Genomic DNA, 53,194 nt, shown 5'->3' with positions numbered 1-53,194 from the left:
CCCAGCGCCTGCACGACCTGTACATGGAGGGCCGGCTGCCCATGAAGAAGACCTGGGACGGCAAGTTCTTTTACACCAAGTTCAACCCGGAGAATTCCCTGTGAGTAAGAAACTGACCTACGAACAACTCATGGGGCAGATCGCCGAGGCCGCGGTGGGCTATCAGCAAGCCGAGACCCAGCGCAATGCCCTGCGCCGCGAGCTGAACGGCCTGTACAGGACCTACTTTGCCGCCTACGGCCATCCTTACCCGGGCGAGCCGCGCAAGCGCATTGACCCCGAGGACGAGCGCTTCCGCGGCGTTCTGAGCTTCACCGACGCGGCCTTCCAGCGCTGGCTCTCCGCACGCGAGCTCACCACCCGACTGAAACGCAAGCTGCGCGGGCTGGTCGAGCGCCTGGAGCGTGCCCAATGAGCAAGGTAATCAACAAGGCCTATTTCGAGAGTTTCTCCAATGCGGCTCTGATGCTGCTGTCCTTCGAGGCCGTTATGGACGCAATCGAAGTGATCAGCGACGGCGCCAAGATCCGCGAGTACGACGAAACCTATGTCGGCCTGATCGGCGCGAGCCTGGCGCTGAGCGTGCTGTTCGAGCGGCAGACCGGCAATGACGCTTCAGTCGTGTGCGGCGAGCACCTTGAGCAAGAGCGCCGGCATCTGCTGGAGGGTGGTGAGCCGCCAACCTTCAGCATCCCGATCGTCAACACGCGGCGTGAACCGCTCCCACCGGAGTCATTTGATCAACTGACCAACCTGCAGCTTGCCAGTGCGTCGTTCAATTACGCCGACAAGGTATTTGAGACGATCAGCAACCACTCGCCTCACGCGCTCGAAATGGCCGAAGCCAGGGTGTCGTCGCTTGATGCTGTTACCGCGCTTCGCTCGCTCGTCCTGCGTTTGGCTGGTGGCACGTTTACTGACCTTGGCCAACATGTCGCGAAGATCACCGGTCTCTCATCGGAGACTCTCCAATGACCATTACCCCAAACTCCGCCCAGGAGCTCCATCAGCGCGCTGGCGCGTCGATCGTGCCGAGTGGATGGCCTTGCTGCGATCTGTTCAAGCTATTCCCAGAGGGTGCCCGCTGGCAGTTCTACGAATGGGCAAAACAGCAGCGGGCTTTTCTTGAGCAGCGCGGCTGGATTTTCGAGGAGTCGCACGACCAGTACGTGCGCCGCGTTTGTGAGGAGTTGCAGCTGTGAGCAAGCCTGTGAACGTGGAAAAAGCAACGCCCACGACCTTCTACGCCAAGAAAGCGCCGTATAGCTCGCTGAGCAATGACGTGGTGGCCATGATCATCAACCCTGATGCTCTGGCCATCTGGACCTACCTGCAGACGCGCTCCAGCGACTGGAAGGTTATTGGCTCACACCTGCAGGACAGGTTCGCAATCGGTCGTGAGCGCTACTCGAAGGCCATGGCTTGCCTCAAGGACTTGGGGCTGGTGAGCCATGAGGTCGTGCGCGAGGAGGGCACTGGCAAGGTGCTCGGCCGTCGCGTGATCGTCCACTACGAACCGAACCTACAGGTTTCCGAATATTCGGTTAACCGAAGTGTGGGTTTACCGAACTGTGGGCAAACCGACAACTACTTAATAAAGGATTCTATTACTCAATCAATAGAGAAAAAACCAACGGTCGCTGACGCTCCCTGTCTGGTCGAGTTCGATAGTTTCTGGAAGCTCTACCCGCGCAAGGTCGGCAAGGTCAAAGCCGAGAAGGCCTGGGCGAAGCTCAAGGTGGACGCTGACCTGTTCAACCGAATGGGCACCGCCCTGGCTGCCTGGAGCAAGTCTCACGACTGGACCAAGGATGGCGGCCAGTTCATTCCTCATGCAGCCACCTGGCTGAACGGCAAGCGCTGGGAGGACGAATTGCCTGCCCCTGGCTTCGCCGCCCACGGCAGCGCATTCAACAACCTCCCGCAGCACACCGATGACATGTACGAGGAGAGCCACGATGGCCGAGCGAATTTCTGATCTGTTCCACCGCCGCCCAGCCATGCGGATCTACTCAGGCGAGTGTGCCGTACATGGCCAGGTCGACATGAGCGAGATTGAGCAACTGGACGGCTCCATGCTGGCGCGTGGCTGCAAGCGCTGTCACTGGGAGGCCCTGCACACGGCCCCGCGCGATTCTGAGGTGCACACCCAGGCCAACGCCCAGCGTAAGGCGGAAAACGTCATGGCGGCGCTGATAGGGGCTGGAATCACCCCGCGCTTTGCTGGCGCCACGTTCGACAGTTACCAAGCCGAGACTGATCCCCAGCGCAAGGCGCTGGCCAAGTGCCGGACCTATGCCGAGCAATTCCCCGAAAACTTCCGGGCCGGTCGCTCGCTGTTGCTGACCGGCAACGTCGGCTGCGGCAAGACGCACCTGGCTAGCGCGATTGTGCGCACCGTGGTGGCTGACGGCGCTGCCGCCCTGATCGTCCCGGCCGGGGAAATTGTGAGCATCGCCCGCGCCTCGATGGTTCCAGGCTCTGGTTACACCGACCGCGACGTGGTGGTCCACCTGGGAGGCCTGAACCTACTGGTGATCGATGAGGTTGGTTGCCAGAAGGGCAGCGAGTACGAGCTGGGCCTGCTGCACAGCATCATCGACCGCCGGTACCAGGCGGTACTGCCCACCGTGCTGATCAGCAACCTGAGCGCCGAAAGCCTGAAGTCCTACATCGGCGACCGCGCCCTTGATCGCTTGCGGCAGAACGGCGGGCAACAGGTTGGCTTTACCTGGTCCTCGATGAGGGCAGCGGCATGACCGAGTTCTTCAGCATTCCCGCCGAGCAGGGCGTACTGGGCTCGATCATGCTGGCCAGCCTGCAGCAGGATACCGGTCTGGTCGAGGACATCATGGGCCAGCTCTCTTCGGTTGACTTCCACCATCCCGACCATGCTGCGCTCTTTGAGGCAATGAACGACTGCAAGGAACGCAGCATGCCCATCGACCCGGTTACCGTTGATGCAGTGCAGCGCCGTCTGCCAAGCGGCAACAACACATTGGCCTATGCCGCTGACCTGACCAAGAACACCCCGTCGCTGGCCAGCTGGAAGACTTACGTCAAGCACGTCAAGGACTGGAGTGTGCTGCGGCGCATTCTGGCCGTGCACGACGTTGCGGTTGAGATGGTAAGCGCCGGTGAGCCGACCGCCGATGTGATCGCCGCCGCCCAGCAGGCCATGGCCGACCTGCGGAACCTCGATGGCGAGCACAAGGAGTTCAAGCGCCTGGATCAGTGGATGGGTGATGCCGCTGACCTGATTGACCAGAAGCACCAAGGCGTGGCACCGAAGTGGCCCTCCACAGGCCTCGAAAGCCTGGACAAGCTAGTACGTGGCATTCGTCCGAAGAAGGTGACTGTGATTGCCGGCCTGCCAGGGAGCGGCAAGACCACCCTGGCCCTGCAGGTCGCCCAGTACAACGCTGTGAAGGAGCGGAAGCCTTGGCTGGTGTTCTCCATCGAAATGCCTGGTGAAGAACTGGGGCTGCGTGCCATCGCATCGCTGGGTGGCATCGACTTGGCCAAGCTGGACGAGCCGGATCGCATGCGAGAAGAGGATTGGGCGAAGTTGTCTGGCTCTGTAGCCATCGCTCTGGATGCGCCGCTGTTTGTCTGCGATGACCCAGTGCAAACCCCGGCGACCATTCGGGCCACAGCCAGGCGCTGCCAGCGTGAGCACGGCCTGGCCGGGATCGTGGTCGATTACCTGACCTTGGTGCGTAGCGAGCGTGGCGGCCGATCTCGCACCGAGGAGGTGGGCAAGATCAGCAAGGCCCTGCTGCAGCTAGCCAAGGAAATGGGTATCCCGGTCATCGAGTTGGCCCAGCTGAACCGAGACTCGACCAAGCGCCCCGGGAAGAAGCCCCAGTCCAGCGACCTGCGCGACTCGGGCGAGATCGAGGCCGACGCCAGCTGCATTCTGATGGTCCACCGCGACATGGATACCGAGCACGGCAAGAACGGCTTGACCGAGATCCTGATGACCAAGTGCCGCCATGCGAAGGTCGGCAGCTGCGTTCTGCAGCAGGAGGGCCAGTACAGCCGATTCGCAAACTTCGAAGGCTCTATGCCGACTGACGATGATGTCGAAATGGGGCGAGAGAGCTATGCCCAGCGCCATAAGGGGAGCAAACGCCATGAAACTTTCTGATCTGTGGCCAGGCCGCAAGCCGCCAGCCCGTACGCCTGCAAAGCCGGTCGTCTCGGTGATCGTGACCAAGCGTGCTGGTGCCGGGCAGCCTGTTGCCACTGGCAATGCCCAGGCACCCAACGCCGGCCTGCGCGGCCCTATCGAGCTGCCCGCCACCCTTGCCGAGTGTGAAGCCCTGCATGAGCAGTTGGTTACCGACGCCATCCGGCTGGAGCTGGCGCTGGCTCAGGCTCAGGAGGGCGCTGCTCAGGGAATCCCCTACAACCGCAGCTGGTACAACCGGGCCAAGGCAGCGCTCAAGCATATCAACCACGACCGCACCCGGGCGCTGTACCGCTGCGGGCAACTGCGCAAGGAGGCCAAGCAGCAAGCCCAGCAGGGCCTGGACCGGATGATCCTCGACGTGATCAAGGAATCCATGCCGGCCGACCAGTTCCTGGGGTATGTGCGAATTGCTGAGGCCCGAGTGGCTGCGGAGGTGGCTCGATGAACCCGCTCAAGTTGATTGCTCGGGTGCTGGCACCTATGCATGAGCAGGCAGGGTATCAGCCAGTTGTCACTGACGGGGTTGCCGTGCTCCCGCCAGGTTCTCAGGTAGTCAAGGTGAAGCAATACCCTGAAGCAGAACGCATTGCCGCCTCGCTGCGCGAGTATCCGGGCGATTGGGCTTGGGAGTACAAAGGTCACACTCTCAAGCACGGCCCGACTGGTTTCGTGCTCTGGGTCGCCAACGAAGACTGGGGGCTTGGTGAGCGCGCGAGCGGTGTAACTGCACGGTTCTGCAAGGAGGAGCAGGCAATTGTATGGCCTGCTGTGGAAGCCTGGCTGGCCTCCCACAAGATCGGCTTCACCGGTCGCCTGCCCAAGGTGAGCATCACTTGCCGGAAGGGAACCTGGTGGTGCGTCAGCGAGGAGCATCCATGGGCCGGCGCCGGCGGATCACCAGCTGAGGCTTACCGGTCTTGGTCCCGCGCCGTATCAATCGAGGCGCGCGCCGACCAGCGCCCAAATGAAATCCTGCACGTATGGAGTGCCGCACTATGAGCAACGTCACTGCGGCACTGCCGCGCAAAAGCCTGACCGCCGTGGAGTGCAAGTTCCTCAAGGTGGGCAACCGTATGCTGCTGGAGCAGAACAATGGCCGGATCGCCTCGGCAGCACTGATGGATATCGTGGCTGACTGGCACGCCGCGCGCGCCAATGTGGGCTTCGAGCAATTCGCCAAGGGCTGGATCACCGAAGGCAACGCCAAGAACAAACACGCTGACAAGCTGCTGCGCGAGCTGTTCGGCCTGGACACCGACCCAACGCCCCGGAGGGCTGCATGAAGAAAAGAACCTACGTGGACAAGATGCTGGGCGATACCGAGTACTTGCTCGAGCAGTGGGGCTGGTGGCGGATGTGCGAGATGGGCGTGCCACGGTACGTCTCACCCCTGTATGCGCTCATGCGGGACAACGTCCCATCCGAGGGTGGTGCGCGCCAGCATGTGATCACGGACGATCTGGCGCTGGTCGTGGATGGTGCTGTTGCAAGGCTTGTGAAGCGCAACCAGCAGATGGGGGACTTCGTGTGGGCGTACTACGGCTACAAGCAACCGGCTATGCGGGTAGGTCGGGAGGCTGGAATGTCCGAGCGCAAGGCCCGAGAGATCATCAAGGCTGGCGTTGCATGGATCGACTGCGCCCTCGAAGAAATTCGAGAAGCTGCGTAAAAAGTTCTATGCGGGCGGATAAACACCTGTTTTCATAGCAGCGTGTCCAGCTTGCAACGTTACGCGACACAGACAAACCCCGGCCATCGTGTCGGGGTTTTGTGTTTTTGAGGGGCTTCGATTCAGGTAGCCCTCCAGAAAAAGCATTTTTCTTGTATGAGGGAACGATTTGATAGCGCTATGATTCTGATAGGTTGCTACTCAATAACATGGAAGACCGTGAGTATGAAAAACGTTCTCGCCGTTGTGGCGCTTTCCCTTTTCGCTGCGTCCGCCGGAGCGGCTGAGCTATCCGGAGCGCTTGGCGCGACAGGCCAAGGTGGTCTTACAGCGCGCGTCGGCATTGGCTTTAACTGGGGCAAAAGCTGGTTTGAATCCAGTACTGGCCGTCTCACCGGTTATTGGGATGCTGGCTACACCTACTGGGAAGCAGGCGATGCTTCAGGTGGGGCTCACTCGCTGTCCTTTGCGCCAGTTTTCGTTTACGAGTTCGGCAGCGGTAACGTGAAGCCATTCGTTGAGGCTGGCATCGGCCTGGCGGTCTTCTCTGGTACGTCCGCAGGTGACCAGGACTTTGGTTCGGCCTTCAACTTTGAAGACCGCATCGGTGCGGGCTTGAAGATCGGCGAGACGCAGAAGGTTGGCATCCGAGCGATTCACTACTCCAACGCTGGCATTAAGCAGCCCAACGACGGTATCGAGTCGTACTCGCTGTTCTACAGCCACCAGATTTAAAAAAGCACGATCCCTCTTTGCCCGCCCTGTGCGGGCTTTTTTATGCGGATGACACGCTCAGGCAGCTGGGCTAAGTCGGTAGTGGCGTCGATCAAAGCCGTGCGCTCCCTGATCGGCTACGCGATGAGAGTCTGGGGTATGTGACCCAGCGATCCAGGCCAACAAGCCGGGTAAGCACCGGCCCTCCGCACCCATTCCAAGCCTCGGTATCTGCCGGGGCTTTTTCGTATCTGGAGGTTGTATGGAAAAGCTACAGCTCGACGTTGAGGTTGAGGGCGCCGCTGACTTCCTGCGCCCTCTGAGCGAAACGCTCAAGTCACTTGAACAGTTTCCCGAGCTGCCGCTCCAGGTCTTTCGTGACCTTGTCACCCACAGCCTTCATGAGCTTTCCGTAAGTCTCGATAGCGCCGCACTTGCCGCAGGTGACCTTCGAGTTGTTGTTCGGCCTAGCCGGAACCTCGAACTTGTCACTGCCGCACTTGGCGCACTTGAGGGTTACCTTCATCGTTTTTCGCTCCGTGAAACGTCTTGTGTGGAAACTCGACGATAGCACGGGGCCATCTTTTCACATATCCAAGGGCTCGCCAGTTCGACGGGTCATTTTGTTTCTGGAGCACCACCTATGGCCGAGCCAAGTACCGGCGCCCTCGCAGTGACCGGCGTACTTGCCAGCTTCGGCCTGGGTGCCCCGGCATAGCTAATCATCCCCCTCAAAGCGTACATCCGAGATACCCAAATCTGCGACCGCAATGCGGAGATCATCATGTGATAAGCGGCACGGCGCGCGCGCCTCAGGCAAGGGGGCAGCGGGGGCATGCAGACGGAGGAGAGCGGTCAGCACATTGTCTTCGTTCGGCGTGCTAGACCAATCGCATATCCAGAATCTGGTATGGCCTTTGAGGTTGTAGTCGATGCGGTATTTCATAGGTTGCCGGACCTCCGCCATTGGACGTCAGTTATGCCGAAGCGCTCAGCAACAGGTCGAGAGACCTTCCTGATATCCGAAGCAGTGAATTTAGGAATGACTCCTACGCCAGCTTCGCAGGCCGCCCAGTGCCAAGCCTCAGCGTTATTCATTCGCTCGGCGCGGACGATGAATTCGCGAGCCTCCCCGTGGAGCTTGTAAGCGATTAAAAAAATGTCACTGATCGGCATTTATTAGTTCCCTCTAGTGAGGCCAGATCGGGCAACATTCCTTTTAGCCTCTAGGGGGCTCCTGGGCAAGCATCCGACCGGTTTTACGTCGGTGCACGAATTTTCATTTACGGAGCAAGCAATGGCCCGACCGACCTCGGCCCAGGCGCAGCCACCTCGCTGGGCATAAGGCTCCTCTACTGTTCTCGCTGGGTGGTTGGTCGCCCCAGCCTTCCGCACCCACTCCTAGGCTCGCCACAACGGCGGGCCTTTTCTTTTTCCGCTCCCCGCAAAGGGAGGAATCGAGATGGCCCATATGCCAGAGAAAGATCCCGGCCTGTGGGCCGCCCTGATTGCCTGGGTGATTGCCCATCAGCCTCAGCTGTATGCCGCTGGCCTGTCTGTCGCGATCGCCGTCCTCCGGGTGGTGTATGGCGGTGGCACCCACCGGCAGATGTTCTTGGAGGGTGCCTTGTGCGGTCTCATAACCTTGGCGCTGGTGCCGCTGCTCGAATGGATGGGCTTGCCGCAGGGCATGGCTACCTTCGCCGGCGGCATGGTCGGGTTCATGGGGGTTGAGAAGCTTCGCGGCTACTCCGACCTGTTCCTGTCTCGCAAGGCTCAAGGGTGACCCGATGATCACGCTGACTGACATCAATCGTCGCCAGCACTATCTGGCCCCGACCGCCATTGCCCGCGTGCAGGAGGCCGGCACAAGCTCGCAGTGGCACGGCATCTGCGCCATCGTCCACACGTTCGACGGCCAGGTGCTGGAGGTGCGTGAGCGAGCTGCCGATATCGCCGCCCAGGTTGGCATGCGGCGAGAGGGATAAGTGGTGGCCAAGCTCCCTACCTTGAAGTCGAGGCTTAACCCTGTCGAGGGTCGCAAGTTGTCGACCACTAACACATCTGAAAGGCGGATGACCGGCAGCAGGTTACAGGCCCGCCGCTTCCGGCTCTGGCAGGCTTCGCCCCACTGCGCAGGATGCGGGCGAGTAGTCGCCTACCCCCATGGCTTCGAGCTTGACCACCGCGTCCCGCTTCACCAAGGCGGTGCCGATATCGACGATAACTGCCAGCTGCTGTGCTGTGGCCCTGATGGCTGCCACCTGAAGAAGACGGCAGCGGAGGGCGGCGATATCGGTGTGCACCGGGATGGTGCGATTCGGGGAATTGGCGTGCCTCAAGAGGGCTAGTGACGTGCCACAAGGTGGGGGGAGGGGTAAAAGTTCACAGCCTTCACGTTCGGAAACCTCGCCCCCTCCCATTCGCAGTTTTTTTCCCCTTTCACGGAAAAGTTAACCATGGCTTTAACCGACAAGAAGCGACGGTTTGCTGACGCTTTGCTGTCGGGAGCGTCAAACCGAGACGCGGCCATCGCCGCCGGCTATTCAGAGAAAACCGCGTCGCAAGCGGGCTCCAAGCTCGCAAAGGACCCGGATGTCATCGCCGCAATTGGTCGGCATCTGCGCGACCGGCAGGCAGCGTCCACAGAAGTTAAACCAGGCCGGAAAGTTAAAGCTCCTCCGCCAGAGGATGGCGCCGTCGGGGAGCTCGAGCTGGGCGATTTCGACGACCCGATGGACTTCCTGAAGGCCGTCATGAATGAGCAGGCTGCTGAGCCCAAGTTGCGCGTCGATGCCGCCAAGGCACTACTGCCCTACAAGCACGGCAAGGTCGCCGACCAGGGCAAGAAGGAACAGAAGGCCGCAGCGGCCGATCAGGTCAGCAAGGGGCGTTTCGGCGCCCGTCCGCCACCGAAGCTGGTGGTTAACAACAAGGGGTGATGCATGGAGTGGACCACAGCCTGCCCAGACTGGGAGGCTCGGATCGTTGCTGGCCAATCGCTGATTCCCTTCAAGCCGCTGTTTCCCGATGAAGCCGAGGCCGCGCTTGAAGTGTTCAAGGCGCTCAAGGTCGTCGATTTGCCTGGCCAGCCGACTTTCGGCGAGTGCTGCGATGAATGGGTGTTCGACTTCGTTGCCGCCATCTTTGGGGCCTACGATGCCGAGCACGGTAAGCAGCTGATCCGGGAGTTCTTCCTGTTGATCAGCAAGAAGAACACGAAATCAACGATCGCCGCCGGCATCATGTTGACGGCGCTGATCTTGAACTGGCGGCACGATGAGGAGCTGCTGATCATCGCGCCGACGATCGAAGTAGCGGCGAACAGCTACAAGCCAGCCGCCGGCATGGTGCGGGCCGATCCGGAGCTCAGCGAACTGCTGCACGTCCAGGATCACATCCGCACCATCACCCACCGGGTGAACAATGCGGCGCTGAAGGTGGTCGCGGCCGACACCGACACGGTATCGGGCAAGAAGTCCGGCAAGATCCTGATCGACGAGGTGTGGGTATTCGGCAAGCGCGCGAACGCCGACGCCATGCTGATGGAGGCCACCGGCGGCCAGATCTCCCGGGACGAAGGGTTTGTCATCCTGCTGTCGACGCAGAGCGACGAGCCGCCGGCCGGGGTCTTCGAAGAGAAGCTGAGCTACTACCGCGATGTTCGCGACGGAGTAGTCAATGACCGCAAGTCGCTGGGCGTCCTGTACGAGTTCCCAGAGGCCATGGTGAAGAGCAAGGCCTACCTTCAGCCGGACAACTTCTACGTCACCAACCCCAACATGGGGCGATCGGTAAGCCGGGAGTGGCTTGAAGACGAGCTGGCGAAGAACCTGCGCAAGGATGAGGGCAGCCAGCGGAAGTTCCTGGCCAAGCACCTGAACATCCAGATCGGCATGAACCTGCGGGCGAACCGCTGGGCGGGCGCCGACCACTGGGAAGGCCGGGGCGACAAGCAGCTCACCCTCGACGAGCTGCTGCGCAGAAGCGAAGTGGTAGTGGCCGGTATCGACGGTGGAGGGCTGGACGACCTGCTGGGACTGAGCCTGATCGGGAGAGAGCGCGGCACCCGGAAGTGGCTGCACTGGGCTCATGCCTGGGCGCACAAGATCGTGCTGGAGCGCCGGAAGGATATCGTCAGCGTGTTGAACGACTTCTCGGCGGACGGCGACCTGACCATTGTTCAGCTTCCTGGGGAGGATGTTCGGGATGTCGCCGACATCATCTGCCAGGTGCGCGATGCCGGGCTGCTGCCAGAGAAACAGGCCATCGGCGTGGACGCGGCTGGCATTGGCGACATCATCGACGAACTCACCACCGAGGAGCGCGGCATCGCCATGGAGCGGATCGCCTCCGTATCCCAGGGGTGGCGCCTGAATGGCGCGATCAAGACCACAGAGCGAAAGGTTGCCGGTGGCGAGTTCATTCACGGCGACTCCCGGCTGATGGCCTGGTGTGTGGGCAACGCCAAGACCGTGCAGGTCGGCAACGCAATCGCGATCAACAAGCAGGTCAGCGGCACTGCCAAGATCGACCCGCTGATGGCGACCTTTGATGCGGCAACGCTGATGGCGTTGAACCCGGAAGGCTCTGGCGATCTCCAGGGCTTCTTTGATAACCCGATCATGGTAGGAATCTGATGGCCGAGAAGAAACCGGGCCGGGTGAAGGCTGCGTTGCAAAACTGGCTCGGGGTGCCCATCGGCCTGAAGGATGGTGCATTTTGGCAAGAATGGTTCGGCAGCTCCGCATCTGGAAAGCACGTATCTGTCGACAAGGCCATGCAGTTGTCCACGGTATGGGCGTGCGTGAGGCTGCTGTCCGAATCCGTTTCCACGCTGCCACTCAAGCTGTATCGGCGCCTTCCCGACGGATCACGCGAGATCGCTAAAGACCATCCGCTGTTCCGCGTGCTTTGCCGCATCCCGAACGCCGAGATGACCCCGCAGCGCTTCATGCTGCTGGTGGTGGCGAGCATCTGTCTTCGAGGCAATGCGTTCGTCGAGAAGAAGATGATCGGCAGCAGGATCATTGCCCTGGTACCGCTTCTGCCCCAGTGCATGAGGGTCAAGCGGCAGGACAACGGGCGCCTGAAGTACACGTACAGCGAGAATGGCGTGGATCGCGACATTCCCGAAAAGAACCTGATGCACATCCGCGGCTTTGGCCTGGACGGGGTGTGCGGGATGCTTCCGGTAACCACCGGGCGCGAGATCTTCGGCTCGGCGATGGCGATCGAGGAGGCCGCGGCGAAGGTGTTCGCACAGGGCATGCAGGCGTCCGGCATCCTGAGCAGCGACGCCAAGATCACGCCGCAGCAGCGCGAGCAGCTTCGGGCCAGCATGCAGGCATTCATGGGTTCGAAAAACGCCGGCAAGATCATGGTGGCGGAGGCGGGCTTCAAGTACCAGGGCATCACGATGAACCCTGAAGCCGCGCAAATGCTGGAATCGAGGTCTTTCGGGATCGAGGAGATGTGCCGCTGGTTCCGAGTGCCGCCCTTCATGGTCGGCCACATGGACAAGCAGTCCAGCTGGGCTGCTTCGGTTGAGGCGCAGAACCTGCACTTCCTCACCAACAGCCTGCGGCCGCTACTGGTCAACATTGAGCAGGAGATCACTCGCTGCCTGATCGGCGAGGCCGATGCCGACGACTACTTCGCCGAGTTCGCTGTGGAAGGCCTGCTGCGGGCAGACAGCGCCGGCCGAGGGGCCTGGTACAACACGGCGCTGCAAAACGGCTGGATGTCGCGCAACGAGGTACGCCGGCTGGAGAACCTGCCACCGATCCCGGGCGGAGACACGTACACGGTCCAATCCGCATTGGTGCCATTGGACCAGCTCGGGAAGCCGAGCGCAGGCGTCTCGCCGGCTGCCTCGGCATTCATGCTTCGGCTGGTCTCGGCACGCAACAACGACGACCAAGAGGCCATCAACAAGGCCGTCGAACTGGCTTCCCAGGCCCTGGAATCCGGAAACCCGGACGGCCCCATGATGGCCCACGCGCTGATATCGATGCCGCTGCTCAAAGCGGCCTGACCTGGAGTAACCCATGACTCTCAAGACACTACCGGCAGCGCCGGCGGTGCGGCCGCACGCGCGCGTCGAATCCGATCTCCTGCCGAAGGCCATGGAGCGCTGGAATCCAGCGATCAAGGCTGCAGCCGGTGATGACTCCACCACCATCACCATGTACGACCCGATCGGCATGGACTGGTGGACGGGGGAGGGCGTTACTGCCAAGCGTGTCAGTGCCGCACTTCGCAGCATCGGCGACAAAGACATCACTGTGAAGATCAACAGCCCAGGCGGCGATGTCTTCGAGGGCCTGGCGATTTACAACCTGCTGCGCGAGCACAAGGGCAAGGTAACCGTTCAGGTGCTTGGCCTGGCCGCCTCGGCTGCATCGTTCATCGCCATGGCCGGTGATGAAATCCAGATCGCTCGAGCCGGTTTCATGATGATCCACAACGCCTGGACCATCGCCGCGGGTGACCGAAACGACTTCACCGAAGTTGCCGACTTCCTCGACCAGATCGACGGCACCCTGGCCGACATCTACTCGGTCAGAACCGGCGATGAGGTCGCCGCGATGCGCGCCCTTATGGACGTCGAGACCTGGATGGGGGGAAGTGCGGCTGTCGAGGCCGGCTTCGCTGATGGGCTTCTCCCATCGGACGCTGCGCAGGAAGACCCGCAGGCCAAGGCGCCGCACCAGATCGCAGCTCGCCGACTGGACGCGATTCTGGCCAAACAGGGCATGCCCCGCTCCGAGCGGCGCTCCCTTATTCAAGAACTCAAGGGTGGTACGCCTGGCGCTGCCCCCTCCGGTACGCGAAGCGCTGCCGAACCCCCGGCCGACCTGGCCACCCACTTTGCCGATTTACAGGCCGCAATGTCGCGGTTCTCGGCAGCAGCCCTCAAGTAACCGGAGAAGATCCCATGGCAGACAACACCGCCGACCTGCTTAAGCAGGTCTCCAACGAGCTCAAGCAGGCCACCAGCGATTTCAGCAAGCAGGCCGAAAACGCCCTGGCCGAGGCAAAGAAGGCCGGCAGCCTTTCCGAAGAAACCAAGAACGCTGTCGACGAACTGGCGACCAAGTTCAACAGCTTGACCGAAGCCGAGAAGCAGCTGAAAGCCCAGTTGGGCGAGCTCGAGCAGGAGTTCGCACGCCTGCCTTCGGCGAGCGCCCCGCAAACCCGCGACAGTCTCGGTGGCGTGGTGATCAAAAGCGAGGCGCTGAAGCAGTTCGCGGCCAGTGTCGAAGGCAATAAGCGCGTGAGCATCCCGGTGAGCGCAGCATTGCTGTCCACCGACATTCCTGCCGGCGTCGTCGAGCCCCAGCGGCTTCCTGGCATCGACACTGCGCCGAAGCAGCGCCTGTTCATCCGCGACCTGATCGCCCCGGGCCGCACGACCGCGCCGGCCATCTTCTGGGTGCAGCAGACCGGCTTCACCAACGCCGCCAAGGTCGTGGCTGAGGGCACTGCCAAACCGTACTCGAACATCAGCTTCGCGCCGAAGCTGACTGCTGTATCCACCATCGCGCACATGTTCAAGGCCTCCAAGCAGATCTTGGATGACTTCGCGCAGCTGGGCTCCACTATCGATGTCGAAATGCGCTACGGCCTGAAATACGTCGAAGAGCAGGAGATCCTGTTCGGTGACGGTACCGGCGTACATCTGCATGGCATCGTCCCGCAAGCCTCGGTTTTCGACCCTGCATTCGAGGTCGAGCATCAGTCGGGCATCGATGACCTGCGCTTGGCCATGCTCCAGGCTCAGCTGGCGCGCCTGCCGGCTTCCGGCCACGTCCTGCACTTCATGGACTGGGCGAAGATCGAGCTGACCAAGGACACCCTGGGTCGCTACATCCTCGCCAACCCGTTGGGCCTGGCTGGCCCTGTCCTGTGGGGTTTGCCGGTCGTGGCCACCGAGGCTGCCGGCTTCCAAGGCAAGTTCCTGACCGGTGCTTTCCAGACTGGTGCTCAGCTGTTCGATCGCGAAGACGCCAACGTGGTGATCTCCACCGAAAACGCAGACGACTTCGAGAAGAACCTGATCTCGATCCGCTGCGAGGAGCGTGCCGCCCTGGCGGTCAAGCGCCCAGAGGCGTTCATCTACGGCAACTTCACCGCGCCGACCACTCCATAACCCTGTATGAGGGCCGCCCGGGTGGCGGCCCCTGGAGGCATTCATGAAGCTGAAAACCCTGAAACCTCTGTACCTGGGCGGCCAAACGCTGGTGGAAGGCACGTCTTTCGAGACCATCGAGCAGCACGGCCGCGAGCTGGTCCAGAAGGGCTATGCCGAGCCGGACGACTCCGAAGGCGAGGTGGTGGTGACCATCTCGCAGGAAGATGCAGTTGGCGCGGGCGTGCTGACCACCGGCAGCCTGGGCGCCGTCACCTTGCCGATTGCCCAGCCAGTCGCCGGCTTCAAGGCTAAGCACAAGGGCGCTGGCAAGTACATCGTGGTGGACGCTGAAGGCAACCAGGTTGGCGAGTTCTCCGGTAACCAGGAAGAAGCCAATGCGGAAGCTGAGCGACTGATCGCCGGTGGCGAGCCGGCGCAGGCCGAGGAGTAACCCATGTCCGTGATCGCAATCGAGGTGGCCATGCATCACCTCAGGGCGGAGTCTGAAGACCAGGCGTTGGTCCAGACGCAACTTGATGCAGCGGAAGAGACGGCGATGCAGTTCCTCAATCGGCGCTTCTATTTGGATCAGGTCACGCTCGACGAGGCCCGAGCCGGCGTTCAGGCGATCATGCAGCAGGCCAAGGCTGCGAATGTCGAGGCTGTCGTGGCCGCTGAGGCGGTGCAGGACCTCACCCTGCGTTGCCGCCTGCTCGAGCACGCCCGCCAGGCGCTGGCCAATGCTTATGACCAAGCCGACGCCATTGCCTACGGCATGGTGCTCAACCCTGCAATACAGGCTGCCTGCCTGCTCAAGTTGGGCCATCTATTCGCCAACCGTGAGGAAGTGGTCACAGGCACCATCACCACCGAGCTGCCGCTGGCGTCCCAGCACCTGCTGATGCCATATCGCATCCGGATGGGTGTGTGATGCGAGCCGGGCCGTTACGACATCGCTGCATGCGCCGTGGGTACATCGAGGAGAAAGATGCCCTGGGTCAGCCATCGAAGGTGTGGGGTGACCTCGGCCCTCTCTGGGCAGAGATAAACATTCCCTCGGGCCGCATGTATGAGGCTGCGTCACAGATGCAGGTCACGGTGAGCGCTGAGATCAACATCCGTTACCGCAAGGACGTTGTCGCCGGTCAGCACCTGGTGCATGACGGCGTTGCCTACGAAATCATCGCTCAGCTGCCTACCAATCAGCGCGACATGCTCAAACTCATGTGCAAGACGGTGAAGCCGAAATGAGCAATGGATCATTGACTGTCGTCGGCCTGGGTGATTTACAGGCCGACTTCGAGCGCTTGGCTAAAGCCACGGGCAACAAGATCGTGCGTGATGCCGTAATGGCTGGCGCCCGAGTTGCCAGGGACAAGGCTCGTGCCACGACGCCGGTTCGTACTGGCAAGCTCAAGAAGAATATCGCAGCCGTGCGCCTGAAGCAGTCCGAGACGCCTGGGGGCGCCACAGCTGGCTTGCGCGTGAAGAAGCCCAACGGCAAGCAGTCCAAGGCCCTCAAGCGCCGCGGTAAGAAGGGCCGGACCTCCGCGACGGAATGGGAGGCACCGTTCTACTGGAAGTTCCTGGAATTTGGCACCTCCAAGATGCAGGCCCATCCGTTCATTCGGCCGGCCTGGGACGGGAGCCTGCCGGAAATCGAAGCGGCCGTGAGTGACAAGCTGGCCGAAGGCATCGACAACGCCACCGCGCGGTAATCCCATGATCGAGAAATCCCTGATCGACAGGCTGTCGCCTCTTGTCGATGGCCGCGTGTTTTTCGGCGTTGCCCCTGAGGGGGCGGCTCAGCCGCGCCTGGTGATCCAAACGGTCAGTGGCTCCACCGGATTCACCCTGGCCGGTTGGGACGGCTCCAGTGACTTAACCATTCAGCTCGCCGCATGGGGTGAAAGCTATTTGCAGGCGCTGACACTGGCCGGTGAAGCATTCAGTGCCATGACCATAGACGGCGAAGATTTCACCACTGGCGGCGCCGATCGCCTGCCGGACGAATTCGAAGATGACACCAAACTCTTCAGCGTGAGCTGGGAGTACACCCTGCAACCATAGGAGGCCCCATGGCCGCGCAGAACCCAACCAAAGCCAAGTTCGTGAAAACGCAGGGTACCCAGCTCAGCGTTTCCAAGACCACCACGCTAGACCCGGCCGCCGACGGCCTGGAGTACGCCGACCTGTCGGTAACGATCAAGCAGCCTCAGTTCCAGGGCGGCCAGTCGGACGAAATTGAGGTAACCACCCTGGCCAGCGAGGCCAAGGAGTTCACTGTTGGTCTGGCCGACAACGGTACCTTCAGCATGTCCGGCAACTGGAAAGCGGATGACGAAGCTCAGACCGTGCTGCGCACCGCGCGCGACGACGGCGAGCCGCGGGCATTCAAGTCGGTGTTCAAGGATGGTACGTCCTCGACGTTCCTCGGCCTGGTCACCCAGTTCACCTGGGATGCCGCGCCCAACGGCACCGTTAACGGTACCTTCAACGTGCGCATCACCGGCAGAGTCACCTTCACCGTCCCGCCGGTGACCCCGTAATGGCCCGCGCAAAGACTGCAGGCGCACAGGGCCTGCGAGCGATGGCGCTCGACCCGATCCGGAACTTCAAGCATGAATCGCTTGAGGTACCGGAATGGGATGGCGCGAAGGTCGTGGTGATGGCGTTGAGCGCTGGCGACTGGGCTGAGTACCGGCGCCGTGCTGCGGCAGCAGTGGCTGCGGCGCGTGCCGCTGCCGGACTCAGTGAGGCGCCAGATGAGAGTGCCGACGAAAACCCGGCTGCCCGCCTGGTCGATATCGATTCCTCGCCGCTGTACGCCTTCGTGCTGGCGCGCACCCTGCTGGACGAATCCCACTCCCGCATTTTTGGAGATGAGGATGTGCCGGTCGTGGCCAAGGCCTTCAGCCCTGTTCACGACCGGCTGGTGGGCAAGGCGTTCGAGCTGAGTGGTGTCGAGGCAGGCGCTGGCGCCCAGGACCCGGTTGACGCGGCGGGAAACGGCTAACGGAGGAGCCAGAGTTGGCCTTTATGCTGACTCTGGCCCTCCGGCTGGGCATGACTCTGCAGGATCTCAAGCAGTGCATGAGCGCCGAGGAGCTGTTCCTCTGGCAGGCCTACAACGAGGAGTCGCCGCTGAGTGACGCGCGCGGTGACATCCAGGCTGCGATCGTTGCTGCTTCGACACTGCAGGCCCAGGGCGCCAAGGTGACTCCGATGGACCTGCTTCCTCAATGGAAGACGGAAAAGCCAGCTTTTGAGCAGGCCCCGGAGGAAGGGGAAGAGCTGTTCAAGGCCTTCTTGATGACGAAAGCAGTAGAAAGCTAGAGCGGTGAGTTTTTTTCGTCATGGTGCATCATGGTAGATTCCCCGGTTTCCAAGGAGGAAGCATGAAGCGACTACTGTTTATTTTACCGCTGGCAATCTACGGCTGTGGAAATTCTGAGAGGCCTGACTCTGAGGTTGTTGTTGACGAGTCTGTTCTTTCTATCTACACGCGAGAAAGCTACCCACGAACTTATCAGCTATGGGGCGACTCTGGCATTGAACGAATCAAGAGCGTTGAGCGATCTGCTTTGTTTAAGGCCGGTAAACAAACTCGATGCGACCAGGTGGAGTACGTTGGACTTTCGGAGAAGCTGAGCCGAGCGCCAGATAAAATCGTCGTGTATGCAGATTGTCGGAATCGATGGAGATATTACATCGATGAGGACAACGAGATTGTACAAAGTGAAAGAACCAAATAGCCCGCTTCGGCGGGCTTTTTAATGTCTGGAGAAAGGCATGGCAGGGCAAACTCTTCGCTCTCTGATCGTTAGTGTGTCCGCTGAGACCAGCGCTTATCAGCGCGAGATGGCCAAGGCCGGGCGAATGGGACAGAGCTATCTGCGGACCATAACGTCAGGAAATCGGGAATCAGTCAGTTCTTGGAGGTCTCAAGAAGCTGCGGTTCGCGCACAAAGTACGGCCATGCAGTCCCTGACATCGTCTGTCGGTGGCTATGCAAGTGCGATGGCAGGGGCGCTTGCAGTCGGAAATTTGATCCACCAGGCAGACAGTTGGAACCAGGTTAACGCAAGGCTTAAGCAGGCATCCACAAGTACCGAAGACTTTACTGTAAGCCAGAAAGCATTGTTTGAGGTCAGCCAAAGAACTGGTACCGCCTTTGCCGACAACGCAAACCTGTTCAGCAGATCTTCCGCATCCATGCGCGAGTTCGGCTATTCCTCAAGCGACGTGCTCGGCGTAACAGAAGCCTTAGCGCTTGGCCTGCAGCTATCTGGAGCAGGCGCCGCAGAATCCTCCTCTGTGATTACCCAGTTTTCTCAAGCACTTGGCCAGGGAGTGCTGAGAGGCGAGGAATTCAACTCGGTCAACGAAAACGGCGATCGAGTGATACGAGCGCTGGCAACTGGGATGGGGGTTGCTCGGAAAGATTTGAAGGCGATGGCAGATCAAGGTCTGCTTACGATTGATAAAGTCGTCCCTGCTCTGATCAGCCAGCTAGGTGCGCTTCAGGGAGAGTTCAAGGATCTTCCTGGCTCGGTTGGCGGGGCCATAACAACAGTCAACAACTCCTTCCAGGCGTGGGCTGGCGGGTTGGATGGCACAACCGGTAGTACGAAAGTTTTAGCGGCAGCTATTACGTTAGTTGCTGAGAAAATGGACGTTCTAGCCGCCTCGGCGCTCACTCTTGGAGCAGCATACGGCGGTAGGAAGATTCTCGACTTCACCAAGGATCTCTGGGATCAAATAACTGCAATTCGCAGCGCTCAATCCGCAGAAATTGGGCGTACCGCGGCTCAGCTTGACGCTGCTTCGATGGCAGTACGTCGCGCTGCTGCAGAGACGATTGCGGCGGAGGCGCAGGTTGCCGCTACCAGGTTCACCGATGCTCATGCGGCTGCACTTAGTCGGCTTAGGATCGCACGTCTAGCGGACGCTCAAGCGGCCGCCGCGCAAACGGCCGCCCAAGCGGCAAACAATTCTGCAACCTCGCTTGCTGCTCGCGCAGGCAGAGGCCTCTTCGCTGCCCTGGGGGGGCTCCCCGGGCTTGGCCTGACCATCGGCGCCGTCGCGGCGAGTTACCTGCTGTTTAGTGACAACAGCGAGAAGGCCAGGAAGGCCACCGTCGACCTCAAGCGTCCGGTTGAAGAGCTCCGCAAGGAGTTTGCAGAGCTCGGCAAAGAGCAGGCTCGCTACAAGCTGGACGGCGTCCTGCAGCAGCAAGCTGACGCCCAGGTGGCGGCACAGAAGGCGCTGCGGGAGATTCGCGCGTCGTCCCAGGCCAATGACAAATGGGGCGACACCTACGGGGCAAACCCATTCCAGCGCGACCACGCTGTCGCTCAGTTCAATCGACGTATTGCCGGTGGCCAGGACATTGATTCAGCCACCCAGCAGCTTGTCGCTGCCATCCGCCCGAACGAGGAGATGACGAAGGCCATCAACGCCTCCGCGGCTGCGTATGGGGAGGCAATCAAGGCCTCGGGCGATTACGGTGATGTGGCCAACATGCTGCGCGGTCGGCTGGATGACGTTGCCGCTGCTGCGGCTGGCGCAAACGCTGGGTTGAAGAACATGCCCGGCCCGGATCAGAAGACGGTCGACGGCTGGAACAGTTACACCAAGAACCTGGTGGAGCGCCTGCAATCTGTTCGCGACGGCGGCGATCTTCTGGGCGAAATCAACCGGCGGATCGAGCGCGAAGGGGTTGACCCGGGTACAGCTGAGGGCTGGCGAATCCTCGCTACTGCCATTCAAGGTTCGGAGGCGGCGGCCAAAGCATCCGAGGAGGCACAGCAGCGGGCCAAAAAGGCCTCCGAGGATATCCAGCGACAAGCCGAGCGTCTGAACGACGCCTACAAGCAGACCCTGGCCAACCTCACTCAACAGGTTGCGCTTTACGGCGAGACGACTGAGTTAGGCCGCCTTCGTTACGACCTGGCCAACGGCGAGTTGTCGCAGTTGAGCCAGCAGAACAAGCTGCGCCTGGAGGGCAAGGCGATAGAGCTGGATGCGTTGAATGCTCGCAAAGAATACGACGCGCTCATGAGCAGCTTGCAGTCGCAGGAGCAGGCACTGCTAGCGACTACCCGCGAGCGGATGAAGGTGCTGGAGACGGCCAACCGCGCCGGCACGCTCAATTCCGACCAGTACCGTGCGGGCGCCGACGCCATTTCGAAAGCGACGATTACCCAGGCGCCTGAGTATGGCGGGCTCGACGCGTCGGTTGCCGGTGCTTCTGGTGAACTGATCAAGATCGCCGAGGCCGAAGCGGCGCTGAAGAAATGGCACGATAAACAGCTATCACTCCAGGCCGAACTGCGTGACCAGATCCTTGCGGACCAGCAAAGCACCAACGAGCAGCGGCTGGCGGCCGAGCAGCAATACTTGGACCGAGTTGCCGACATCACTAGGACCAACAACGAGCGCCTGTCTGCCATTCAGGACTCGTACAAGGTCGCTGTCGTCAGCACCTTCAGCGAACTCTCGGGGCAGGCAGCGGATATGGTCGGCAAGATCGCTGGCGAGCAGTCTGGGGCTTACAAGGCTCTGTTCATCGCTCAGAAGGCCTTCGCTGTCGCCTCCATCATCATGAACGCGCAGATCGCTGCAGCGAAAGCGCCTGCCGAGTTGACTGTGCTCGGCGGTATTCCAGTGGGGGCCGCGCTGCTGGCTGCGGGCTACGCGAACGCCGGCATGGTGGCCGGTATGTCTCTGGCAGGGTTTTCGGAGGGTGGGTACACCGGCCCGGGCGGCAAGTTTGAGCCCAAGGGGGTGGTGCACGGCGGCGAAGTGGTGATTCGAAAGGAGGTCGTCGACCAGCCAGGGATGAAGGATTACCTGATCGGTTTGAACCGAACCGGCAAGCCTGGTTTTGCCAGCGGCGGATACGTCGGTAGCTCAGTATCGCCGGCGCTGGCGTCCTTTTCGCCATCTGGCGTGATTGGGGGTGGCGCCGCTGCCCCCCAAATCAACATCCACATCAAAGGCGATGGATCTGGTGGGTCGGTATCTGCGCCCGAGGGTTACGAGGCTATGGGCCAGGCGCTGCTCAATACTGTCCGCGAGGAAATGCCCAAGGTAGCGCGAGGCGTGATCATCCAGGAGAAAGGGCAAAACGGTCTGCTCGATCCAAGCAATCGGAGGAATGGGTAATGCCGGAAGTCTTCACCTGGTCGCCGCGCGTGGGTTCTAGCGGCGACGTGCAGCCCAATGTGCTGACGTCTCAGTACAACAACGGATACAGCCAGCGGCTTTCGGTTGGCATCAACAACCTGGCCGGGTCGTACCAGGTCTCATTTACCGGCACCGAAGCCTACCTGGCGCCGATCCTGGCATTTTTTTCCCGCCACAAGGGGGCTGTCAGCTTCCTGTGGAAGCCGCCTATGCAGGAGCAAGGGCGGTACATCACCACCGGAGGGTGGCAAACGGCAAGCCACGGCAAGGGCCGTTATACCCTGAGCACGACTTTCCAACAGGTATTCAGTCCATGAGGTGCGCATGATCACTGCTGATGACCAGAAGCTTGAGCCCGGCGACCTGATCCAGCTCTTGGAACTGGATGGCGAAGCCCGGGGCATGGGCATTCTGCGCTACCACGCGCACCAATTGAACGGCCCCATCTTTTGGAAGGGACAGATCTACCAGCCTCGGCCGTTTGAGGTCGGTGGCTTCGGGCGCGGCACCGAGGGCAACACCAGCACTCCGATGCTCAAGCTTGGGAACCTGGACGGCGTCATCACCGCTCTGTGTGTCCAGTTTCAGCACCTGGTGGGCATCAAGGTAACTGTCCGCGAGACTTACGCCAGGTATCTGGATGCGGCCAACTTCCCCGGAGGAAACCCGAACGCAGGGGATCAGGAGCGTCTGAACATTTCCTATATCAACGTGCCCACCAGTATCGGCCGGCAGGAGATTGTGTTTGGCCTTGCTCCGCCTACCTCGGTGAAAGGACAGATGCTGCCAGGCGGGCTGATCATGAATCGTTGTGAGTGGTGCCTGTGGGGCGAGTACCGCGGGCCCGACTGCAACTACACCGGCTCGGCGATGTTCGATGCTGACGGCAACCCGGTGGACGATCCAGCGCTTGATCGATGCGGTGGCCGGTTGAGCGATTGCAAGAAGCGCTTCGGCGAAAATAATCCACTGCCTTTTGGCGGCGTCCCTGGCGCTGGCCTGGTATGACCATGAACAAGACTTTGCTGAAAAAGGTCCAGGCACACGCTGAGGCCGAATTCCCGCGCGAGTGTTGCGGTGTTGTTATCCGCGAGAACGGAAGGCGCGTCTATGTGCCATGCCGAAATGATGCCCAGACTCCCAGCGAGCACTTCATCATCAACCCAGAGGACCAGTGCGCCGCCGAGGACCGGGGCGAAGTCGTCGAGATCGTGCACAGCCACCCGAACGCACTGGCAACCCCAAGCATGGCCGATCGCGTCAGTTGCGAGCTGCACGGCGTGCCATGGTTCATCCTGGGTTGGCCTGGCGGCGATACCGCAACTATCAAGCCTGAGGGCTATGAGGCACCACTACTGGAGCGTGAGTTTCACCACGGCATCCTCGATTGCTATGCCCTGGTACGCGACTGGTACGCCCGGGAATGGGGCATCGATCTGCCGAACTTCCCGCGGCGCGACGGCTGGTGGAACGATGGCGAAAGCCTCTACGAGCGGTATTGCGAGGAGGCTGGGTTCTACAGGGTAGGCGATTTGTGCAAGGGCGACCTGGTCGTCATGCAGATCGCCGCTCAAGGGGGCAGCATGCCGGCAGCCCCTAACCATGCCGGCGTCTATCTGGGTGATGGCTTACTTTCGAGCGTGCCCGGCCTACATGCCGCGCCCGGGACATTCCTGCACCACCGCTACGGCAAGAAATCTTCCCGCGACGTTTATGGCGGAATGTGGGCTGAGCGCACCGTGATGATTCTTCGCCACCAACGAGCACCGGAGGAAACCTGATGTCCATGCAAGTAGGCGCCCCGGCTTTGCCGGCCGTCGTATCAGTCCGGCTCTATGGTGTGCTGGGTGCCCGCTTCGGTCGGATTCACCACCTGGCGGTTGCTTCCTGCAGCGAAGCGATCCACGCGCTGTGTGTGATGGTACCGGGCTTCCGGCGGTTTCTGCGCTTAGGGCACGAGCGCGGCCTGGAGTTCGCTGTGTTCCGCGGTAAGCATAACGTCGCGGAAAACGAGCTTGAGATGCGCTCGAACCGCACCGATGACATCCGTATCGCTCCCATCGTAGTCGGCAGCAAGTCTGGCGGACTGTTCGCAACAATTGCTGGCGCTGCGCTGATCGTCATCGGCGCGATCACACAGCAGTATTGGCTGGCCGCAATCGGCGCCGGCTTGATGCTGGGTGGGGTGGCCATGAACATGGCTCCGTCGACAGCGGGCTTGCTGGGCGATGAGGGCGACGGCAACAAGTCGTCCTATGCATTTGGGGGCGCAGTGACTACCACGGCTCAAGGACGATGCAAGCCTCTGCTTTACGGCGAGCGCGACGTAGGTGGAGCCCTGGCCTCGGCCGGTATCTATGCCGAAGACCAGACTTGATTGAGTTGTTTGAACGAACCGCCTCCGGGCGGTTTTTTATTGCTCGGAGGAAAGCATGGGTTCAGCACTGAAGATTGGCGGAGCAAAGGGTGGCGAGAGCAAACCCCGGCAGCCATACAAGGCGCCCGATAGCGCGTTGTCGATCGCCACCGCCAAGATGCTCTACATCATCAGTGAAGGTGAGATTGCCGGGCCGGCCGACGATGCGCGTTCATTCAAGCTGGATGGCACGCCCTTGATCGCTCCGGACGGCTCCGAAGCGTTTCCCGGGACCACCTGGGAGTTTCGCTCGGGCTCGGTTGATCAAGAGCACATCGCGGGCTTTCCTGCCGCCGAATACGAACAATCGGCTGGCTTGCCGGTTGAGTTGCGATCGGACGTGGCATGGACGCGGGCGATCGCCAACCTTGATCTGTCCGCTGTCCGGGTGCGTCTTTCGTGGCCGCAGATCTGGGAGGTGAAGACCAACGGTGACCAGGTCGGCTACCGCATCGATTACGCCATCGAGCTTTCCGTCGACGGAGGCGCTTTCAACACCGTACTGTCTGCCACCCTCGACGACAAGGGCACGACCGAATACGAGCGCAGCCACCGCGTCGATCTGCCCCAGGGCTTCAATACCGCCGTGCTGCGGGTGCGCCGGCTGACTCCAAACCGCAACGACAGCAATTTCGCCGATGTCATGCGGGTGAAGGCGCTCACGGAGGTTATCGACGCCAAGCTGCGCTACCCAAATCTCGCCCTGGCTGCGTTGCAATTCGATGCTTCCCAATTTTCCAACATCCCAAAATTCAGCCTTCTTTGCCGTGGCCGCATTATCAAGGTGCCGAACAACTACGACCCGGTCACACGCACCTATACCGGCAGCTGGGACGGCACGTTCAAGCTGGCGTATTCGAACAATCCGGCCTGGGTCTGGTACGACCTGCTGCTGCACCGCCGGTACGGCCTTGGCCGCCGAATCACGGCTGACATGGTGGACCGTTGGTCTCTGTATGAGATCGGCCGTTACTGCGACGTAATGGTGCCGGACGGGAAGGGCGGCATGCAGCCACGCATGACCACCAACGTCTACATCCAGGACCAAGTTGAGGGCTATGCCTTGCTGTCCGACCTGGCCAGCGTTTTCCGCGGTAGCAGCTGCTGGAACGGCTCGAAGGTCACCGTGATCGCCGATATTCCGGGAAATGACGACGGCTACGTGTTCACTCGTTCGAACATTGTCGGCGAGTTCGAATATGGCGCAATCGCGCTTCCCGACCGTCATACGCGAGCCAAGATCAGCTGGGACAACCCCGCCAACGAGTTCAAAACCGAGCCCACGGCCGTCACCAACGACGACATGATTGGCGTCCTGGGTCACCGCATGCTTGACGTGGCGCGGTTCGCTTGCACCGTTGAAGGCGAAGCGATTCGGCACGGCATATGGGCCTTGAAGTCCGAACAGTACGAGACGTGGACCGTCAGGTTCACCACCGGCATGGAAGGTCGGAACATCGAGCCAGGCCAAATCATCGGCGTCGCGGATGAGCTGCTGTCTGGACGGGCCAACGGCGGGCGTATCTCCGCCGCCACTGCGCGGGTCATCACGCTTGACTTCGACGCTCAGGTGCAACCAGAGGACCGACTCATAGTTAACCTGCCTAGCGGGAAGGCAGAAGGACGGATCGTGAAATCGGTCGCCGGGCGCCAAGTCACCGTCATGGCGGACTACTCGGAACTGCCAGAGCCTGAAAGCGCTTGGTCGATTGAGAGCGCTGACCTTGGCGTCATGCGCTTCCGGGTGAACACCATTGAGCCGAAAGGTATGCACCAGTGGGAAATCACCGGCGTGCAACACGAGCCAGACAAGTTCGATGCAATTGACCACGGAGCGCGAGTTGACCCTCAACCGATTACCGTCTTGCCACCTGGTGTCATTGAGCCGCCAGAGAGCGTCGCAATCACCTCGCGCAGCGTTGTCTCGCAGGGCATTGCGGTTACCACGATGCGGATTTCCTGGCCGGCGGTGAAGGGCGCTGTTGCGTACGACGTAGAGTGGAGGAAGGATAACGGCAGCTGGCTGCGCCTGCCGCGCACAGGCACGCTGGGCGCCGAGGTCGAAGGGATCTATTCCGGGGTTTACCAGGCAAGAGTGAGTGCTGTCAGCGTGATGGACGTGTCGTCTGTCTTCGCCATGAGCGCCCTGGTCGATTTGAAGGGCAAAGAAGGTCTGCCGCCCGCAGTTGCATTCCTCACTACCACGCCACTGGTTTACGGCACAGGTCTCGCCTGGGGCTTTCCTGCTGGCGCCGAGGACACCGAGCGCACCGAGATCTGGCAGAGCTCTACAACGAGTCGCGAGCAGGCAATCAAATTGGGAGATTTTGCCTATCCGCAAGCGGATCACGAGATACACGGCCTGATGGCCGGCGCCTCGTTCTTCTACTGGGCAAGGCTGATCGACCGCAGTGGAAACACTGGGCCTTGGTACCCGGATGGTGTGGGTATCAACGGCCAGTCTAGCTCGGACCAGTCCGCCTATGAGGAGTACTTCAGGGACAAAATTGGCAACGGCGCGCTGTACCCGGAACTGCGCAAGGAGATTGAGCTGATATCGGGCGACGGCCCCGGCTCGGTGAGCGATCGCCTGGAGGCTGCGAAGGACGAGCTGATTGATCGCATCGACCAGATCACTGACGCGCTCGCCTATGACCCGGAAAAGGAATACGTGGCGGGTGACGTGGTGCGCCAAGGGCAGCGCCTGTTCCAGGCGATTGCTGCCGTTCCTGTCGGTGCAGCTCCGCCAAACGCCAGCTACTGGGCAGACATCGGAACCATCCTCGAAACGGCCAATGCGCTGGCGCTGCAAGTGCAGCAGAACACCACCGATATCAGTGACCTCGACGGCAAGGTGACGGCTTCGGCCAGCCAGCTGCAGGCCCTGCAGGCAGCCTGGCGCGATGACGACGGAGAAGGCGAGCTCGCAGACGCCATGAAAGGCTGGGATTCCACCGCCCGATTTGCTGATGAAGTGCGCGTTCGCGCTACCCAGAACGAAGCCACCGTTACTCGACTGACCACGCTGGACGCTCAGGTCGCCGGTAATACGGCTGGGATCAGCAACCTTGAGCAAGTGGTTGCTACGAACGAGCAGGCGACGGCCAGCAGGCTGAGCCAGCTGAAGACAGAGGTCGACGGCAACGCCTCGCATATCCAGGAGGTGAGCGAGTCCCTATCCGATACGGATCAGGCGCTTGCTTCGCTACGCACCTCGGTCGAGTCGGTGTATACGGCTGGCCGTGGGGACAGCGGGGAGGGTGATCTCACGGGGGCTCTGGATGCCTGGAAGACCAAGGCCAAGATCGCCACCGAGGTGCGCACGCTCGCCGATGCCGACCAGGCGCTGGCGCGCAAGTCGGACACCTTGGAGGCATCCATCAGCCAGACCGCCGCCTCGGTCCAGCAGGTAAGCGAAGCTGTGGTTGGGGTAGATGGCCGGGTTCGTGCCCAGACCACCATCAAGGCGCAGACCATCGTGGGCGGCAAGAAGGTGATGGCTGGACTGTCGGTGGGGACCGACGGGGATACCTCGGAAATCTTGGCATTTGCCCAGCGCTTCGGCGTGGTTGACGAGGTCAGTGGCCAGCTCATCCTGCCCTTCGTGGTCCAGGGTGGTCAGGTCTTCATCAACTCAGCAGTGATCAACACGGCGTTCATCCAGCAGATCGTGGCAGGGATGACGATCAGGTCTGCCGCGCTGAACACCCAGGGGCTGCCGCTGCTGGAGATCAACTTCGCAGCCGGCACCTTCACGCTCCGTGGCCAGGATGCCAACGGCTCGACGCTGCTGAACAACGGCGGCTTGTACGTGTACGACGCTAACGGCATCGAGCGAACTGCGGTAGGGAGGATGACCCAATGACCGACGTGTACGGCCTTCGGACGCGAGATGCGTCTGGGGCCATCACCCTGGACACGACCATTACGCCGATCCGCTCTCTAAAGATGATACAGGTTGTCGGCAACAACGCCTTCGACCAGTACATCGCCATACCGGAGATCCAGGCGGCGTCCTTTGTTGTGGTTGATGCGCTGTTTGACGGCGGTGACTACACCTGGAGCCCGCCCGCTTGGGCAACTGCTGGGCAGCTGCAGCTGCGACAGCCCCGCACCAGCACCTGGCAGGTGATGATCCTGTCGCAAGGTGGCGAGCCTTTTTCTGCCGCGGGCAGCTACGGCATAAGGGCAGCGAACAACAATATTCGCACCCAGATAGATGCTACCAACAGAGTGCTCAGTGTCCGGTACAACGGACGCATGAATATCGGATTTCAGGGTCCGGGCAGCGCGAATCAGATCCAGTACGGCAATGTGACATTTCCTCAGCCTGTCACGACTTATGAGCGCCCGATGATCTTCCTGAATGCCGACAACTACATGATGGTGGGGAGCTTCTTCGTCACCGGGTCTCCCGGCAACTGGACCGGGTTCCGCATCAAGGCCTACAACAACCAGGCGGCTCACGGAACCACCGCGCTGTATCCGATGATGATCAACTGGTTTTGCGCAAGCTACATGACGCCGAACACGCCTGTGGATGCGTACGGAGCATCAGTGCGGGATGCAGCGGGTAACCGAACTTTCGTCACATCCGCGAACCTGGCCTTGCTCAACAGCCAACCAGCAAACAACTCGTTCGCGACAGCAGGAACACCCATCACCGGGGCCGGTTACTACGCCTCGCCGGCGCAGATGGCATGGACCGGAAATTATGCCGACTACGTCCTCGCGAATGCCCTTTTCTCTGCAACCAACGTTGGTCAAACCACCCAGCCATTCAGGGCGAATTACGGCGGGTTTCTTCCTGGAAGACGGGACGTGCTGCAGATGTACTGCGAAAACTTCGACGGCATAAACGCGCTCAGCGTCAACGGCCGGACCCTCTTCGCATCTCGACCAATGAAACCTCTTTAAAAGGAACCAAGCATGCCATGGTATAGAACGGGCACGGTTGCGATCACGGCCGGTCAGACTACGGTTACGGGAACCAACACCAACTTCTCTGCCAATGCCCGAGTTGGTGACGCTTTTCAAGGGCCTGACGGGCGCTGGTATGAAGTTACCAACATTGCCAGCGGCACGGTGCTGAGCATTTTGCCTGCCTACCAGGGCTCGACCGTAGCCGGTGGCACATATGGCCTCGCCCCGATGCAAGGCTATGTGAAGGAGTCTGCCGACCGCCTGCGTCAGATCGTCGACCAATGGGGTTCCACCTTGGCCGGCCTGGGCTCCGTCTCGACCGAGAACGTAGTCCCCGTGGCAAAAGGGGGGACCGGCGGCACTACCGCCGCAGCGGCCCGTGCCGGACTGAACCTGGGTTCAGCGGCAGTCGCTGCGATTGTTGGCGAACTTAGCCAAACAGGTGGCGTACCCACCGGCGCGCTGATGCAGCAGGTCACCAACTCCGTGGGCACCTACTGGAAGTTTGCATGCGGGCTCATGATTTCCAGTCAGAAAGTGAGCATTGCCAATGGCGCAGTATCGTGGGCGACTGGCACTGGCGTTCGATATGTGAACATCACCGCCGGCTTGCCGGTAGCGTTCGTCTCTCCACCAGACCTGTATGGCCAGTTCTATGAGTCAGATATTTCGGCTCGCTCCGCCTGGATCACACATCTGTCGGCAAGTAGCGGCTCGGCATTGAATGCATGGTTCGGTGCGGGGCCGGCTACAACCGGATCGGGTGCGTTCTCTTTCAATGTCCTTGCAGTGGGAAGGTGGTTCTGATGATTATCAAGCTTGTTCCTATCGGCTCTCCAGAATCGCTCTCGATTGCTCGTAATGGAGAATCGCTGTCAATCAACGGCAAAATCTTCGATTTCGCTGCCGTGTCTGAGGGCGCAACACTTCCAGGTCAGGCTGTTGCTTCGCCCTGGCTTCTCGGGCCTGTAGAGCGTATCGGTGGCAGCCTGACGCTCACTTTGATCCTGCCGCATGCCGATGACGCGCCTCAAAGCGTCAGGTTTCCAAGCGACATTGTGAGCCCGCCGGATGGTCAGATTTTGCTGCCTGGGCAGAACTCCGAAGTCCTGGGACAGGAAGCCCCGGGCGTTGTGGATTGGTCGCAGCTTGTTACTGCCGAGATGAAGGCGGAAACCGCTGCAGCGCAGCTGCTGCTGGCCGCCGTTACTGAAACGGGTCGCCTGCGAAAGATCGCTGACGACGCCATCGCCCCGCTGCAGGACGCCGTAGAGCTGGGCCGCGCCGATCAAGCCAAGCAGGACCAGCTCAAGGCCTGGAAGAACTACCGCCTCGACCTGGTCGAAGTGCCCGAGCAGGACGGCTACCCAGCGATCATCGATTGGCCAGCGCCGCCGGCCTGACCCGCACCGAAACCACCGACCGCCGCCCGGCGGTATTTTTTTGCCTGGAGAAAACTGAATGCCCATCAACGAGCAGCAACTGCTTCAGATACTCCCCAATGCCCGCCCAGTTGCGGGCATTTTTTTTGCCTGGAGAAACCATGTCCAGACTCACCGAAACCCAGGCCGGAGGCGCGAACGTGCTCCGGTTTCTGGACCTGATCGCTTTCTCTGAAGGCACCTCGACCGTCAGGGCGAGCGACGACGGATACAACGTGCTGTACGGCGGCGGACTGTTCCAAGGCTACGCGGACCACCCGCGGCGTAAGCTGACATTCCCCATCAACGGAAAGCCTGTGACCAGCACGGCAGCCGGCCGGTACCAGTTGCTCGAGCGTTACTGGGATGCATACCGGGTCAGCCTGCGCTTGGCTGGCGGGTTCACGCCGGAGAACCAGGACCGCATCGCGCTGCAGCAGATCCGCGAACGCAAGGCCCTGGACGATATCAAGGCCGGCCGCATCCAGCAGGCTATCGCTAAGTGCTCGAACATCTGGGCGTCGCTGCCAGGCAACACCTACGGGCAGAACCCGCATCGCCTGGACAAGCTGCTAGGGCGCTGGGTCGAGCTTGGCGGGGTGCTGGCGTGAACTGGCTCGGCGCGGTACCGGCCTGGTGCTGGTGGCTGATCGCCCTGGTGCTTGTCGCCGGGGGCCAGCAGTACCGGGTGGTGGTTGCCCAAGGCGAAACCGGCGCCGCCCGGATCGAGTTGGCCGACTACCGCCTGCAGGTGGCTGAGCGTGACCGGCGCGCTGCCGCCAAGACCAGAACAGAGGAACAACGCCGCCAAGCCGCGGCGGACGAGGAGGGTGAAAGTGCACGCAAGAAACTGGAGCTGGCCCAAGGCCGCGCCGCTACTGCTGAGTCTGCTGCTGACGGGCTGCGCGGCGAGATCGCCAGACTGCGGGACGGCCACCGAGCCACCTGCGATACCATCGCTGCCCAGCAGCGCCAGGCAGGAACCTCTGCCGTCGTGGTGCTCGGGGGATTGCTTGAAGAGTCTGACCGAATGGCGGGAGGCCTCGCGACAGCGCTTGAGCGAAGCCGAATAGCCGGCTTGGCGTGCGAAGCGTCCTATAATGCGCTGATCAACTGATCGGAGCAGGGCTGTGGACAAGCGCACCTTCATTGGTATGGTCGAGGCGGGCGAGCCGCTGATCCAGCAGGCCATCGACGCCATGCGGGAATACCACCAGGCCCAGGACCGCAACGCGACGCCTGAAGAGATCGAGCGCCTACACCTACTGGCCGAGTCGCTGTTTCAGGCGGTATCCGATTACCAGCTTCGGGTAATCGCCAAGGCGCGCGGAAAGGAGTTGCCATCTCTTCACTAGGCCGCCGGCCTGCGCAAGTCCGACAGCTTGGAAGTGAAAGTGTGTGCGCTATTGGCTGAGCGCCGGCAGCGGTTAGCGCCTGCCGCTGACTCAATCTGGATTGGAATCAATGATCCGCTGAACGTTAAGCGCCTTCTGGCGCTTTGCTAATGGCTCGCCGACGTGCTTATCAAACACGTGTTTTTGCTTGGAGCTCAAGCTGTCATAGCCTTCGTGGATCACCTGCTGAGCTACACCGTATCCTGCCGTGTCTTCCTTGAGCAGCCCTTCATCTAGAAGGTCTTGAATGGCGTCATTGAGCTCCCAGTCGACATTATCGTTCCAACCCATGATTGTCTCCAGCCTCTGATGTCTGCTGACACATTAGCTCCAGCCATTCAGTGTGGCAAATAGGCATCACAGCCGAAGGATGTACACAACGGGCTCACTAGAAAGCTTGGGGGAATTTTGGGGGAATTGGTCCCCCGAATGGTGTGGAGTGATGTTGTGTCATGGTGTGTTGAAGTTGTTGTTTTTATTGATTTTTATTAAATCATCCCAAAAAAATATGGTGTCGAAAACGGATTCGAAATCCGTTGTACTGGCAACAGTACCTAGGGTTCAAATCCCTATCTCTCCGCCATACACGAAGTAAACAAAGCCCCCGAAAACGTTAAAGTTTTCGGGGGCTTTGTCGTTTCTGGCCATTGGGTTAGGGCAAATTCAGGGCAGAAATTGAACATGCGAGGCCGTGTCCGGCACAGCTTTCGGCAAAGAGCACCGGCGTTGCTCGAACGTGTGGCTTGGTTACTCAATGGCAAACACCATACCGGCCAGAGGCGCGTTTAAGGCCGCCGCAATGCCCGCTGCGCCCCCGGCAAGTATCGAACCCCACTTGCGTGATAGAAGTGGATCGCCAGTCAGGCTTTCTAGGTCGTCGAACTTGCTTTGGTCATGGCAGATGCTTTACGGATGCTGTATGCACCCCAGGCCAGGCCAAGCAATGCTGCAATCACCGATGCCGAAAGCACGCCAAGTTTCGCCGCCCCCAGCGCGCCAGGATCGACGAAGGCGAGATTGGCAATGAAGATCGACATGGTGAAACCGATGCCGGCCAGCAGCCCGACCAAGGTGATGCTGCGCCAGCTCACCTCGGCGGGAAGCGCGCACCAGCCCAAGCGGACCATCAGCCAACTGACGCTGACGATGCCCAAGGGTTTGCCAACTACCAGAGCGACAGCGACGGCGATCATCACCCACTGCGGGGCCTCGGCTGACAAATCGACACCCGAAAGATTTACCCCGGCATTGGCCAAGGCAAACACCGGCATGATGCCGAAGGCTACCCAAGGGTGCAGGGTGCCTTGCATGCGCACCACTGGCGGCACCAGTTCGCGCTGGGCCAGGCGCAGGCGCTTCAACGGGTCCATGAGGTCGCTGGCATCGCGCTCGGGCGCCCTGGCGCGTCCCAGCAGCTCTCCGGTGAATCGGCTGATTGCATCCAGTGGTCGCTCGCGCATCGGCATTGCGACCACTGGCGTCATCAGGCCCAGCACAACGCCTGCGAGGGTGGGGTGGGCTCCGGTCAACAGGATGCCCAGCCAGGTGACAAAGCCGGGAATGATGTACGCGTAGGCCGAACCCACTCCGATCTTCTGCAGCCCGATCACCATCAGCAGGCCGATCAGCGCAACCCCGAAACCGCTGTAATCGAGGCCGCCCGAGTAGAAGAACGCGATGATCAGTACTGCGATGATGTCATCGATGATGGCCAGGGCCAGCAGAAACACGCGGACGTTGGACGGGATCGACTTGCCGAGCAGCGCCAGGACACCTACCGCAAAGGCGATATCCGTAGCCGTCGGTACGGCCCAGCCTTGTTGTTCCGCCGCAGCGTGACCAAAACCCAGGTAGAAGAGCGCGGGTACGGCTACACCGCCAATGGCGGCTGCCATGGGCAGCATGGCCTGCCGAAGGCTGGACAGTGCGCCCTCGTGGATCTCGCGACGGATCTCCATGCCCACGACAAGGAAGAAGATGGTCATCAAGCCATCATTGATCCAGAAATGCAGCGACTGTGAATAGATCAGCGAACCCACGCCGATCGTCAACGGTGTGTGCCAAAGGGCGTCGTAGCTTTCGGCAGCCGGGGAGTTGGCCCAGATAAGCGCAGCAATAGCTGCAACCAGTAGAACGATGCCGCTGACCGCTTCAATGTGCAGAAAGCGTTCAAGGTTGGCGAAGGCACGCTCGGCCAATTCCTGGGCGCGAGACAATTCCTTTTTTTGCATAGGCGCAAGTACTCCCGCATGGCGGCCCGACCTGCGCTGTTCTTTAACCTGCCCCACTGCACCGTGCAGCTGGCACCCGTTCGGTAGTCTACCGAACAACCGCTACTCAAGGCTATGACGTGACCGTGAATGAGCGCGAAGATGGGCGGGTAACCTCTGGCCTAGAATCGCCAGAAAGCTGGAGAGACGAGTACCAGTACGGTCAGGATTTCGAGCCGTCCAAGCAGCATGCCGACAGTCAGCAGCCATTTGGCAGCGTCCGATAACGAGGCGAAATTACCTGCAGGACCGATAAGCGTTCCCAGCCCCGGGCCGACGTTGCACACGGCGGTAGCGGCCCCGCTCAATGCCGTTGTCCAGTCGAGCCCTAGCAGCGAGAGGCCAAGGGCGATGACCGCGATGGTGACTGAGAAGAAGAACGAAAACGTCAGCAGTGAGCGCACGATCTCTTCATCGATCGGGTGCCCATTGTATTTCTTCGAGATTGTTGCCCTTGGATGGATCAACTGTTTCAGGCTGCTGACAAGCAAGGCCGCGGCCACCTGGAAACGGAATATCTTCAGGCCTCCAGCGGTAGACCCCGAGCAGCCACCGACGAACGTCAGGTAAAAGAACAGCATGATGGCGAAGCTGCCCCAGAGCGTGTAGTCGCCCACGGCAATGCCCGTGGTGGTCACCACGGAGGTGACGTTGACCGCCACGATACGGAGCGCATCCCACCATGACAGATCGCTGTGCAAGCAGAGCCAGGTTCCGACCGTGAGCCAGATGAAGACGAGAAAGCCAATGAAACCGCGGACTTGATGGTCATCGAGCAGGATGCGCCGATGGCCACGCAGCGTGGCCACATACAGGGTGAAAGGGAGGCTGCCGAGGATCATGATGACAACGGCTACCCAATGCACCGCAGGCTGCACCCAGTGGCCCAGCGAGGCATCGGAGGTAGGGAAAACACCGGTTGAAATCAGTGCCATCGAATGATTGATGGCTTCGAACGGGGTCATGCCGGCAGCCCACAACGCCCATGTTCCCAAGACTGTCAGGCCCACATAGATGATCAGGATCATCTTGGCCGCAACATGCGAGCGGGGTGTCACTTTGTCTGACCAATCCGAAGATTCGGTCTGGAACAGGCGCATGCCACCTACGCGCAGCAGGGGCAGGATCGCGACAGCCATGCCGATAAAGCCGATGCCTCCCAGCCAGTGCAGCAAAGACCGCCAGACAAGCAACCCGGGCGATGCATTGTCCAGCCCGGTTAGTACCGTCGAGCCGGTGGTGGTGATCCCTGACATGGTTTCGAAGAACGCGTCCGTGTAACTGATGTGCCGGATGAACACCATCGGCAAGGCCGCAAATGCGCAAACGATGACCCAGCTTGCCGTTGTGAGCAGGTACATGTCCCTGGCGCGCAGTTGCGGTGCGCCGGGAGCGCCTCGGGCCACCATGACCAGGCCTGCGCAGAGCACGATAAGGCTTGACCAGACGAAAGCGCCGAGATCATCGCTGCGGTCGTACAGCAGCAGTGTCAGCATCGGGATTACCATGCTGACGGCCAAGGTGATCAGGAATACACCAATAATGAAGGCTATGAAGCGCAACGCTGGAAGCGGCATTAGTTGAGCTCGTGCGGACAATGCCGGCAGTATTGCCTGCCATACAGCAATGTCGAGTAAAAAGCCGTAATGTCTTAGGACAGTTCATACAGAGCCACTCGATTGTTGCACAGGTGCAACTAGCCAGTGCGCCTTGCTGCTTGGATCCAATGCCAGGGTTCTGTATCATCCCGCCGCCATCAGACGATGGCCGAAGATGATTCATTTAAAGGACTTAGTATGAAAAAGCTGTTCAAGGCTACTGTAGCCGTTGCTGTCGTTTCGGGTGTTGCCCTGCTGTCGGGTTGCACTGGCCAGGTTTACAACCAGCCAAAAAACTGCACCTACGACTACCTGTTCCACCCTTCGGTTTCCATCTCCAAGATCATCGGTGGCTGCGGCCCGATCGATAAACTGCCTCAGCAGCAGTAATCTTGGCGGTACCCTGATCGCGACGCTTGCGGCGTGATCCAAGGCCCCCGGTCATGTACATGGCCGGGGGTTTTTGTTTGTGGCCACTTCAGATGCAGGTCTTGCCAGAAGGCCCGGCTCGCGGATACCAGTGCATTGAACGCTGCCTGGGCTCAGGCCCAGATATCACCGATGGTAAAGCCTTCGGGGAACGGGTCGTCGTGGTCGAGCACGAAGGTGTTCAGGCCGTAGATCCAGCTTTTGCCGGTGATGGTTGGTACCACGGCCTCGTTGCCGCCGATGCTGGTTTCATCGATCAGGCGGCCGGTGTAGATGTTGCCGAGCAGGCCCTGATGGCGGAAGTCCTGGAGCAATGGCAGCTCACCCTTGGCGTGCAGGGTGGCCATCTTCGCCGAGGTGCCGGTACCGCACGGGGAGCGGTCCAGCGCCCCGGTCCAGGTGGCCGGGTCGTCCCACGAGAACTCGCCGCAGGTCATGGTCACCGCGTTCTTCCAGTCGGCGTTGGGGTCTTCGCTGGGGCCGGACAGCTGCGAGATGGTGATGCCGATGCCGGGGTAGTCGGGGTGTGCCACCGGCAGTTGCTCGATAGCCGCCTGGCGGATCATCGACGATACCCGGGCGATTTCGGCGCCGTGCTGCGGGATCAGTTGCAGGCCTTTGAACTGGCGCACGTCGGCGATTACATAGAACATGCCGCCCCAGCCCACGTCCACGCGCACCTTGCCCAGGTGCGGTACGTCGATTTCGGCATCCAAGTGTGCGGCGAACGCTGGTACGTTCTGGAAGGTGACGGCCTTGACCTTGCCGCCCTCGCATCGGGCCTTGATGCGGATCAGCCCGGCCGGGGCCTCCAGCACCAGCTCGGTGAGCGGCTCCTGCATCGGCAGCATGCCCATCTCCAAAAGCACGGTGGCCACCGAGATGGTATTGCTGCCGGACATCACCGGGTACTCGATCTGCTCCATGATGATGTAGCCGGCGTCGGCCTCGGGGTGGCTTGGCGGGACGATGATGTTGCAGCAGTGCGCCGGATAGCCGCGCGGTTCACGCAGCATCAGCTTGCGCAACTGATCGTCGTTGGTTTCGAGCCATTTCATCTTGGCGTGTACGCTGTCACCGGGGATGTGCGGTACGCCGCCTGTGATGACGCGCATGGGGATGCCGGCGTGGGTGTCGACGGCGTGGATGGTGCGTTTGAATGACATATGGGCGGCCCTGTTCTGATCGGATTGAGGCGGGGTCTGGGGCGCAGGATAAAGCGGTGGGGCGGGGCTGTAAGTCGAATAAATCCGATCGGGTGACCGGTTTTTTGAATGGCATTTGCGCAGGCCTGTGCCGGCCCTTTCGCGGGCAAGCCCGCTCCCACACGGGCGCACAGGCCTGAGACAACCCGCCACCTTGACTCCCGGGCCGGCAATTTGTTTGTGCTGGCATTTAAGTTACAATCGGAAAAACGATTCAGCCTTGTCGGTCAATTCGACAAAAGGCCGAGTCGTTTTCTGGTTCTCTGGCTGCTGAACAATGATCAACAACAAGCCTGCGCTGCAGAACATGCTTTACCTGGGCCAGCCACAGGCCCGCCCTCTGTTCTCCTGACTGGAATCGATCAATGTTCAAGAAAGCTGGCAAGACCTTGCTGGGTCTGGCTGTCGCTGCAAGCGTCATGCAAGCGCACGCCGCAGAAACCAAGAAAGTAGATGTGCTGCTGGTCGGCGGCGGCATCATGAGCTCGACCCTGGCCGTGTGGCTGCACGAGCTGGAGCCAAGCTGGTCGATGGAAATGGTCGAACGCCTGGATGGCGTGGCCGAAGAAAGCTCCAACGGCTGGAACAACGCCGGTACCGGCCACTCCGCGCTGGCCGAGCTGAACTACACCCCGGAAGACAAGGACGGCAACGTCAACATCGCCAAGGCCATCGAAATCAACGAGGCCTTCCAGATCTCCCGCCAGTTCTGGTCGTGGCAGGTCCGCCAGGGCGTGCTGAAGAACCCGCACTCGTTCATCAACACCACTCCGCACATGAGCTTCGTGTGGGGCGATGACAACATCAAGTTCCTGAAAAAGCGTTATGACGCGCTGCAGGCCAGCCCGCTGTTCCGCCCGATGCAGTACTCCGAGGACCACGCGCAGATCGCCAAGTGGGTCCCGCTGATGATGGAAGGTCGCGACCCGAACCAGAAGCTGGCCGTGACCTGGACGCCAATCGGTACGGACGTCAACTTCGGCGAGATCACCCGCCAGTTCGTCGGCCACCTGAAAACCCAGGAAAACTTCGACCTGAAGCTGTCCAGCGAAGTGCAGGACATCACCCGCAACAAGGACGGCTCGTGGCACGTTGAGTACAAGAACCTGAAGGACGGTAGCGAATCGGCTACCGACGCCAAGTTCCTGTTCATCGGTGCTGGTGGCGGCGCGCTGAAGCTGCTGCAGAAGTCGGGCATTCCTGAAGCCAAGGAATACGCAGGCTTCCCGGTGGGCGGCTCGTTCCTGGTGACCGAGAACCCGACCGTGGCCATGCAGCACATGGCCAAGGCCTACGGCATCGCCTCGACCGGTGCGCCACCCATGTCGGTTCCGCACCTGGACACCCGCGTGCTGGATGGCAAGCGCGTGATCCTGTTTGGCCCATTTGCCACCTTCTCGACCAAGTTCCTGAAGAACGGCTCGTACCTGGACCTGCTGAGCAGCACCACCACCCACAACGTGTGGCCGATGACCAAGGTCGGCATCGATCAGTACCCGCTGGTGGAATATCTCGCTGGCCAGTTGATGCTGTCTGACGACGACCGCTTCGAAGCCCTGCGTACCTACTTCCCGAACGCCAAGAAGGAAGACTGGCGCTTGTGGCAGGCCGGCCAGCGCGTGCAGATCATCAAGCGTGATGCCGAGAAGGGTGGCGTGCTGAAGCTGGGCACCGAAGTGGTCGCTTCCGAAGACCGCACCATCGCCGGCCTGCTGGGTGCATCGCCAGGTGCTTCGACTGCGGCACCGATCATGCTGAACGTGCTGGAAACCGTGTTCAAGGAGAAGGTCGCTACCCCAGAGTGGCAGGCCAAGATCAAGCAGATCGTGCCGAGCTACGGCACCAAGCTGAACGACTCGGCGGCGGCCACCCAGAAAGAGTGGAACTACACCGCTGAAGTGCTGCAGCTGGAGAAACCACCGGTGATCGACGAGAGCGTCGGCACCACGGTTGCACCTAGCCAGCCGGTCGAGAGCAAGCCTGAGAATGACATGGCGCTGTAATCGGCCATTGTTGTGACAGAAGCCACGGGGGAGACCTCGTGGCTTTTTTGTTGCCTGTGTCCGGCCCCTTCGCAGCACAAGGCTGCTCCTACAGGCACGGCGCCGTATCTGTAGGAGCAGCCTTGTGCTGCGAAGGGGCCAGCTCAGGAAACCACTGATCGGAAACCCAGCTCAGCCCCAATAAAAACATATTTTGATGCTTAAATTAATCTTGTCAGTCGATCCCCTCCAGGAGGGTGCCGTCATGAACATCAAGATTGCCGCCTTACTGCTGCTAGCCCTGTGCGCCCAGCCGGCATGGAGCCAAAGCTACTCCTACTCCAGCGAAACCCCTGCCGCCAAACCTGCCGAATCTGCTGCAATGACCACACGCATGGCCCTGCGCGACCTGTGGGTCGAGCACATCTTCTGGGTGCGCAACCATGCCGTGGCCAATCAAGCCGGTAATGCCAAGGAGGCCGAAGTCGCTGCCAAGGAAGTGGTCACCGACGCCACCAGGATCGCCAACAGTATTGCCCCGCTGTACGGCCAGCCTGCCGCCGATCAGTTGCTGAAGCTGCTGGCCGGCCACTGGGGCGCCATAAAGCACTACAGCGACGCCACCGTGGCCAAGGACAAAAAAGGCCAGCAAGCCGCGGTCAACGAGCTGAACAGCAATGCCAAGGCCATCGCCGCGTTTCTGGCCAAGGCCAACCCGAACCTGCCCGAGCCGACCCTGCTGACGCTGCTCAGCGCCCACGGCGGGCACCACGTGGCCCAGATCGACCAGTTGGCGGCCGCTGACTACGTAGGCGAGGCGCGCACCTGGGCGATGATGCGCGAGCATATCCTGACCCTTTCCGACGCTCTGGCTGCGGCGTTGGTCAAGCAGTTCCCGGACAAATTCTGATGCTCGAAGGCCTGGGCCGTACCCAACAGGACCTGCTCCATGCGTTGCTGCTCCAGCCGGCCGGCATGAGCATCGACGACCTGGCGCAGGCCCTGGCAATCACCCGCACGGCGGTGCGCCAGCACCTGGCAGCGCTGGAGCGCGACGGCCTGGTCAAGCGTGGCGCTACCCGGCCCACCGGGCGACGCCCGGAGCAGCTGCACGAGCTGACCGAACAGGCCCGCGAACTGTTCCCGCGGCAGTACCCGTTGCTGGCCAACCTGCTGATTGCGGAAGTGGCCGGCTTGCTGGGGCAGGAGGCGTTGCTGGCGCTGATGCGCCAGCTGGGGCGCAAGCTGGCGGCGGACCTGGAGCACCAAGTGGTGGATGAGGCACGCATCGTCGAGCACATGAACAATGCCGGGTACGAGGCACAGGTGTTCTTCCGCTCGGGGGGCGAGCCGCAGATCGTTGCGCACAATTGCGTGTTCCATCACCTGGCCAAGGCGCACCCGGTGGTGTGCGAGCTGGACCTGGCGCTGATCGGGGCCTTGGGTGGGGCCGAGGTGAGCCATGAGGAGTGCATGCTCAGGGGAGGGCAGGTATGCCGGTTTGCCCTGGGCAAGAAAGAAGATTGATTTTGCCTGTTCTGGCCCTTTCGCGGGTAAACCCGCTCCCACAGAAACCGCACAGGTCTTGAAGACAGTGATTATCCTGTAGGAGCGGGTTTACCCGCGAAGAGGCCGGCACAGGAAAATCACTGTTGCCGCAGAATGCAGTCCAGCAGCCCGGGAAACCGCTCCCCCAGCATCTCGCTACGCAACGAATTCATGTGGGTAGTCCCCACATTGCGGGTATGCACCAACCCCGCATCACGCAGCACGCGAAAATGGTGGGACATGCTCGACTTCGGCCGGCCGCCGTCCAGCTCGCCACAGCTGGCTTCGGCCACGCCCGCCAGGTGGCGCACGATACCCAGGCGCACCGGGTCGCTCAGGGCATAGAGCAGGCGTTCCAGGGTGAGGTCTTCAGAATTGGGATGTTGATAGGCTCGCATGGTCGTCATGATAACGGGGCTATCATTAATTGCCATAGTTCGATTATGATCGAACTATCGTAATCAGATAGCCCGGGAGCTTGCCCATGTCCGCTTTGTTCGAACCGTATACCCTCAAGGACGTCACCCTGCGCAACCGCATTGCCATTCCACCGATGTGCCAATACATGGCCGAGGACGGCATGATCAACGACTGGCACCACGTGCATCTGGCCGGCCTGGCCCGTGGCGGTGCCGGCCTGCTGGTGGTCGAGGCCACTGCCGTGGCACCGGAAGGGCGCATCACCCCCGGTTGCGCCGGCATCTGGAGCGATGCCCACGCCCAGGCTTTCGTGCCGGTGGTGCAGGCAATCAAGGCCGCCGGTTCCGTGCCAGGTATCCAGATTGCCCACGCCGGGCGCAAGGCCAGCGCCAACCGCCCGTGGGAAGGTGACGACCACATTGCCGCCGACGACGCCCGCGGCTGGGAAACCATTGCCCCGTCCGCCATCGCCTTCGGCGCGCACCTGCCACAAGTGCCGCGCGAGATGACCCTGGACGACATTGCCCGGGTCAAACAGGACTTCGTCGATGCCGCCCGCCGTGCGCGCGATGCCGGTTTCGAGTGGATCGAGCTGCACTTTGCCCATGGTTACCTGGGCCAGAGTTTCTTCTCCGAGCACTCCAACAAGCGTACCGACGCCTACGGTGGCAGCTTCGACAACCGCAGCCGCTTCCTGCTGGAAACCCTGGCAGCGGTACGTGAGGTATGGCCAGAGAACCTGCCCCTGACCGCGCGTTTTGGTGTGCTGGAGTACGACGGCCGGGATGAGCAGACGCTGGAAGAGTCGATCGAACTGGCGCGCCGTTTCAAGGCTGGCGGCCTCGACCTGCTGAGCGTGAGTGTCGGCTTCACCATTCCCGACACCAATATCCCGTGGGGCCCGGCGTTCATGGGGCCGATTGCCGAGCGCGTGCGCCGTGAGGCGAAGCTGCCGGTGACCTCGGCGTGGGGTTTTGGTACGCCGCAACTGGCGGAAGCAGCGCTGCAAGCCAATCAGCTGGACCTGGTATCGGTAGGGCGTGCGCACCTGGCAGACCCGCACTGGGCTTACTTTGCGGCCAAGGAGTTGGGGGTGGAGAAAGCCTCCTGGACCTTGCCTGCACCGTATGCGCACTGGCTCGAGCGTTATCGCTGAGTGATACCGGGGCTGCTGCGCAGCCCTTTCGCGACACAAGGCCGCTCCTACAAGCGTACGCGGTCCCCTGTAGGAGCGGCCTTGTGTCGCGAAAGGGCCGCACAGCGGCCCCCGAATCTAGAACCGATCCAACCGGTAAGCCCCCATCTCCGGTCCACCGGCCCGCTCGGCCAACCGCCCCACCCATTCCGCTGTCACCGCCGCCTGGGTCAAACCCAGGTGCTGATGCCCGAACGCCAACAGCACCCGCCCATCACACACCCGGTCGATCACCGGTAACGAATCTGGCAACGAAGGCCGGAAGCCCATCCACGGCGTCGCTCCCTCAACACTCAGGTCCCTCCGGAACAACCCCTTGCTCAAGCGGTGCAACTGCCAAGCCCGCTGCATGCTCGGCGGCGCGTCCAGCCCGGCGAACTCCACCGTGCCGGCCAGGCGCAGGCCCTCGGCCATGGGCGTCATGATGAACTTGCGCTCCAGCGATGTGACTGCAAACGGCAAACGCTGATGCTCGCCAGGCAACATCAGGTGGTAGCCGCGCTCGGTGTCCAGTGGCACCCGCTTGCCGGTCAGTGCGGCGGTCAACCGCGCGGAATGCGCACCACAACTGATCAGCACCTGGCGGGCATCGAGCGTGCCCTGATCGCTGGCCAGGCTGACCCCGCCGCTGTGCAGCCGCCCGCCATCGACTTGTGCCTGGACAAAACGCACGCCATTGGCCTTGGCCGCTTCGAACAGTTCGCACACCACCCGGTAGGGGTCGATGAAGTGTCCGGTACGCGGGAAGAACAGCCCTCCCAGCAACGACGGGCTCAGTTGCGGCGCCGCCTCGCGCACAGTGTCGGCCGACCAGAAGTCCACCGCCACCGCTTGCTGTTGCATGCGCGTCCGCAAGGCCTCCAGGGCCTGGCGCGACTCCGGCCGCTCGAACACCAGCAGCGAGCCATCTTCCTGAAACAGTTCGCCGCGCCCGATCGAGCCTAGCAGCCGCTGCCAGGCACCCAGGCTGCCTTCGTTCAACGAGCGGATGCCGGCCACGCTGCGCTGGAACGGGCCAGGGCGCAGGTTGAGCAGCAGGCGGGTGAACCACGGCATGGCCTTGGGCAGGTACTTCCAGTCCAGGCGCAACGGGCCCATCGGGTCCAGCAACATGCGCGGCAGGCGTTTGAGAATCGACAGATCGGCAATCGGGAATACCTGCTCGGTGGCCAGGTGCCCGGCGTTGCCATAGGACGCGCCTCGACCGGGTGCCTGACGGTCGACCAGGGTTACCCGGCGGCCTTTGCGGGCCAGTTGCAGGGCACAGGCGACGCCGACAATGCCGGCGCCGACCACGGCGATATCGGTTTCAGCGGTTTCGACCATGCTCAGCCTTCCCGTTTACCGTCGAGCAGGCGCCGAAGCTGCAGCGGGTTGCCGTGTTTCAGTGCCTGCGGCAGCAGGGCATCGGGGAAGTCCTGGTAGCACACCGGGCGCAGGAAGCGCAGGATCGCCGCAGTGCCCACCGAAGTGGTGCGGGCATCGGAGGTGGCCGGGAACGGCCCGCCGTGGACCATCGCGTCGCATACCTCTACACCGGTCGGCCAGCCATTGACCAGGATGCGGCCAGCCTTGCGCTCAAGGGTCGGCAGCAGGGCGCGGGCGCTGTCGATGTCGGCATCGTCCAGTTGCAGGGTGGCGGTCAGTTGGCCTTCCAGATGCTCGGCCACCTGGCGCACTTGCTCATCGTTGGCGCAGGCCACCACCAGCGACGCCGCGCCGAAGACTTCGGCCTGCAACGCCGGGTCGGCGAGGAACGCTTCGGCCTGGGTCACGAACAGCTGCGCCTGGCACTGGTTGGGGCCTTGCCCGGCCTGGCCACTGGCGGCGGCCTGGGCATTGACGTTTGCGGCCAGGGCGCCGACACCGGCCTGGTAGGCACTGAAGATGCCCGGGGTGAGCATGGTCTGCGCCGCAGCCTTGCGCACGTGTTCGCTGGCGGCGTCGATGAAGCGCTGCAACGCCGGCCCCTGGCGGGCAATCACCAGGCCGGGGTTGGTGCAGAACTGGCCGGCACCCTGGGTCAGCGAGGCGACGAAGCCTTGTGCCAGTGCCTCGGCGCGGGTCTGCAGGGCGGTGTCGAACAGGAACACCGGGTTGATCGAGCTCATTTCGGCGTACACCGGGATCGGCTCGGGGCGGGCCTGGGCCGCCTGGCACAGCGCAATGCCACCGCTGCGCGAGCCGGTAAAGCCAACGGCCTTGATGCGCGGGTCGCTGACCAGCGCAATGCCCACTTCACGACCGGAGCCGTACAACAGCGAAAACACACCGGCCGGCAAGCCGCACTGCTTCACGGCCTTTGCCACTGCCTGGCCGACCAGCTCGCTGGTGCCCGGGTGGGCGCCGTGGGCCTTGACCACCACCGGGCAACCGGCGGCCAGGGCCGAGGCGGTGTCGCCACCGGCCACCGAGAAGGCCAATGGGAAATTGCTGGCGCCGAATACCGCCACTGGCCCCAGGGCCACCTGGCGCTGGCGCAGGTCGGCACGCGGCAGGGGCTGGCGCTCAGGCAGGGCATTGTCGACCCGCACGTCCAGCCATTCGCCAGCCCGCACCACACGGGCGAAGGTGCGCAACTGGGTGCAGGTGCGGCCACGTTCGCCCTGGATGCGCGCCTTTGGCAGGCCGCTTTCGGCCACGGCGCGATCGATCAGGGCATCACCCAGCGCTTCGATCTGCGTGGCGATGGTTTCGAGGAATTGTGCCCGTTGCTCGAGCGAGGTTTCGCGGTAGGCATCGAACGCCGCCCAGGCCAGGGCGCAGGCCTGGGCCACGTGTTCGCCGGTGCCGCCGAGGTAGGCCGGTTCCAGTGTCTGGCCGGTGGCCGGGTCGATGCCACGGATGGCTTCGCGGCTGCCGGTTACCGGCGTCTGGCCGATCAGCAGGTTGCCTGTGAGGGTCATGGAGCCTCCTTTGGAATCAATATCAAGAGAGAGCGCGGCCTTTGTAGGAGCGGGTTTACCCGCGAAGCAGGCGACTCGGTGCCTGGCACCGGCTTCGCCGGTGTTCGCGGGTGAACCCGCTCCCACAGGGCTGCGGCTCGGCCTGGAATCAGGTGATCAGGCCAGGTTCTGCTCAGCCGACCAGCTGGCGTACCAGCTGCGGAACAGCGCGTACTGCTGCTCGGCATAGTTGCGCTGGGCGTCGGTCAGCACGTCGGTCTCGTTGAAGTGCAGGCTGTATTCGCTGTCACCGTTCAGCACCATCAGGTGCTTGTAGTAGAGCACCAGGTCGCAGCCTTCATCGAACGACGACAGCACCGCCAGCGCCGCCTCCAGTTCACGCGCCAGGCGGCGGGCCTTGGCATCACCTTTGGCCGCCTGTTTGCTCAGGCTCACCAGGTGCAGCACCTCACGCGGCAGGGCGTTGCCGATGCCGGTGATGGCACCGGTGGCGTTGCAGTTGACGAAACCATGTACCACCTGGGTGTCGACGCCGACCATCAGGGTCACGTCGTCATCCTTGGAGGTGATGTGCTCGGCGGCGTAGCGCAGGTCGGCGCCACCGCCGAACTCCTTGAAGCCGATCAGGTTGGGGAACTCGCTGCGCAGTTCGAAGAACAGGTCGGCGCGGGTGGCGAAGCCATAGTAGGGGCTGTTGTAGATCACCGCCGGCAGCTTCGGTGCGGCTGCCAGGATGGCCGAGAAGTGGTGCTTCTGGGCAATCAGCGAGGCGCCGCGGCTGAGCACGCGAGGGATGACCATGAGGCCGGCGGCACCAACCTTGGCCGCGTGGGCGGCGTGGGATACTGCTTCACGGGTGTTCACCGCGCCGGTGCCGACGATGGTCGGGATGCCGGCGGCCACCAGGCGCGCCACGCCTTCCTGGCGCTCTGCTTCGGTCAGCAGCGGCCAGTCGCCCATCGAGCCGCAGTACACCACGGCGCTCATACCGGCCTCGATCAGTTCGCGGCCCTTGCGCACCAGGGCGTCGAAGTCCGGCTTGCGCTCGGCGGTGCAGGGGGTCATCAGGGCGGGCATGGTGCCGGTGAAGATGTTGTTGGTCATTGTTGTCACTCCTCGCGATATTCGTTTTTTTGGAAAAAGCCGGGGTCAGATGCCCCAGGCGAACGGGTCCTGTTCGTCGATCAGCAGGGTGCTGTCGGCGGTCATGTAGGCGCGGCCGGTGATGAACGGGCGAATGCGTTCGCCGTCGCGCTCGTAGCGGCCCTGGAACTGGCTGCCGGTGATACTGGCCTGTACCCAGGTCTGGCCTTCGTCGAGCTTGCCGTCGGCGGCCAGGCAGGCCAGCTTGGCGCTGGTGCCCGTGCCGCAGGGCGAGCGGTCGTAGGCCTTGCCGGGGCACATCACGAAGTTGCGGCTGTCGGCGTTGGCGTCGTCGGCGAACAGTTCGACGTGGTCGATGGGGGCACCGTTTTCACCGGTGATGCCCTGGGCTTCGAGGGCCTTGAGCATCGCCCAGGTGTATTCGGTCAGCGCCTCGCGGTTGCCCAGCTCGATGCGCTGGCCGTGTTCGGAGACGAGGAAAAACCAGTTGCCACCCCAGGCGATGTCGCCGCGCACCGGACCATGGCCGGGCACGTCCACCAGCACTTGCTGGCGGTAGCGGTAGGACGGCACGTTGCCGACGGTTATGGCGCCGTCTTCATGCAGGGTGGCGCTGACCTGGCCGACCGGGGTATCGATCTTGTGCACGCCCGGTGCGATCAGGCCCAGGTGCTGCAACGAGGCGACCAGGCCGATGGTGCCGTGGCCGCACATGTTCAGGTAGCCAGCGTTGTTGAAGAAGATCACCCCGCACGTGGCGTCGGCCGATACCGGTGGGCAGTACAGTGCACCGACCAGCACATCGTTGCCGCGAGGCTCCAGTAGGCAGGCGCGGCGCCACTGGTCGTGCAGCTCGCGCAGTTCATCGCGCTGCTCGGCCATGCTGCGGCCATGCAGTTGCGGGAAGCCTTTCATCACCAGGCGGGTCGGTTCCCCGCCGGTGTGCGAGTCGATGACGTGAATCTGTTTCATGAGCTTGTCCATTCTTTGATCAGCCAAGTCTTGTGCTGTTTGTGCGGGCCTCATCGCCGGCAAGCCAGCTCCCACAGGTATTGCATCGGCCTCTGGGTCAGCGCGGACCCTGTGGGAGCCGGCTTGCCGGCGATAGGGCCAGTAGCCGTTACGGAGCCAGTGCAGCCGGGCGCTGGCCTACCAGAGGTTCATGGCTGGCTTCGCTTTCGTCCTCACCTTCCAGGCGCACCAGGTGGGCAGGCACGCCGGTGGCTGCGCCCCAGTAGTAGATGCCCAGCGCACAAGCGGCCACGACTACGGTGTCGAACGGGTGGCCGAGTACTCCCAGGCCGCCGAAGCTGCCCAGCCACGAAAGCAGGATGGTCACCGCGTAGAAGCCGATCAGCCATGCCGACGAGCGCACTTGCTGGGCCAGCGACAGGTGCTGGGTCGGCACGAAGCGGCCGCACAGCAGGTAAAGCACGAACATCACGATCTGCAGGGCCAGCAGCCACGACACGGTCTTCCAGCCCGACCAGTACACGATCAGCGCGGCGATGATGAATGACAGCGGGCCGAGCACGCCCATGCCCTTGACCCGGAACGGGCGCGGCATGTCAGGGGCGTTGCGGCGCAGGGCGGCGACGGTGACCGGGGCCACGGCGTAGCTCAGTACCAGGGCGGCGGAAACCACGTTGATCAGCGCTTCCCAGGACGGGAACGGCAGGGTCCAGAACACCGACAGGCCAAAGGTCAGCCACAGCGCCGGGCGCGGGATGCCGGACTCGGCGTCGATACGGGTGAAGTACTTGAAGAAGGTGCCGGTCTGCGCCCAGCCATAGACCACGCGCGGGGTGGCGTTCATGTAGATGTTGCCGCAGCCGCTGGGCGAGATCACCGCGTCGGCCACCACCAGATAGGCCAGCCAGCCCACACCCAGGGCCAGGGCGATGTCGCGATAGGGCAGGGCCAGTTCCTTGGTCACCGCGGCCCAGCCGTTGCTCAGCATTTCGGTCGGCACGCTGCCGAGGAAGGCCAGTTGCAGCAGGGCGTAGATCGCGGTGGACAGCAGTACCGAGAGGATCAGCGCGATGGGGATGGTGCGTTGCGGGTTCTTCACCTCGCTGGCCACCGAAATGATCGGCGTCAGGCCCAGGTAGGCGAAGATGATGCCACCGGCCGATACCGCCATTTCAACGCCGGACAGACCGAACGGGGCAAAGCCCTGGACCTCGAAGTTTTCCGGTTTGAAGAAGGTGAACAGCACGCCGATCACCAGCAGCGGCACGATGAACTTGAACACACTGACCAGGTTGTTGGCCTTGGCGAAGGTTTTCACGCTGCGGTAGTTGAGGAAGAAGAACAGCCCCAGCAGGGCGAACTGCACCAGCCAGCCGAGCACGGTCGGGTCGCTGGAGCCGGCCTTGGTCAGCCCGGGGAACCAGGCGGCGGCGTATTGACGCGAAGCGACCACTTCGATGGCGATCAGGCTGGAAAAGGCGATCAGGGTGATAAAGCCCATCAAGTAGCCCAGCAGCGGGCCGTGGGAGTACACCGGGTAGCGCACCACGCCCCCGGCACGCGGCAGGGCAGCACCCAGTTCGCAATAAACGATGCCCAGCAACAGCACGGCGAAGCCGCCAAGGAACCAGGACAGGATGCCGGCCGGGCCGGCGATGGCCGAGACGTGGCTGGCGGCGAACAGCCAGCCGGAGCCGAAGATGGCACCTAGGCCGATGAAGGTGAGGTCCAGCAATGACAACTGTTTTTTGAATTTGCCTGACATGGGTTCGCCTTTTTGTTGGTTATTGGATAGGCAGGTCTGATGTCACGAGATGCGGCTTTTTGGGCCGCGCTCTTGTAGGACTTGGGGCGGCTTGCGTGGGGCATAGAGTGGACCGATCGGGGCGGCGGTTCTTGATGGTTTTCTGCAGGGGGGATGACGAAATCGGCACAGTTGCAAAAAAGCAGTAGCTAGGTGCTGGGGGGTGGAATACGCTCTAGGCCATACTGGGCAAGGGTTTGAGAGATGCAGTGCTGGTGCCTGCCTCTTCGCAGCACAAGGCTGCTCCTACAGAGTCCGCACAAGTCTCGAAGGCAGCGCACCCCTTGTAGGAGCAGCCTTGCGCTGCGAAGAGGCCGGCACAGCCAACAGAGAACCGACAGATGATCGACACCCCCCTGGCAACCCTGTACCAGTCCCTCGACCAGCACCGCCCCGCCAACCTCGAGGCCCTGCTCGCTGGTGTGTCCCTGCTGCTGCCGATCCTCGACGCCATCCCCAACGCCGCGATCTTCATCAAGGACCCGGCCGCCCGCTATGTGCTGGCCAACAACACCCTGGTCCAGCGCTGTGGCCTCAAGCGCCTGCAACCGCTGCTGGGCAAGACCAGCGCCGAAGTGTTCCCGGCACAGCTGGGCCCCGGCTACACCGAGCAGGACCGTCGCGTTCTCAAGGAGGGTTTGGTGCTGGAAGACCAGCTGGAGCTGCATCTTTACGGCAGCCGCGAGCCTGGCTGGTGCCTGACCCACAAGCGCCCGCTGTACAACCGTGCCGGCGAGATCATTGGCCTGGTCGGCATCTCGGTCGACTTGCAGTCAGCCGCCGACAGCCATCCTGCCTACCAGCGCCTGGCGGCGGTGGACGAGCATATCCGGCGGCATTTCCACCAGCCGATCAGCATGGGCGAGCTGACCCGTATCGCTGGCATTTCCGTGGCCCAGCTGGAGCGCTACTGCAAGCGTGTGTTCCACCTCACGCCACGGCAGATGATCCACAAGGCACGCCTGGAGCACGCCCACCGTTTGCTGCATTCGGAACTGCCGATCACTGAAGTGGCGATGTGCTGCGGCTATACCGACCACAGCGCCTTCAGCCGCCAGTTCAAGCAACTGACCGGCTTCACCCCGCGCCAGTACCGCCAGGCAACCAGCGCTCAGTTGGCCTGAAACAGCGCCCGCGCCTCATCGAAGCACTGCTCGGCAATTGCCGAACGCGGTTCGCTGCGGCGCAGCAGCAGGCCGACCGGGCTGTGGATAGCGGCGTCGGCCACCGGCAGGATGCGCAGGTGCTCGCTCAGGTCTTCCAGGCCGCAGTCCAGTGGCATGACCGCACAGCACATGCCGGTGTTGATGGCCTGGATCAGCTGGAAGCTCGAGTCGCTTTCCAGTACCGCATTCGGCTCCAGGCCACGGCTGCGAAAACTCAGGTCCAGCGACTGGCGGTAGTGCATGCCTTTGCTCAGCAGGCCCAGCGGAATGTCGCCCAGCTCGTCCCAGCGCAGGGTGTCGCTGGCGAACTGGAAGTGCCGGGTATCGTGCAGCAGGCCCATGGTGGTGGTGCCCAGTTCGATCACTTCGAAGAAGCTGGTGTTGACCTGGTCAAGGTAGCAGATGCCCAGGTCGAGCTGGTTGCGGCTGAGTCCGTCGATCACCTGTTCCGAGCTGAGCGAGCTGATCTGGAAGTGCAGTTCGGGGTATTTTTCACGCAGCGGCAGCAGCAGGTGCATGGGGTTGAAGCTGGCCAGCGGCACCGTGCCCAGGCGCAGGCTGCCGACCACCTGGCCGCGGCAACTGGCGGCTTCGGCCTGCAAGCCATCGTGCGCGGCGAGCAGGGTACGGGCCCAGGCCAGGATTCGCTCGCCCGCTTCGGTGAAACCTTCGAAGCGCTGGCCGCGCTTGACCAGTACCAGGTCCAGCTCGTCCTCCAGGTTGCGCAGGCGCATGGACAGCGTCGGCTGGGTGATATGGCACAGCGCCGCCGCCTGGCCGAAGTGGCGGGTCTGGTCGAGGGCGATGAGGAATTTGAGCTGCTTGATGTCCATGGAGGTGCCTGGTATCGGGTTATGCAGACCTTAACCCACGTCTGCGATAGATGTCATTGATGAGTCGGTACGCCATATCGATTGGACGCCCCCGGGCCATGCCTCTAGCGTGGCGGCAATGCCACTCGAGGAGCCCCACCGTGCGCGTCCAACCCGATGCGGTCTTCGTACCGCTCAACATCGCCGTGCTGACAGTCAGCGATACCCGTACCTACGACAACGACACTTCCGGTGAGCTGCTGGCCAGCCGCTCGGTGGAGATCGGCCACCGCCTGGTGGCGCGGGCGTTGCTCAAGGACGACCTTTACAAGATCCGCGCCCAGGTCGCCACCTGGATTGCCGACGAACAGGTGCAGGTGGTGCTGATCACCGGCGGTACCGGTTTTACCGGGCGTGACAGCACGCCGGAAGCGGTCGAGTGCTTGCTGGACAAGCGCATCGATGGCTTTGGCGAACTGTTCCGGGCCCTGTCGATTCTCGATATCGGCACCTCGACCGTGCAGAGCCGGGCGCTGGCCGGGCTGTCCAACCGCACGTTGGTGTGCTGCCTGCCGGGCTCCACCGGGGCCTGCCGTACGGCGTGGGAGGGCATCCTGGCGGAGCAGCTGGATGCGCGGCACCGGCCGTGCAACTTCGTCAAGCACCTGAAACCGATCGAGGCCTGTGCAAGCCGGGGCTGATCTTTCGTCTGTCCTGGCCTCTTCGCGGGCTTGCCCGCTCCCACAGGTACTCCACAGGTCTTGAGGGCAGTGGTGACCCTGTGGGAGCGGGCAAGCCCGCGAAGAGGCCAGGACAGGCAACAACAATTGCTCAGCTCAATACATGGTCCACCGGCAACAAAACCGGCGGTAGCTGTTGTTCCCCCAACCCCGCCAGCACATCGCGCTCCACGGTCCGCACCATGGCATCGGTCGGCAGGTCGTTCTCATCGCGCCCGAACGGGTCTTCCAGTTCGTTGCCAATCGCATCCAGCCCGAAGAACGTGTACCCCACGATGGTGGTGAACAGCGGCGCCAGCCAGCCCAGCGGCTCGGCCAGGGCAAACGGCAGCAGCAGGCAGAAGATGTAGATGGTGCGGTGCAGCAACAGCGTGTAGGGGAACGGCAACGGCGTGCCCTTGATCCGCTCGCAGGTAGCCTGCACTTCGGTCAGCCCCACCAGCCGCTGCTCCAGCAGGCTGTAGCGCCAGTCACTGATCTGCTGCTGTGTTGCCAGCCGCGAGCAGTGCCCGCCGATTTCGCGCAGGATGGCGTCGCACACGTTGTGCGGGCTGATCGCATCGGGCCGGGCCAGCCAGGGCCGGGCGGCGGCCAGTTCGTCCTCGCTGCGCAGCCGAGCATTCAGCGCATGGGCAAAGCCGCACAGGCTGCGCAACAGTTCGGCACGCAGGGTTTCGTCGGTAATCACCAGGCTTTCGCGCACGAACGAACGGGTTTCGATGATCAGCTTGCCCCAGGCCTTGCGCCCCTCTCACCAGCGGTCATAGCAGGCGTTGTTGCGAAAACTCATGAAAATCGACAGTGACAGGCCCAGCAAGGTGAACGGGGTGGCGCTGACCGGGTAGAAAAACGCCGGGAAATGCCGCTCGACCAACACGATCAGCGCGGCCAGCAGGGTGATCGTCAGGCAACGCAGGGCGATGCGCTTGACGATCGAACCCTTGAGGGTGAACAGCACACGCAGCACATCGGGGGTGGGGTGG

General features: G+C 61.9%; 61 protein-coding genes, 1 tRNA gene and 2 pseudogenes (2 of these 64 cut by a window edge). 49 read left to right on the top strand and 15 right to left on the bottom strand.

Annotated features, from left to right (window positions below; genetic code table 11):
* From GYA95_RS16805 to GYA95_RS16750, 12 genes are all read left to right on the top strand, one after another.
* Positions 1–104 carry the 3' end of a Rha family transcriptional regulator gene (locus GYA95_RS16805; protein WP_161551445.1) on the top strand. The gene continues 670 nt to the left of window position 1, outside the view, so 104 of the gene's 774 nt are visible here — the last part of the coding sequence; its start codon lies off the left edge, out of view; its stop codon occupies positions 102–104.
* Positions 101–415, top strand: a complete 315-nt coding sequence (locus GYA95_RS16800) for a hypothetical protein (RefSeq protein ID WP_015271444.1) — start codon at positions 101–103, stop codon at positions 413–415. The genes GYA95_RS16805 and GYA95_RS16800 overlap by 4 nt, the downstream gene beginning before the upstream one ends.
* A complete protein-coding gene (locus tag GYA95_RS16795; RefSeq protein WP_015271443.1) occupies positions 412–975 on the top strand; it encodes a hypothetical protein in 564 nt (187 codons plus the stop codon). The genes GYA95_RS16800 and GYA95_RS16795 overlap by 4 nt, the downstream gene beginning before the upstream one ends.
* Positions 972–1,202 carry a hypothetical protein gene (locus GYA95_RS16790; RefSeq protein WP_015271442.1) on the top strand — a complete coding sequence of 77 codons (231 nt, stop codon included), beginning with the start codon at positions 972–974 and terminating at the stop codon, positions 1,200–1,202. Before GYA95_RS16795 ends, GYA95_RS16790 begins: the two co-directional genes overlap by 4 nt.
* Positions 1,199–1,978: a hypothetical protein gene (locus tag GYA95_RS16785; protein WP_161551444.1), complete on the top strand. Its 780-nt coding sequence runs from the start codon at positions 1,199–1,201 to the stop codon at positions 1,976–1,978. Before GYA95_RS16790 ends, GYA95_RS16785 begins: the two co-directional genes overlap by 4 nt.
* The gene (locus GYA95_RS16780) at positions 1,959–2,759 is read left to right on the top strand and encodes an ATP-binding protein (protein WP_161551443.1); all 801 of its coding nucleotides are present in this window, start codon (positions 1,959–1,961) and stop codon (positions 2,757–2,759) included. Before GYA95_RS16785 ends, GYA95_RS16780 begins: the two co-directional genes overlap by 20 nt.
* A complete protein-coding gene (locus GYA95_RS16775) occupies positions 2,756–4,150 on the top strand; it encodes a replicative DNA helicase (protein WP_161551442.1) in 1,395 nt (464 codons plus the stop codon). Before GYA95_RS16780 ends, GYA95_RS16775 begins: the two co-directional genes overlap by 4 nt.
* Positions 4,137–4,640, top strand: a complete 504-nt coding sequence (locus GYA95_RS16770; protein ID WP_161551441.1) for a hypothetical protein — start codon at positions 4,137–4,139, stop codon at positions 4,638–4,640. The genes GYA95_RS16775 and GYA95_RS16770 overlap by 14 nt, the downstream gene beginning before the upstream one ends.
* Positions 4,637–5,194: a hypothetical protein gene (locus GYA95_RS16765; protein ID WP_054572659.1), complete on the top strand. Its 558-nt coding sequence runs from the start codon at positions 4,637–4,639 to the stop codon at positions 5,192–5,194. The genes GYA95_RS16770 and GYA95_RS16765 overlap by 4 nt, the downstream gene beginning before the upstream one ends.
* Entirely contained in the window at positions 5,191–5,478 is a 288-nt protein-coding gene (locus tag GYA95_RS16760; protein WP_016489225.1) for a hypothetical protein, read from the top strand. Before GYA95_RS16765 ends, GYA95_RS16760 begins: the two co-directional genes overlap by 4 nt.
* Positions 5,475–5,864 (top strand): antiterminator Q family protein, encoded by a 390-nt coding sequence (locus GYA95_RS16755; protein WP_054572660.1) that lies wholly within the window; start codon positions 5,475–5,477, stop codon positions 5,862–5,864. Before GYA95_RS16760 ends, GYA95_RS16755 begins: the two co-directional genes overlap by 4 nt.
* A gap of 225 nt (positions 5,865–6,089) precedes the next feature.
* Positions 6,090–6,599, top strand: a complete 510-nt coding sequence (locus tag GYA95_RS16750; RefSeq protein WP_015271436.1) for an acyloxyacyl hydrolase — start codon at positions 6,090–6,092, stop codon at positions 6,597–6,599.
* A gap of 316 nt (positions 6,600–6,915) precedes the next feature.
* Here GYA95_RS16750 and GYA95_RS16745 read toward each other — a convergent pair whose 3' ends face one another.
* On the bottom strand, positions 6,916–7,104 hold the full coding sequence (locus GYA95_RS16745; protein WP_015271435.1) for an ECs_2282 family putative zinc-binding protein: 189 nt from the start codon (positions 7,102–7,104) through the stop codon (positions 6,916–6,918).
* A gap of 416 nt (positions 7,105–7,520) precedes the next feature.
* Positions 7,521–7,754, bottom strand: a complete 234-nt coding sequence (locus GYA95_RS27950; RefSeq protein WP_015271433.1) for a DUF6555 family protein — start codon at positions 7,752–7,754, stop codon at positions 7,521–7,523.
* A 286-nt stretch (positions 7,755–8,040) separates the two neighbouring features.
* Here GYA95_RS27950 and GYA95_RS16740 point away from each other — a divergent pair, with 286 nt between their 5' ends.
* The 29 genes from GYA95_RS16740 (at position 8,041) to GYA95_RS16600 (ending at position 32,021) form a co-directional block, all read left to right on the top strand.
* Positions 8,041–8,364: a phage holin, lambda family gene (locus GYA95_RS16740; protein ID WP_137188361.1), complete on the top strand. Its 324-nt coding sequence runs from the start codon at positions 8,041–8,043 to the stop codon at positions 8,362–8,364.
* 4 nt (positions 8,365–8,368) lie between these two features.
* Positions 8,369–8,566, top strand: coding sequence for a hypothetical protein (locus tag GYA95_RS16735; protein ID WP_137188360.1), 198 nt, complete (start codon positions 8,369–8,371; stop codon positions 8,564–8,566).
* An 87-nt stretch (positions 8,567–8,653) separates the two neighbouring features.
* Positions 8,654–8,929 (top strand): HNH endonuclease, encoded by a 276-nt coding sequence (locus GYA95_RS16730; protein WP_137188384.1) that lies wholly within the window; start codon positions 8,654–8,656, stop codon positions 8,927–8,929.
* A 108-nt stretch (positions 8,930–9,037) separates the two neighbouring features.
* Positions 9,038–9,520 (top strand): terminase small subunit, encoded by a 483-nt coding sequence (locus tag GYA95_RS16725; protein WP_123083828.1) that lies wholly within the window; start codon positions 9,038–9,040, stop codon positions 9,518–9,520.
* Positions 9,521–9,523: 3 nt separating this feature from the next.
* Positions 9,524–11,218, top strand: coding sequence for a terminase large subunit (locus GYA95_RS16720; RefSeq protein ID WP_123083827.1), 1,695 nt, complete (start codon positions 9,524–9,526; stop codon positions 11,216–11,218).
* Positions 11,218–12,615 carry a phage portal protein gene (locus GYA95_RS16715; RefSeq protein ID WP_232914248.1) on the top strand — a complete coding sequence of 466 codons (1,398 nt, stop codon included), beginning with the start codon at positions 11,218–11,220 and terminating at the stop codon, positions 12,613–12,615. Before GYA95_RS16720 ends, GYA95_RS16715 begins: the two co-directional genes overlap by 1 nt.
* A 13-nt stretch (positions 12,616–12,628) precedes the next feature.
* Positions 12,629–13,504: a head maturation protease, ClpP-related gene (locus tag GYA95_RS16710; RefSeq protein ID WP_123083825.1), complete on the top strand. Its 876-nt coding sequence runs from the start codon at positions 12,629–12,631 to the stop codon at positions 13,502–13,504.
* A 14-nt stretch (positions 13,505–13,518) separates the two neighbouring features.
* Positions 13,519–14,733 carry a phage major capsid protein gene (locus tag GYA95_RS16705; protein ID WP_161551440.1) on the top strand — a complete coding sequence of 405 codons (1,215 nt, stop codon included), beginning with the start codon at positions 13,519–13,521 and terminating at the stop codon, positions 14,731–14,733.
* A gap of 43 nt (positions 14,734–14,776) precedes the next feature.
* Positions 14,777–15,166: a hypothetical protein gene (locus GYA95_RS16700; RefSeq protein WP_161551439.1), complete on the top strand. Its 390-nt coding sequence runs from the start codon at positions 14,777–14,779 to the stop codon at positions 15,164–15,166.
* Positions 15,167–15,169: 3 nt separating this feature from the next.
* Positions 15,170–15,646 carry a head-tail connector protein gene (locus tag GYA95_RS16695; RefSeq protein WP_135002206.1) on the top strand — a complete coding sequence of 159 codons (477 nt, stop codon included), beginning with the start codon at positions 15,170–15,172 and terminating at the stop codon, positions 15,644–15,646.
* Positions 15,646–15,966 carry a phage head closure protein gene (locus tag GYA95_RS16690; protein WP_425288060.1) on the top strand — a complete coding sequence of 107 codons (321 nt, stop codon included), beginning with the start codon at positions 15,646–15,648 and terminating at the stop codon, positions 15,964–15,966. The genes GYA95_RS16695 and GYA95_RS16690 overlap by 1 nt, the downstream gene beginning before the upstream one ends.
* Positions 15,963–16,433 (top strand): HK97-gp10 family putative phage morphogenesis protein, encoded by a 471-nt coding sequence (locus tag GYA95_RS16685; RefSeq protein WP_100413830.1) that lies wholly within the window; start codon positions 15,963–15,965, stop codon positions 16,431–16,433. Before GYA95_RS16690 ends, GYA95_RS16685 begins: the two co-directional genes overlap by 4 nt.
* A gap of 4 nt (positions 16,434–16,437) precedes the next feature.
* Positions 16,438–16,785 (top strand): DUF3168 domain-containing protein, encoded by a 348-nt coding sequence (locus GYA95_RS16680; protein ID WP_100413831.1) that lies wholly within the window; start codon positions 16,438–16,440, stop codon positions 16,783–16,785.
* Positions 16,786–16,793: 8 nt separating this feature from the next.
* Positions 16,794–17,264, top strand: a complete 471-nt coding sequence (locus GYA95_RS16675) for a phage tail tube protein (protein ID WP_100413832.1) — start codon at positions 16,794–16,796, stop codon at positions 17,262–17,264.
* Positions 17,264–17,731: a phage tail assembly chaperone gene (locus GYA95_RS16670; RefSeq protein WP_100413833.1), complete on the top strand. Its 468-nt coding sequence runs from the start codon at positions 17,264–17,266 to the stop codon at positions 17,729–17,731. Before GYA95_RS16675 ends, GYA95_RS16670 begins: the two co-directional genes overlap by 1 nt.
* A gap of 23 nt (positions 17,732–17,754) precedes the next feature.
* On the top strand, positions 17,755–18,051 hold the full coding sequence (locus GYA95_RS16665) for a phage tail assembly protein T (RefSeq protein WP_100413842.1): 297 nt from the start codon (positions 17,755–17,757) through the stop codon (positions 18,049–18,051).
* Between the two features lie 62 nt (positions 18,052–18,113).
* On the top strand, positions 18,114–18,470 hold the full coding sequence (locus GYA95_RS16660; RefSeq protein ID WP_121757750.1) for a hypothetical protein: 357 nt from the start codon (positions 18,114–18,116) through the stop codon (positions 18,468–18,470).
* Between the two features lie 223 nt (positions 18,471–18,693).
* Entirely contained in the window at positions 18,694–21,885 is a 3,192-nt protein-coding gene (locus GYA95_RS16655; RefSeq protein ID WP_161551438.1) for a tape measure protein, read from the top strand.
* Entirely contained in the window at positions 21,885–22,223 is a 339-nt protein-coding gene (locus GYA95_RS16650; RefSeq protein WP_100413835.1) for a phage tail protein, read from the top strand. The genes GYA95_RS16655 and GYA95_RS16650 overlap by 1 nt, the downstream gene beginning before the upstream one ends.
* 7 nt (positions 22,224–22,230) lie before the next feature.
* A complete protein-coding gene (locus GYA95_RS16645) occupies positions 22,231–22,914 on the top strand; it encodes a phage minor tail protein L (RefSeq protein ID WP_100413836.1) in 684 nt (227 codons plus the stop codon).
* Complete coding sequence (locus GYA95_RS16640) at positions 22,911–23,687, top strand: C40 family peptidase (protein ID WP_170304002.1); 777 nt, start codon at positions 22,911–22,913, stop codon at positions 23,685–23,687. The genes GYA95_RS16645 and GYA95_RS16640 overlap by 4 nt, the downstream gene beginning before the upstream one ends.
* Entirely contained in the window at positions 23,687–24,283 is a 597-nt protein-coding gene (locus GYA95_RS16635; protein WP_232859868.1) for a tail assembly protein, read from the top strand. The genes GYA95_RS16640 and GYA95_RS16635 overlap by 1 nt, the downstream gene beginning before the upstream one ends.
* Positions 24,284–24,338: 55 nt before the next feature.
* Entirely contained in the window at positions 24,339–28,187 is a 3,849-nt protein-coding gene (gpJ, locus tag GYA95_RS16630) for a TipJ family phage tail tip protein (RefSeq protein WP_161551437.1), read from the top strand.
* Positions 28,184–29,239, top strand: a complete 1,056-nt coding sequence (locus GYA95_RS16625; protein WP_102059549.1) for a hypothetical protein — start codon at positions 28,184–28,186, stop codon at positions 29,237–29,239. Before gpJ ends, GYA95_RS16625 begins: the two co-directional genes overlap by 4 nt.
* A 12-nt stretch (positions 29,240–29,251) precedes the next feature.
* Positions 29,252–30,052 carry a hypothetical protein gene (locus GYA95_RS27755; RefSeq protein WP_015271410.1) on the top strand — a complete coding sequence of 267 codons (801 nt, stop codon included), beginning with the start codon at positions 29,252–29,254 and terminating at the stop codon, positions 30,050–30,052.
* Entirely contained in the window at positions 30,052–30,648 is a 597-nt protein-coding gene (locus GYA95_RS27945; protein WP_238841719.1) for a tail fiber assembly protein, read from the top strand. The genes GYA95_RS27755 and GYA95_RS27945 overlap by 1 nt, the downstream gene beginning before the upstream one ends.
* A 140-nt stretch (positions 30,649–30,788) precedes the next feature.
* Positions 30,789–31,277, top strand: a complete 489-nt coding sequence (locus GYA95_RS16610) for a glycoside hydrolase family 24 protein (RefSeq protein WP_161551333.1) — start codon at positions 30,789–30,791, stop codon at positions 31,275–31,277.
* Complete coding sequence (locus GYA95_RS16605) at positions 31,274–31,783, top strand: DUF2514 family protein (protein WP_161551436.1); 510 nt, start codon at positions 31,274–31,276, stop codon at positions 31,781–31,783. Before GYA95_RS16610 ends, GYA95_RS16605 begins: the two co-directional genes overlap by 4 nt.
* Positions 31,784–31,796: 13 nt before the next feature.
* A complete protein-coding gene (locus tag GYA95_RS16600; protein ID WP_161551435.1) occupies positions 31,797–32,021 on the top strand; it encodes a hypothetical protein in 225 nt (74 codons plus the stop codon).
* Positions 32,022–32,111: 90 nt separating this feature from the next.
* Here GYA95_RS16600 and GYA95_RS16595 read toward each other — a convergent pair whose 3' ends face one another.
* Positions 32,112–32,351 (bottom strand): hypothetical protein, encoded by a 240-nt coding sequence (locus tag GYA95_RS16595; RefSeq protein ID WP_161551434.1) that lies wholly within the window; start codon positions 32,349–32,351, stop codon positions 32,112–32,114.
* A gap of 145 nt (positions 32,352–32,496) precedes the next feature.
* Between GYA95_RS16595 and GYA95_RS16590 the strand changes: the two genes are divergently transcribed.
* Positions 32,497–32,643: transfer RNA gene (locus GYA95_RS16590), tRNA-Ser, on the top strand.
* A 167-nt stretch (positions 32,644–32,810) separates the two neighbouring features.
* On the opposite strand, the pseudogene GYA95_RS16585 reads toward GYA95_RS16590, so the two are convergent.
* The 3 genes and pseudogenes from GYA95_RS16585 to GYA95_RS16575 form a co-directional block, all read right to left on the bottom strand.
* A pseudogene (locus GYA95_RS16585) lies at positions 32,811–32,891 on the bottom strand (chloride channel protein); the annotation flags it as partial.
* A gap of 38 nt (positions 32,892–32,929) precedes the next feature.
* A complete protein-coding gene (gene nhaA / locus GYA95_RS16580) occupies positions 32,930–34,291 on the bottom strand; it encodes a Na+/H+ antiporter NhaA (protein ID WP_015271374.1) in 1,362 nt (453 codons plus the stop codon).
* A 161-nt stretch (positions 34,292–34,452) separates the two neighbouring features.
* The gene (locus GYA95_RS16575) at positions 34,453–35,907 is read right to left on the bottom strand and encodes a TrkH family potassium uptake protein (protein WP_015271373.1); all 1,455 of its coding nucleotides are present in this window, start codon (positions 35,905–35,907) and stop codon (positions 34,453–34,455) included.
* Positions 35,908–36,126: 219 nt separating this feature from the next.
* Here GYA95_RS16575 and GYA95_RS16570 point away from each other — a divergent pair, with 219 nt between their 5' ends.
* Positions 36,127–36,318 (top strand): YhfL family protein, encoded by a 192-nt coding sequence (locus tag GYA95_RS16570; protein WP_003254720.1) that lies wholly within the window; start codon positions 36,127–36,129, stop codon positions 36,316–36,318.
* A gap of 152 nt (positions 36,319–36,470) precedes the next feature.
* Here GYA95_RS16570 and GYA95_RS16565 read toward each other — a convergent pair whose 3' ends face one another.
* Positions 36,471–37,523: a proline racemase family protein gene (locus GYA95_RS16565; protein WP_015271372.1), complete on the bottom strand. Its 1,053-nt coding sequence runs from the start codon at positions 37,521–37,523 to the stop codon at positions 36,471–36,473.
* A gap of 404 nt (positions 37,524–37,927) precedes the next feature.
* Between GYA95_RS16565 and mqo the strand changes: the two genes are divergently transcribed.
* The 3 genes from mqo (at position 37,928) to GYA95_RS16550 (ending at position 41,071) form a co-directional block, all read left to right on the top strand.
* Positions 37,928–39,565, top strand: a complete 1,638-nt coding sequence (gene mqo / locus GYA95_RS16560; protein ID WP_015271371.1) for a malate dehydrogenase (quinone) — start codon at positions 37,928–37,930, stop codon at positions 39,563–39,565.
* A gap of 244 nt (positions 39,566–39,809) precedes the next feature.
* Entirely contained in the window at positions 39,810–40,454 is a 645-nt protein-coding gene (locus GYA95_RS16555) for a hypothetical protein (protein WP_015271370.1), read from the top strand.
* On the top strand, positions 40,454–41,071 hold the full coding sequence (locus GYA95_RS16550) for a helix-turn-helix transcriptional regulator (RefSeq protein ID WP_013973785.1): 618 nt from the start codon (positions 40,454–40,456) through the stop codon (positions 41,069–41,071). Before GYA95_RS16555 ends, GYA95_RS16550 begins: the two co-directional genes overlap by 1 nt.
* Before the next feature lie 119 nt (positions 41,072–41,190).
* Here GYA95_RS16550 and GYA95_RS16545 read toward each other — a convergent pair whose 3' ends face one another.
* A complete protein-coding gene (locus GYA95_RS16545; protein ID WP_003259528.1) occupies positions 41,191–41,526 on the bottom strand; it encodes an ArsR/SmtB family transcription factor in 336 nt (111 codons plus the stop codon).
* Positions 41,527–41,576: 50 nt separating this feature from the next.
* Between GYA95_RS16545 and xenA the strand changes: the two genes are divergently transcribed.
* On the top strand, positions 41,577–42,668 hold the full coding sequence (xenA, locus tag GYA95_RS16540) for a xenobiotic reductase XenA (RefSeq protein WP_015271369.1): 1,092 nt from the start codon (positions 41,577–41,579) through the stop codon (positions 42,666–42,668).
* Between the two features lie 117 nt (positions 42,669–42,785).
* On the opposite strand, the gene GYA95_RS16535 is transcribed toward xenA, so the two are convergent.
* From GYA95_RS16535 to GYA95_RS16515, 5 genes are all read right to left on the bottom strand, one after another.
* Positions 42,786–44,033 carry an NAD(P)/FAD-dependent oxidoreductase gene (locus tag GYA95_RS16535; RefSeq protein ID WP_015271368.1) on the bottom strand — a complete coding sequence of 416 codons (1,248 nt, stop codon included), beginning with the start codon at positions 44,031–44,033 and terminating at the stop codon, positions 42,786–42,788.
* Between the two features lie 2 nt (positions 44,034–44,035).
* The gene (locus GYA95_RS16530; protein WP_015271367.1) at positions 44,036–45,613 is read right to left on the bottom strand and encodes an aldehyde dehydrogenase (NADP(+)); all 1,578 of its coding nucleotides are present in this window, start codon (positions 45,611–45,613) and stop codon (positions 44,036–44,038) included.
* 156 nt (positions 45,614–45,769) lie between these two features.
* Positions 45,770–46,717 (bottom strand): dihydrodipicolinate synthase family protein, encoded by a 948-nt coding sequence (locus GYA95_RS16525; protein WP_013973780.1) that lies wholly within the window; start codon positions 46,715–46,717, stop codon positions 45,770–45,772.
* Between the two features lie 45 nt (positions 46,718–46,762).
* Positions 46,763–47,689, bottom strand: coding sequence for a 4-hydroxyproline epimerase (locus GYA95_RS16520; protein ID WP_015271366.1), 927 nt, complete (start codon positions 47,687–47,689; stop codon positions 46,763–46,765).
* A gap of 148 nt (positions 47,690–47,837) precedes the next feature.
* On the bottom strand, positions 47,838–49,454 hold the full coding sequence (locus GYA95_RS16515) for an APC family permease (protein WP_015271365.1): 1,617 nt from the start codon (positions 49,452–49,454) through the stop codon (positions 47,838–47,840).
* Positions 49,455–49,834: 380 nt separating this feature from the next.
* Here GYA95_RS16515 and GYA95_RS16510 point away from each other — a divergent pair, with 380 nt between their 5' ends.
* Entirely contained in the window at positions 49,835–50,617 is a 783-nt protein-coding gene (locus GYA95_RS16510; RefSeq protein ID WP_015271364.1) for an AraC family transcriptional regulator, read from the top strand.
* Here GYA95_RS16510 and GYA95_RS16505 read toward each other — a convergent pair.
* Positions 50,605–51,492 carry a LysR family transcriptional regulator gene (locus GYA95_RS16505; RefSeq protein WP_015271363.1) on the bottom strand — a complete coding sequence of 296 codons (888 nt, stop codon included), beginning with the start codon at positions 51,490–51,492 and terminating at the stop codon, positions 50,605–50,607. The genes GYA95_RS16510 and GYA95_RS16505 overlap by 13 nt on opposite strands.
* 140 nt (positions 51,493–51,632) lie before the next feature.
* Between GYA95_RS16505 and moaB the strand changes: the two genes are divergently transcribed.
* Complete coding sequence (moaB, locus tag GYA95_RS16500; RefSeq protein ID WP_003259533.1) at positions 51,633–52,172, top strand: molybdenum cofactor biosynthesis protein B; 540 nt, start codon at positions 51,633–51,635, stop codon at positions 52,170–52,172.
* 130 nt (positions 52,173–52,302) lie between these two features.
* Here moaB and GYA95_RS16495 read toward each other — a convergent pair.
* Positions 52,303–53,194, bottom strand: a pseudogene (locus GYA95_RS16495) (bestrophin family protein) (it continues 8 nt past the right edge of the window).

Source organism: Pseudomonas asiatica, from assembly GCF_009932335.1.
GTDB classification, from domain to species: Bacteria; Pseudomonadota; Gammaproteobacteria; order Pseudomonadales; family Pseudomonadaceae; genus Aquipseudomonas; species Aquipseudomonas asiatica.
This window is presented reverse-complemented; position numbering and strand designations above follow the sequence as displayed.

What these genes read in the sequence shown, in the direction of transcription:
- GYA95_RS16655 (WP_161551438.1), top strand. Translation starts at nt 18,694, where the DNA reads ATGCAGTCCCTGACATCGTCTGTCGGTGGCTATGCAAGTGCGATGGCA.
- GYA95_RS16650 (WP_100413835.1), top strand. Translation starts at nt 21,885, where the DNA reads ATGCCGGAAGTCTTCACCTGGTCGCCGCGCGTGGGTTCTAGCGGCGAC.
- GYA95_RS16695 (WP_135002206.1), top strand. Translation starts at nt 15,170, where the DNA reads ATGTCCGTGATCGCAATCGAGGTGGCCATGCATCACCTCAGGGCGGAG.
- GYA95_RS16520 (WP_015271366.1), bottom strand. Translation starts at nt 47,689, where the DNA reads ATGAAACAGATTCACGTCATCGACTCGCACACCGGCGGGGAACCGACC.
- GYA95_RS16510 (WP_015271364.1), top strand. Translation starts at nt 49,835, where the DNA reads ATGATCGACACCCCCCTGGCAACCCTGTACCAGTCCCTCGACCAGCAC.
- GYA95_RS16680 (WP_100413831.1), top strand. Translation starts at nt 16,438, where the DNA reads ATGATCGAGAAATCCCTGATCGACAGGCTGTCGCCTCTTGTCGATGGC.
- xenA (WP_015271369.1), top strand. Translation starts at nt 41,577, where the DNA reads ATGTCCGCTTTGTTCGAACCGTATACCCTCAAGGACGTCACCCTGCGC.
- GYA95_RS16690 (WP_425288060.1), top strand. Translation starts at nt 15,646, where the DNA reads ATGCGAGCCGGGCCGTTACGACATCGCTGCATGCGCCGTGGGTACATC.
- GYA95_RS16735 (WP_137188360.1), top strand. Translation starts at nt 8,369, where the DNA reads ATGATCACGCTGACTGACATCAATCGTCGCCAGCACTATCTGGCCCCG.
- GYA95_RS16705 (WP_161551440.1), top strand. Translation starts at nt 13,519, where the DNA reads ATGGCAGACAACACCGCCGACCTGCTTAAGCAGGTCTCCAACGAGCTC.
- GYA95_RS16670 (WP_100413833.1), top strand. Translation starts at nt 17,264, where the DNA reads ATGGCCCGCGCAAAGACTGCAGGCGCACAGGGCCTGCGAGCGATGGCG.
- gpJ (WP_161551437.1), top strand. Translation starts at nt 24,339, where the DNA reads ATGGGTTCAGCACTGAAGATTGGCGGAGCAAAGGGTGGCGAGAGCAAA.
- GYA95_RS16545 (WP_003259528.1), bottom strand. Translation starts at nt 41,526, where the DNA reads ATGGCAATTAATGATAGCCCCGTTATCATGACGACCATGCGAGCCTAT.
- GYA95_RS16770 (WP_161551441.1), top strand. Translation starts at nt 4,137, where the DNA reads ATGAAACTTTCTGATCTGTGGCCAGGCCGCAAGCCGCCAGCCCGTACG.
- GYA95_RS16570 (WP_003254720.1), top strand. Translation starts at nt 36,127, where the DNA reads ATGAAAAAGCTGTTCAAGGCTACTGTAGCCGTTGCTGTCGTTTCGGGT.
- mqo (WP_015271371.1), top strand. Translation starts at nt 37,928, where the DNA reads ATGTTCAAGAAAGCTGGCAAGACCTTGCTGGGTCTGGCTGTCGCTGCA.
- GYA95_RS16795 (WP_015271443.1), top strand. Translation starts at nt 412, where the DNA reads ATGAGCAAGGTAATCAACAAGGCCTATTTCGAGAGTTTCTCCAATGCG.
- GYA95_RS16755 (WP_054572660.1), top strand. Translation starts at nt 5,475, where the DNA reads ATGAAGAAAAGAACCTACGTGGACAAGATGCTGGGCGATACCGAGTAC.
- GYA95_RS16720 (WP_123083827.1), top strand. Translation starts at nt 9,524, where the DNA reads ATGGAGTGGACCACAGCCTGCCCAGACTGGGAGGCTCGGATCGTTGCT.
- GYA95_RS16635 (WP_232859868.1), top strand. Translation starts at nt 23,687, where the DNA reads ATGTCCATGCAAGTAGGCGCCCCGGCTTTGCCGGCCGTCGTATCAGTC.
- GYA95_RS16730 (WP_137188384.1), top strand. Translation starts at nt 8,654, where the DNA reads ATGACCGGCAGCAGGTTACAGGCCCGCCGCTTCCGGCTCTGGCAGGCT.
- GYA95_RS27755 (WP_015271410.1), top strand. Translation starts at nt 29,252, where the DNA reads ATGCCATGGTATAGAACGGGCACGGTTGCGATCACGGCCGGTCAGACT.
- GYA95_RS16700 (WP_161551439.1), top strand. Translation starts at nt 14,777, where the DNA reads ATGAAGCTGAAAACCCTGAAACCTCTGTACCTGGGCGGCCAAACGCTG.
- GYA95_RS27950 (WP_015271433.1), bottom strand. Translation starts at nt 7,754, where the DNA reads ATGCCGATCAGTGACATTTTTTTAATCGCTTACAAGCTCCACGGGGAG.
- GYA95_RS16550 (WP_013973785.1), top strand. Translation starts at nt 40,454, where the DNA reads ATGCTCGAAGGCCTGGGCCGTACCCAACAGGACCTGCTCCATGCGTTG.
- GYA95_RS16505 (WP_015271363.1), bottom strand. Translation starts at nt 51,492, where the DNA reads ATGGACATCAAGCAGCTCAAATTCCTCATCGCCCTCGACCAGACCCGC.
- GYA95_RS16775 (WP_161551442.1), top strand. Translation starts at nt 2,756, where the DNA reads ATGACCGAGTTCTTCAGCATTCCCGCCGAGCAGGGCGTACTGGGCTCG.
- GYA95_RS16610 (WP_161551333.1), top strand. Translation starts at nt 30,789, where the DNA reads ATGTCCAGACTCACCGAAACCCAGGCCGGAGGCGCGAACGTGCTCCGG.
- nhaA (WP_015271374.1), bottom strand. Translation starts at nt 34,291, where the DNA reads ATGCAAAAAAAGGAATTGTCTCGCGCCCAGGAATTGGCCGAGCGTGCC.
- GYA95_RS16595 (WP_161551434.1), bottom strand. Translation starts at nt 32,351, where the DNA reads ATGGGTTGGAACGATAATGTCGACTGGGAGCTCAATGACGCCATTCAA.
- GYA95_RS16525 (WP_013973780.1), bottom strand. Translation starts at nt 46,717, where the DNA reads ATGACCAACAACATCTTCACCGGCACCATGCCCGCCCTGATGACCCCC.
- GYA95_RS16750 (WP_015271436.1), top strand. Translation starts at nt 6,090, where the DNA reads ATGAAAAACGTTCTCGCCGTTGTGGCGCTTTCCCTTTTCGCTGCGTCC.
- GYA95_RS16640 (WP_170304002.1), top strand. Translation starts at nt 22,911, where the DNA reads ATGACCATGAACAAGACTTTGCTGAAAAAGGTCCAGGCACACGCTGAG.
- GYA95_RS16535 (WP_015271368.1), bottom strand. Translation starts at nt 44,033, where the DNA reads ATGGTCGAAACCGCTGAAACCGATATCGCCGTGGTCGGCGCCGGCATT.
- GYA95_RS16685 (WP_100413830.1), top strand. Translation starts at nt 15,963, where the DNA reads ATGAGCAATGGATCATTGACTGTCGTCGGCCTGGGTGATTTACAGGCC.
- GYA95_RS16565 (WP_015271372.1), bottom strand. Translation starts at nt 37,523, where the DNA reads ATGTCATTCAAACGCACCATCCACGCCGTCGACACCCACGCCGGCATC.
- GYA95_RS16740 (WP_137188361.1), top strand. Translation starts at nt 8,041, where the DNA reads ATGGCCCATATGCCAGAGAAAGATCCCGGCCTGTGGGCCGCCCTGATT.
- GYA95_RS16660 (WP_121757750.1), top strand. Translation starts at nt 18,114, where the DNA reads ATGAAGCGACTACTGTTTATTTTACCGCTGGCAATCTACGGCTGTGGA.
- GYA95_RS16725 (WP_123083828.1), top strand. Translation starts at nt 9,038, where the DNA reads ATGGCTTTAACCGACAAGAAGCGACGGTTTGCTGACGCTTTGCTGTCG.
- GYA95_RS16530 (WP_015271367.1), bottom strand. Translation starts at nt 45,613, where the DNA reads ATGACCCTCACAGGCAACCTGCTGATCGGCCAGACGCCGGTAACCGGC.
- GYA95_RS16760 (WP_016489225.1), top strand. Translation starts at nt 5,191, where the DNA reads ATGAGCAACGTCACTGCGGCACTGCCGCGCAAAAGCCTGACCGCCGTG.
- GYA95_RS16575 (WP_015271373.1), bottom strand. Translation starts at nt 35,907, where the DNA reads ATGCCGCTTCCAGCGTTGCGCTTCATAGCCTTCATTATTGGTGTATTC.
- GYA95_RS27945 (WP_238841719.1), top strand. Translation starts at nt 30,052, where the DNA reads ATGATTATCAAGCTTGTTCCTATCGGCTCTCCAGAATCGCTCTCGATT.
- GYA95_RS16715 (WP_232914248.1), top strand. Translation starts at nt 11,218, where the DNA reads ATGGCCGAGAAGAAACCGGGCCGGGTGAAGGCTGCGTTGCAAAACTGG.
- GYA95_RS16515 (WP_015271365.1), bottom strand. Translation starts at nt 49,454, where the DNA reads ATGTCAGGCAAATTCAAAAAACAGTTGTCATTGCTGGACCTCACCTTC.
- GYA95_RS16665 (WP_100413842.1), top strand. Translation starts at nt 17,755, where the DNA reads ATGCTGACTCTGGCCCTCCGGCTGGGCATGACTCTGCAGGATCTCAAG.
- GYA95_RS16645 (WP_100413836.1), top strand. Translation starts at nt 22,231, where the DNA reads ATGATCACTGCTGATGACCAGAAGCTTGAGCCCGGCGACCTGATCCAG.
- GYA95_RS16555 (WP_015271370.1), top strand. Translation starts at nt 39,810, where the DNA reads ATGAACATCAAGATTGCCGCCTTACTGCTGCTAGCCCTGTGCGCCCAG.
- GYA95_RS16625 (WP_102059549.1), top strand. Translation starts at nt 28,184, where the DNA reads ATGACCGACGTGTACGGCCTTCGGACGCGAGATGCGTCTGGGGCCATC.
- GYA95_RS16675 (WP_100413832.1), top strand. Translation starts at nt 16,794, where the DNA reads ATGGCCGCGCAGAACCCAACCAAAGCCAAGTTCGTGAAAACGCAGGGT.
- GYA95_RS16780 (WP_161551443.1), top strand. Translation starts at nt 1,959, where the DNA reads ATGGCCGAGCGAATTTCTGATCTGTTCCACCGCCGCCCAGCCATGCGG.
- GYA95_RS16765 (WP_054572659.1), top strand. Translation starts at nt 4,637, where the DNA reads ATGAACCCGCTCAAGTTGATTGCTCGGGTGCTGGCACCTATGCATGAG.
- GYA95_RS16745 (WP_015271435.1), bottom strand. Translation starts at nt 7,104, where the DNA reads ATGAAGGTAACCCTCAAGTGCGCCAAGTGCGGCAGTGACAAGTTCGAG.
- GYA95_RS16790 (WP_015271442.1), top strand. Translation starts at nt 972, where the DNA reads ATGACCATTACCCCAAACTCCGCCCAGGAGCTCCATCAGCGCGCTGGC.
- GYA95_RS16710 (WP_123083825.1), top strand. Translation starts at nt 12,629, where the DNA reads ATGACTCTCAAGACACTACCGGCAGCGCCGGCGGTGCGGCCGCACGCG.